This is a genomic window from Mesorhizobium xinjiangense, assembly GCF_009749525.1.
GTDB lineage: Bacteria > Pseudomonadota > Alphaproteobacteria > Rhizobiales > Rhizobiaceae > Mangrovimarina > Mangrovimarina xinjiangensis.
In genome coordinates this window covers 1-54811 of record NZ_WOAC01000019.1, presented here as the reverse complement: position 1 = coordinate 54811, position 54811 = coordinate 1, and the positions used below count along the sequence as shown (strand labels likewise).

At 64.7% G+C, this 54811-nt stretch carries 59 protein-coding genes, 1 tRNA gene and 1 riboswitch (1 of these 61 cut by a window edge); of the genes, 34 read left to right on the top strand and 26 right to left on the bottom strand.

Annotated features, from left to right (window positions below; translation table 11 throughout):
* The 3 genes from secA to GM909_RS19225 all read left to right on the top strand — a co-directional run.
* Window positions 1-1381 carry the 3' portion of a preprotein translocase subunit SecA gene (secA, locus tag GM909_RS19235; RefSeq protein WP_157018861.1) on the top strand. 1346 nt of this gene lie to the left of the window's left edge, so 1381 of the gene's 2727 nt are visible here — the last part of the coding sequence; its start codon lies off the left edge, out of view; its stop codon occupies window positions 1379-1381.
* 156 nt (window positions 1382-1537) lie between these two features.
* Complete coding sequence (locus tag GM909_RS19230; protein WP_157018832.1) at window positions 1538-2953, top strand: lipopolysaccharide biosynthesis protein; 1416 nt, start codon at window positions 1538-1540, stop codon at window positions 2951-2953.
* Window positions 2950-4230 (top strand): GNAT family N-acetyltransferase, encoded by a 1281-nt coding sequence (locus GM909_RS19225; protein WP_157018831.1) that lies wholly within the window; start codon window positions 2950-2952, stop codon window positions 4228-4230. The genes GM909_RS19230 and GM909_RS19225 overlap by 4 nt, the downstream gene beginning before the upstream one ends.
* A 24-nt stretch (window positions 4231-4254) precedes the next feature.
* Here the strand turns inward: GM909_RS19225 and GM909_RS19220 are convergent, their stop codons facing one another.
* A complete protein-coding gene (locus GM909_RS19220; protein ID WP_157018830.1) occupies window positions 4255-5889 on the bottom strand; it encodes an acyl-CoA synthetase in 1635 nt (544 codons plus the stop codon).
* Window positions 5890-6351: 462 nt separating this feature from the next.
* Between GM909_RS19220 and GM909_RS19215 the strand changes: the two genes are divergently transcribed.
* Together GM909_RS19215 and GM909_RS19210 are read left to right on the top strand one after the other, a co-directional pair.
* Window positions 6352-6765 carry a hypothetical protein gene (locus GM909_RS19215; protein ID WP_157018829.1) on the top strand — a complete coding sequence of 138 codons (414 nt, stop codon included), beginning with the start codon at window positions 6352-6354 and terminating at the stop codon, window positions 6763-6765.
* Between the two features lie 93 nt (window positions 6766-6858).
* A complete protein-coding gene (locus GM909_RS19210; protein WP_157018828.1) occupies window positions 6859-7062 on the top strand; it encodes a hypothetical protein in 204 nt (67 codons plus the stop codon).
* A 63-nt stretch (window positions 7063-7125) separates the two neighbouring features.
* Here GM909_RS19210 and GM909_RS19205 read toward each other — a convergent pair whose 3' ends face one another.
* Both GM909_RS19205 and GM909_RS19200 read right to left on the bottom strand, forming a co-directional pair.
* The gene (locus GM909_RS19205) at window positions 7126-8994 is read right to left on the bottom strand and encodes a CHASE2 domain-containing protein (RefSeq protein WP_157018826.1); all 1869 of its coding nucleotides are present in this window, start codon (window positions 8992-8994) and stop codon (window positions 7126-7128) included.
* A gap of 7 nt (window positions 8995-9001) precedes the next feature.
* Entirely contained in the window at window positions 9002-9538 is a 537-nt protein-coding gene (locus GM909_RS19200; protein ID WP_157018824.1) for a FecR domain-containing protein, read from the bottom strand.
* A gap of 203 nt (window positions 9539-9741) precedes the next feature.
* On the opposite strand from GM909_RS19200, the gene ligD reads away from it, so the two are divergent.
* From ligD to GM909_RS19170, 6 genes are all read left to right on the top strand, one after another.
* Window positions 9742-12195 carry a DNA ligase D gene (ligD, locus tag GM909_RS19195; protein ID WP_157018822.1) on the top strand — a complete coding sequence of 818 codons (2454 nt, stop codon included), beginning with the start codon at window positions 9742-9744 and terminating at the stop codon, window positions 12193-12195.
* A 22-nt stretch (window positions 12196-12217) separates the two neighbouring features.
* Window positions 12218-13108, top strand: a complete 891-nt coding sequence (ku, locus tag GM909_RS19190) for a non-homologous end joining protein Ku (RefSeq protein ID WP_157018820.1) — start codon at window positions 12218-12220, stop codon at window positions 13106-13108.
* Window positions 13109-13134: 26 nt separating this feature from the next.
* Entirely contained in the window at window positions 13135-14196 is a 1062-nt protein-coding gene (locus GM909_RS19185; protein ID WP_157018860.1) for a tetratricopeptide repeat protein, read from the top strand.
* Window positions 14196-14837 (top strand): alpha/beta hydrolase family protein, encoded by a 642-nt coding sequence (locus tag GM909_RS19180; protein WP_157018818.1) that lies wholly within the window; start codon window positions 14196-14198, stop codon window positions 14835-14837. The genes GM909_RS19185 and GM909_RS19180 overlap by 1 nt, the downstream gene beginning before the upstream one ends.
* A 13-nt stretch (window positions 14838-14850) precedes the next feature.
* Window positions 14851-15624, top strand: a complete 774-nt coding sequence (locus GM909_RS19175; protein ID WP_157018816.1) for an exodeoxyribonuclease III — start codon at window positions 14851-14853, stop codon at window positions 15622-15624.
* 110 nt (window positions 15625-15734) lie between these two features.
* Window positions 15735-16628, top strand: a complete 894-nt coding sequence (locus tag GM909_RS19170) for an NAD-dependent epimerase/dehydratase family protein (protein ID WP_157018814.1) — start codon at window positions 15735-15737, stop codon at window positions 16626-16628.
* 242 nt (window positions 16629-16870) lie between these two features.
* Here the strand turns inward: GM909_RS19170 and GM909_RS19165 are convergent.
* A tRNA-Leu gene (locus tag GM909_RS19165) sits at window positions 16871-16955 on the bottom strand.
* Window positions 16956-17114: 159 nt separating this feature from the next.
* On the opposite strand from GM909_RS19165, the gene GM909_RS19160 reads away from it, so the two are divergent.
* Both GM909_RS19160 and GM909_RS19155 read left to right on the top strand, forming a co-directional pair.
* Window positions 17115-17696: a YqaA family protein gene (locus GM909_RS19160; protein ID WP_157018812.1), complete on the top strand. Its 582-nt coding sequence runs from the start codon at window positions 17115-17117 to the stop codon at window positions 17694-17696.
* 9 nt (window positions 17697-17705) lie between these two features.
* Window positions 17706-18224, top strand: coding sequence for a disulfide bond formation protein B (locus tag GM909_RS19155; protein WP_157018810.1), 519 nt, complete (start codon window positions 17706-17708; stop codon window positions 18222-18224).
* Window positions 18225-18237: 13 nt separating this feature from the next.
* Here the strand turns inward: GM909_RS19155 and GM909_RS19150 are convergent, their stop codons facing one another.
* A complete protein-coding gene (locus GM909_RS19150; RefSeq protein ID WP_157018859.1) occupies window positions 18238-18795 on the bottom strand; it encodes an HNH endonuclease in 558 nt (185 codons plus the stop codon).
* A 141-nt stretch (window positions 18796-18936) separates the two neighbouring features.
* The gene (locus tag GM909_RS19145) at window positions 18937-19581 is read right to left on the bottom strand and encodes a DNA-3-methyladenine glycosylase family protein (protein ID WP_157018808.1); all 645 of its coding nucleotides are present in this window, start codon (window positions 19579-19581) and stop codon (window positions 18937-18939) included.
* A gap of 72 nt (window positions 19582-19653) precedes the next feature.
* On the opposite strand from GM909_RS19145, the gene gluQRS reads away from it, so the two are divergent.
* Window positions 19654-20535, top strand: a complete 882-nt coding sequence (gluQRS, locus tag GM909_RS19140; protein WP_157018806.1) for a tRNA glutamyl-Q(34) synthetase GluQRS — start codon at window positions 19654-19656, stop codon at window positions 20533-20535.
* Window positions 20536-20628: 93 nt separating this feature from the next.
* Here the strand turns inward: gluQRS and GM909_RS19135 are convergent, their stop codons facing one another.
* A complete protein-coding gene (locus tag GM909_RS19135; protein WP_157018804.1) occupies window positions 20629-20916 on the bottom strand; it encodes a hypothetical protein in 288 nt (95 codons plus the stop codon).
* A 131-nt stretch (window positions 20917-21047) separates the two neighbouring features.
* On the opposite strand from GM909_RS19135, the gene GM909_RS19130 reads away from it, so the two are divergent.
* Window positions 21048-21938, top strand: coding sequence for a DMT family transporter (locus GM909_RS19130; RefSeq protein WP_157018802.1), 891 nt, complete (start codon window positions 21048-21050; stop codon window positions 21936-21938).
* Here the strand turns inward: GM909_RS19130 and GM909_RS19125 are convergent.
* Window positions 21905-22774 carry a YihY/virulence factor BrkB family protein gene (locus tag GM909_RS19125; RefSeq protein ID WP_157018800.1) on the bottom strand — a complete coding sequence of 290 codons (870 nt, stop codon included), beginning with the start codon at window positions 22772-22774 and terminating at the stop codon, window positions 21905-21907. The two genes, GM909_RS19130 and GM909_RS19125, sit on opposite strands and share 34 nt — an antisense overlap.
* A gap of 63 nt (window positions 22775-22837) precedes the next feature.
* Here GM909_RS19125 and GM909_RS19120 point away from each other — a divergent pair, with 63 nt between their 5' ends.
* The 7 genes from GM909_RS19120 to GM909_RS19090 all read left to right on the top strand — a co-directional run bounded on the left by GM909_RS19120 (window position 22838) and on the right by GM909_RS19090 (window position 28307).
* On the top strand, window positions 22838-23674 hold the full coding sequence (locus GM909_RS19120; RefSeq protein ID WP_157018798.1) for an SDR family oxidoreductase: 837 nt from the start codon (window positions 22838-22840) through the stop codon (window positions 23672-23674).
* Window positions 23675-23728: 54 nt separating this feature from the next.
* Window positions 23729-23932 carry a twin transmembrane helix small protein gene (locus GM909_RS19115; protein ID WP_157018796.1) on the top strand — a complete coding sequence of 68 codons (204 nt, stop codon included), beginning with the start codon at window positions 23729-23731 and terminating at the stop codon, window positions 23930-23932.
* 26 nt (window positions 23933-23958) lie between these two features.
* Complete coding sequence (locus GM909_RS19110; RefSeq protein WP_157018794.1) at window positions 23959-24540, top strand: cob(I)yrinic acid a,c-diamide adenosyltransferase; 582 nt, start codon at window positions 23959-23961, stop codon at window positions 24538-24540.
* Window positions 24541-24559: 19 nt separating this feature from the next.
* Window positions 24560-25294, top strand: coding sequence for a rhomboid family intramembrane serine protease (locus GM909_RS19105; RefSeq protein WP_157018792.1), 735 nt, complete (start codon window positions 24560-24562; stop codon window positions 25292-25294).
* A gap of 269 nt (window positions 25295-25563) precedes the next feature.
* The gene (locus GM909_RS19100; protein ID WP_157018790.1) at window positions 25564-26313 is read left to right on the top strand and encodes an electron transfer flavoprotein subunit beta/FixA family protein; all 750 of its coding nucleotides are present in this window, start codon (window positions 25564-25566) and stop codon (window positions 26311-26313) included.
* 77 nt (window positions 26314-26390) lie between these two features.
* On the top strand, window positions 26391-27320 hold the full coding sequence (locus tag GM909_RS19095; protein WP_157018788.1) for an electron transfer flavoprotein subunit alpha/FixB family protein: 930 nt from the start codon (window positions 26391-26393) through the stop codon (window positions 27318-27320).
* 111 nt (window positions 27321-27431) lie between these two features.
* Window positions 27432-28307, top strand: coding sequence for a 3-hydroxybutyryl-CoA dehydrogenase (locus GM909_RS19090; RefSeq protein ID WP_157018786.1), 876 nt, complete (start codon window positions 27432-27434; stop codon window positions 28305-28307).
* A 113-nt stretch (window positions 28308-28420) separates the two neighbouring features.
* Here the strand turns inward: GM909_RS19090 and GM909_RS19085 are convergent, their stop codons facing one another.
* From GM909_RS19085 to GM909_RS19065, 5 genes are all read right to left on the bottom strand, one after another.
* A complete protein-coding gene (locus GM909_RS19085) occupies window positions 28421-29212 on the bottom strand; it encodes a GGDEF domain-containing protein (protein WP_157018784.1) in 792 nt (263 codons plus the stop codon).
* A 91-nt stretch (window positions 29213-29303) separates the two neighbouring features.
* Window positions 29304-30614, bottom strand: a complete 1311-nt coding sequence (pncB, locus tag GM909_RS19080) for a nicotinate phosphoribosyltransferase (protein WP_157018782.1) — start codon at window positions 30612-30614, stop codon at window positions 29304-29306.
* A 129-nt stretch (window positions 30615-30743) separates the two neighbouring features.
* The gene (locus GM909_RS19075) at window positions 30744-31106 is read right to left on the bottom strand and encodes a response regulator (protein ID WP_157018779.1); all 363 of its coding nucleotides are present in this window, start codon (window positions 31104-31106) and stop codon (window positions 30744-30746) included.
* 64 nt (window positions 31107-31170) lie between these two features.
* Window positions 31171-31713, bottom strand: a complete 543-nt coding sequence (gene hpt / locus GM909_RS19070; protein ID WP_157018777.1) for a hypoxanthine phosphoribosyltransferase — start codon at window positions 31711-31713, stop codon at window positions 31171-31173.
* The gene (locus GM909_RS19065) at window positions 31713-32390 is read right to left on the bottom strand and encodes a hypothetical protein (protein WP_157018776.1); all 678 of its coding nucleotides are present in this window, start codon (window positions 32388-32390) and stop codon (window positions 31713-31715) included. The genes hpt and GM909_RS19065 overlap by 1 nt, the downstream gene beginning before the upstream one ends.
* 174 nt (window positions 32391-32564) lie before the next feature.
* Between GM909_RS19065 and ftsE the strand changes: the two genes are divergently transcribed.
* The 5 genes from ftsE to GM909_RS19040 all read left to right on the top strand — a co-directional run bounded on the left by ftsE (window position 32565) and on the right by GM909_RS19040 (window position 36746).
* On the top strand, window positions 32565-33224 hold the full coding sequence (gene ftsE, locus GM909_RS19060; protein WP_157018773.1) for a cell division ATP-binding protein FtsE: 660 nt from the start codon (window positions 32565-32567) through the stop codon (window positions 33222-33224).
* Window positions 33211-34188, top strand: a complete 978-nt coding sequence (locus GM909_RS19055; RefSeq protein WP_235911972.1) for a cell division protein FtsX — start codon at window positions 33211-33213, stop codon at window positions 34186-34188. Before ftsE ends, GM909_RS19055 begins: the two co-directional genes overlap by 14 nt.
* A gap of 97 nt (window positions 34189-34285) precedes the next feature.
* Window positions 34286-35011, top strand: coding sequence for a YdcF family protein (locus GM909_RS19050; protein WP_157018772.1), 726 nt, complete (start codon window positions 34286-34288; stop codon window positions 35009-35011).
* 178 nt (window positions 35012-35189) lie between these two features.
* Window positions 35190-36002 (top strand): lysophospholipid acyltransferase family protein, encoded by an 813-nt coding sequence (locus tag GM909_RS19045; protein WP_157018770.1) that lies wholly within the window; start codon window positions 35190-35192, stop codon window positions 36000-36002.
* Between the two features lie 33 nt (window positions 36003-36035).
* The gene (locus tag GM909_RS19040; RefSeq protein WP_157018768.1) at window positions 36036-36746 is read left to right on the top strand and encodes an HAD family hydrolase; all 711 of its coding nucleotides are present in this window, start codon (window positions 36036-36038) and stop codon (window positions 36744-36746) included.
* Window positions 36747-36852: 106 nt separating this feature from the next.
* On the opposite strand, the gene GM909_RS19035 is transcribed toward GM909_RS19040, so the two are convergent.
* Window positions 36853-37395, bottom strand: coding sequence for a gamma-glutamylcyclotransferase (locus GM909_RS19035; protein ID WP_157018766.1), 543 nt, complete (start codon window positions 37393-37395; stop codon window positions 36853-36855).
* Between the two features lie 70 nt (window positions 37396-37465).
* Here GM909_RS19035 and GM909_RS19030 point away from each other — a divergent pair, with 70 nt between their 5' ends.
* Window positions 37466-38452 (top strand): DUF2125 domain-containing protein, encoded by a 987-nt coding sequence (locus GM909_RS19030; protein WP_198174314.1) that lies wholly within the window; start codon window positions 37466-37468, stop codon window positions 38450-38452.
* A gap of 12 nt (window positions 38453-38464) precedes the next feature.
* Here the strand turns inward: GM909_RS19030 and GM909_RS19025 are convergent, their stop codons facing one another.
* On the bottom strand, window positions 38465-39400 hold the full coding sequence (locus GM909_RS19025) for a prephenate/arogenate dehydrogenase family protein (RefSeq protein ID WP_198174313.1): 936 nt from the start codon (window positions 39398-39400) through the stop codon (window positions 38465-38467).
* Window positions 39401-39403: 3 nt separating this feature from the next.
* The gene (gene hisC, locus GM909_RS19020) at window positions 39404-40507 is read right to left on the bottom strand and encodes a histidinol-phosphate transaminase (protein ID WP_157018762.1); all 1104 of its coding nucleotides are present in this window, start codon (window positions 40505-40507) and stop codon (window positions 39404-39406) included.
* Window positions 40508-40587: 80 nt separating this feature from the next.
* A riboswitch (SAM riboswitch) is annotated at window positions 40588-40665 on the top strand.
* Between the two features lie 53 nt (window positions 40666-40718).
* On the opposite strand from hisC, the gene metA reads away from it, so the two are divergent.
* Window positions 40719-41645 (top strand): homoserine O-acetyltransferase MetA, encoded by a 927-nt coding sequence (gene metA, locus GM909_RS19015; RefSeq protein WP_157018760.1) that lies wholly within the window; start codon window positions 40719-40721, stop codon window positions 41643-41645.
* On the opposite strand, the gene GM909_RS19010 is transcribed toward metA, so the two are convergent.
* Entirely contained in the window at window positions 41594-42442 is an 849-nt protein-coding gene (locus GM909_RS19010) for a class I SAM-dependent methyltransferase (protein ID WP_157018758.1), read from the bottom strand. The two genes, metA and GM909_RS19010, sit on opposite strands and share 52 nt — an antisense overlap.
* Window positions 42443-42549: 107 nt before the next feature.
* Here GM909_RS19010 and gloB point away from each other — a divergent pair, with 107 nt between their 5' ends.
* Together gloB and GM909_RS19000 are read left to right on the top strand one after the other, a co-directional pair.
* The gene (gene gloB / locus GM909_RS19005) at window positions 42550-43320 is read left to right on the top strand and encodes a hydroxyacylglutathione hydrolase (protein WP_157018756.1); all 771 of its coding nucleotides are present in this window, start codon (window positions 42550-42552) and stop codon (window positions 43318-43320) included.
* A 5-nt stretch (window positions 43321-43325) separates the two neighbouring features.
* Entirely contained in the window at window positions 43326-43745 is a 420-nt protein-coding gene (locus tag GM909_RS19000; RefSeq protein ID WP_157018754.1) for a cupin domain-containing protein, read from the top strand.
* Between the two features lie 36 nt (window positions 43746-43781).
* Here the strand turns inward: GM909_RS19000 and yddG are convergent, their stop codons facing one another.
* Window positions 43782-44672: an aromatic amino acid exporter YddG gene (yddG, locus tag GM909_RS18995; RefSeq protein WP_157018752.1), complete on the bottom strand. Its 891-nt coding sequence runs from the start codon at window positions 44670-44672 to the stop codon at window positions 43782-43784.
* 31 nt (window positions 44673-44703) lie between these two features.
* Window positions 44704-45498, bottom strand: coding sequence for a DUF3108 domain-containing protein (locus GM909_RS18990; RefSeq protein WP_157018750.1), 795 nt, complete (start codon window positions 45496-45498; stop codon window positions 44704-44706).
* A 263-nt stretch (window positions 45499-45761) separates the two neighbouring features.
* Between GM909_RS18990 and rpmB the strand changes: the two genes are divergently transcribed.
* Both rpmB and GM909_RS18980 read left to right on the top strand, forming a co-directional pair.
* On the top strand, window positions 45762-46058 hold the full coding sequence (gene rpmB / locus GM909_RS18985) for a 50S ribosomal protein L28 (protein WP_157018748.1): 297 nt from the start codon (window positions 45762-45764) through the stop codon (window positions 46056-46058).
* Between the two features lie 72 nt (window positions 46059-46130).
* Window positions 46131-46748 (top strand): queuosine precursor transporter, encoded by a 618-nt coding sequence (locus tag GM909_RS18980; protein WP_157018746.1) that lies wholly within the window; start codon window positions 46131-46133, stop codon window positions 46746-46748.
* Window positions 46749-46752: 4 nt separating this feature from the next.
* Here GM909_RS18980 and GM909_RS18975 read toward each other — a convergent pair whose 3' ends face one another.
* From GM909_RS18975 to GM909_RS18955, 5 genes are all read right to left on the bottom strand, one after another.
* Entirely contained in the window at window positions 46753-47733 is a 981-nt protein-coding gene (locus GM909_RS18975; protein WP_235911971.1) for an esterase-like activity of phytase family protein, read from the bottom strand.
* Window positions 47734-47810: 77 nt separating this feature from the next.
* Entirely contained in the window at window positions 47811-49703 is a 1893-nt protein-coding gene (gene cobT / locus GM909_RS18970; RefSeq protein WP_157018744.1) for a cobaltochelatase subunit CobT, read from the bottom strand.
* A gap of 3 nt (window positions 49704-49706) precedes the next feature.
* Complete coding sequence (locus tag GM909_RS18965) at window positions 49707-50054, bottom strand: GFA family protein (protein WP_157018742.1); 348 nt, start codon at window positions 50052-50054, stop codon at window positions 49707-49709.
* A gap of 17 nt (window positions 50055-50071) precedes the next feature.
* Window positions 50072-51058 (bottom strand): cobaltochelatase subunit CobS, encoded by a 987-nt coding sequence (cobS, locus tag GM909_RS18960; RefSeq protein WP_157018740.1) that lies wholly within the window; start codon window positions 51056-51058, stop codon window positions 50072-50074.
* 85 nt (window positions 51059-51143) lie between these two features.
* A complete protein-coding gene (locus GM909_RS18955) occupies window positions 51144-51764 on the bottom strand; it encodes a J domain-containing protein (RefSeq protein WP_157018737.1) in 621 nt (206 codons plus the stop codon).
* 122 nt (window positions 51765-51886) lie between these two features.
* Between GM909_RS18955 and GM909_RS18950 the strand changes: the two genes are divergently transcribed.
* Window positions 51887-52189, top strand: a complete 303-nt coding sequence (locus GM909_RS18950) for a BolA family protein (protein WP_157018735.1) — start codon at window positions 51887-51889, stop codon at window positions 52187-52189.
* Between the two features lie 33 nt (window positions 52190-52222).
* Here the strand turns inward: GM909_RS18950 and GM909_RS18945 are convergent, their stop codons facing one another.
* Both GM909_RS18945 and GM909_RS18940 read right to left on the bottom strand, forming a co-directional pair.
* The gene (locus tag GM909_RS18945; RefSeq protein ID WP_198174312.1) at window positions 52223-53236 is read right to left on the bottom strand and encodes a DUF4424 domain-containing protein; all 1014 of its coding nucleotides are present in this window, start codon (window positions 53234-53236) and stop codon (window positions 52223-52225) included.
* A gap of 95 nt (window positions 53237-53331) precedes the next feature.
* The gene (locus GM909_RS18940; RefSeq protein ID WP_235911970.1) at window positions 53332-54438 is read right to left on the bottom strand and encodes a transporter substrate-binding domain-containing protein; all 1107 of its coding nucleotides are present in this window, start codon (window positions 54436-54438) and stop codon (window positions 53332-53334) included.
* Between the last annotated feature and the right edge of the window lie 373 nt (window positions 54439-54811).

Here is a 54811-nt window from a genome sequence, read left to right as displayed (position 1 = left end):
GAAGTCGGAAATTCTGGCCGAACGGCTGCGCCAGGAAGGCATCACCAGTTTCGAGATCCTGAACGCCCGCCATCACGAGCGCGAGGCGCAGATCGTCGCCCAGGCCGGCAAGCCAGGCGCCATCACGATTGCCACCAACATGGCCGGCCGCGGCACCGACATCCAGCTCGGCGGCAATGCCGACATGCGCATCGCCCAGGAGCTCGGCGACATGCCCGAGGGCGAGGAGCGCAAGGCGGCCGAAGAAGCGATCCGCGGCGAAGTCGCCAAGCTCAAGAAAGAGGCGATCGGCGCCGGCGGGCTCTACGTGCTCGCCACCGAGCGCCATGAAAGCCGCCGCATCGACAATCAGCTGCGCGGCCGGTCCGGCCGCCAGGGCGATCCCGGCCGGTCGAAATTCTACCTGTCGCTGCAGGACGACCTGATGCGCATCTTCGGCTCCGACCGCATGGACGGAATGCTGCAGAAACTGGGGCTGAAGGAAGGCGAGGCCATCATTCACCCCTGGATCAACAAGGCCCTGGAGAAGGCGCAGACGAAAGTCGAGGCGCGCAATTTCGACATCCGCAAGAATCTGCTGAAGTTCGACGATGTGATGAACGACCAGCGCAAGGTGGTCTTCGAGCAGCGTCTGGAACTGATGGACGGGGAAAATCTCGGCGAGACCGTCGCCGAAATGCGCGAGGACGTGATCGACGACCTGGTCACCAAGCACATCCCCGAAAATGCCTATGCCGAACAGTGGGACGTCGCCGGGCTGAAGGAAGGCGTGGGCGGCCATCTCAATCTCGACCTGCCGGTCGAGGAATGGGCTGCCGAGGAAGGCATCGACGAGGAAGGCATCCGCGCCCGCATCACCGAGGCCGCGGACAAGGCCGCCGCCGAGCGCGCCGAGCGCTTCGGCCCCGAAGTCATGGCCTATGTGGAAAAATCGGTGCTCCTGCAGACGCTCGACCATCTGTGGCGCGAGCACCTGGTCAATCTCGACCATCTGCGCTCGGTGATCGGTTTCCGCGGCTACGCCCAGCGCGATCCGCTGAACGAATACAAGTCCGAGGCCTTCGAGCTCTTCCAGGCCATGCTCGGCAACCTGCGCCAGGCCGTCACCGCGCAGCTCATGCGCGTCGAACTGGTTCGCGAGGCGGCCGATGCACCCCCGCCGAAGGCGCCGGATGTCGAAGGCCATCATCTCGACGCAACTACCGGCCAGGACGAATTCAGCGGAGACGGCGGCGCAGCGGTGCTGGAGCACAGCCGTACGGTCGACCCCGAGGAGCGCGACCCCGACAATCCCGCCACTTGGGGCAAGGTCGGCCGCAACGAGCCCTGCCCCTGCGGCTCGGGCAAAAAATTCAAGCACTGCCACGGCGCCTTCGCGTAAGGCGCTTCATGGGGTGCCAGGGCGCCGGTCGGCCTGCCAGGGCCGATTCCGCATTTCGGCGCTCTCCGGGCCGGCGAACGCGTCCGCGCTCCAACTCTTTCTTAAAGTCTGACCGCTAAGCCTTCCGCGTCTTCAATTGCCACTGGAGCGAGGGGCTTGCGGTTTTCGGCGGTGACGACGGTCGAGCGGCTATTGCCGGCGAGACTGGCCTTGCGGGCGCGGCCACTGCTCGATGCGCTGGAAATGGCGCTTCTGGCACGCGATGCGCGCGGGCGTGCCGGACGCATGTCGCTTATCGCCTTTTCCATTCGCATCGCCAACGCGCTGATCGCCTTCGTCAGCCAGGTGCTGCTGGCGCGCTGGATGGGCGGTTTCGAATACGGCATCTTCGTCCTCGTCTGGGTGACGATGATCATCGTTGGCAGCATTTCCTGCCTCGGCTTTGACACCGCCGTCATCCGCTTCATCTCCGAATACCGCGAAAAGGCCATGTGGCCCGAACTGCGCGGGTTCCACCTGACCGGCCGGCTTCTCGCCCTGATCACCGCAACGATCGTGGCGGCAATCGGCCTCGCCGTCATCTGGGGTCTGGGCGAGCGCATCGAGGACTATTACCTCGTGCCGTTCGCCCTCGGGCTGATCTGCCTGCCGATGATCGCCCTGTCCGATCTTCTGCAGGGCGTGGCCCGAGCCAATTCCTGGGCCGTCGCGGCGCTCTCTCCGGCCTATCTGGTTCGCCCGGTGCTGATCCTCGCCTTCATGGCGGCAGCGATCGCGACCGGTTTTGCGCCGAGCGCCGAGACCGCCATGCTGGCCGCGGTTGCCGCGACCTATCTGACCACGCTGGCGCAACTGACGCTGGTCACCGGCCGCGTGGAGCGTCAGGTCGATCCCGGTCCGCGCCGCTATCTCCTCCGGCACTGGGTCGCCATTTCGATGCCGATCTTTCTGGTCGAGAGCTTCTTCTTTCTGTTGACCAATGCCGACGTGCTGATGATCGGCCGTTTCCTGCCGCCCGGCGAGGTGGCCGTCTATTTCGCCACGGTCAAGACACTGGCCCTGGTTCACTTTGCCTCCTTCGCTGTCAAGGCCGGCGTGGCCCAGCGCTATGCCCAGATAAGCCATGGCGACGACCGGGCAGCACTCGAGGTCTTCGCCCGGGAAACCGCTGCCTGGACCTTCTGGCCATCGCTTGCGATGGCCCTCGTGGTCCTCGTCCTGGGCAAGCCGCTGCTGGGCCTGTTCGGCCCCGGCTTTGACCAGGGATACCCCCTGCTATTCGTGCTTTCGGCCGGTGTCGTGCTGCGCGCCGCCATCGGCCCGGCCGAGAGCCTGCTGACGATGACCGGCAACCAGAATGTCTGCGCCGCCGTCTATGCCCTCACGCTCGGCGTCAACATCGCGCTCAACTTTCTGCTCATTCCGCAGTTCGCCTTGTGGGGCGCCGCGATCGCCACGGCGGCGGCCATGACCTTCGAGGCGACCGCCCTGTTTCTTACCGTCAGGCGCAGGCTCGGCATCACCATGTCGGCTCTTCCTCACCGCGCCGCACGATTGAAAGAGCAACCATGAGCACCCTGCCCGCACGCAAGGACATGCACCCCAGCCCTGCGGCTCCGATGATCGCCCGCCTGGGCGGGCTCGAACGCGAGGAAGCGGTCGCCACGCGCGTCTCGCTCGGCGACGGCAAACCGCCGGCGCGCGAGCTTGCCATCTACCCGGCTTCGGCGGGCTTCGATCTGGTGGACGAGCTCGACCATCTGTGCAGCCGCTCGGTTCAGCCGAATATCTTCTTCAATCCACGCTTTCTGGCACCCGCCATGCCGCGGCTCGAGGACCGCCAGGTCCAACTCGCCGTCATGCGCGAGGAAACCGGAGAGCGCAGCCGGCTGCGACTTCTTCTTCCCTTTTCGATCGAGCGGGAGATCCCCCTCGGCGCGCCCGTCATCCGCGCCTGGTCGAGCCCGTTCAGTCCCCTTGGCGTGCCGCTGATCGACCACGACGATCCGATCGGCGTCGTCGAGGATTTTTTCGCCATGCTCGCCCTGCCCAGGCTCAAGCTGCCGCGCGTCCTGATGCTGCCGGAACTGCCGCTCGACGGCGAGGCGGCGGGCGCATTGCGTACGGCCGCGCACGGACGCAATCTGCCGCTGAGCGCCATATCGAATGGCGAGCGCGCCGTGCTGCACAGCGATCTTGACGGGGAAGCCTATCTGAAGGGCGCCTTGCGCTCCCATCATTACCGGGAGTTCCGACGCCTGAAGCGCCGGCTCGCCGAAAAGGGCGAACTCACCCACGATGTCGTGCGTCACCCCGAAGAGGTGCGCCAGGCGGCGGAAGAATTCTTGTCGCTCGAAGCCTCCGGCTGGAAAGGTCGCGCCGGAAGCGCAATGATCGTCGACCGATTCCAAGCGGCATTCGCCCGCGAGGCGATCGACCGGTTGAGCGGGCGCGACATGTGCCGCATCCACAGGCTGCGCCTCGACGGCTGCATGATCGCCAGCCTCATCGTCTTTGTCGAGCAGGGCGTCGCCTACACCTGGAAGACGGCCTTCGACGAAGCGTACGGCGCCTTTTCGCCGGGCACTCTGCTGATGATCGAGGCGACGAAGGTGCATCTCGACGACCCCGATATCGTGGTGAGCGATTCCTGCGCCGTGCCCGGTCATCCGGTCATGAGCCGTTTGTGGAGCGAGCGGCGCGAGATGGGAACCCTGATCGTCGGCCTGACACCTGACTCCGGCAAGGCCGTGCGTCAGGCGGCAGGGCAGCTCCGCCTTTCCGGTGAAACGCGAAATCTTGCCCGGCAAATGCGCAGCCGGTTCGAAAAGCTGGTCAGGAGACGGTGAGAAGTAGGCACGGCGGAATGGCTCTCACAGCCCCGCCTCCTCGCGTGCCCGTTCGCGAAAGATGCGCCGGATCACCTTGCCCGTCGTCGTCAGCGGCATCGATTCGACGAACGCGACCTCACGCGGATATTCATGTGCCGAAAGGCGATGGCGCACCCATGACTTGATCTCTTCGGCAAGGTGAGCATCCGGCTGCCAGCCCGGCTTCAACACGACATAGGCCTTGACGATTTCGGTGCGCAGGGCGTCCGGCTTGCCGACGGCGGCGGCCAGCGAGATCGCCGGATGCGCCGTCAGGCAGTCCTCGATCTCCGCCGGGCCGATGCGATAGCCGGCCGATGTGATGACGTCGTCATCGCGCCCGAAAAAATGGAAATAGCCGTCTTCGTCGACAACTGCCTGATCGCCCGTCAGCATCCAGTCGCCGACGAACTTCTTCGCCGTCGCTTCCGGGTTGTTCCAATATTCCAGGAACATCACCGGGTCCGGGCGACGCACCGCGATCTGTCCCGCCTCGCCGGCCGGCAACGGCCGTCCCGCCTCATCGACCACGGCAACCTCGTGGCCCGGCACCGGCCTGCCGATCGCGCCGCCGCGCGAAACACCGATCGCCGCGCAGGACGACAGCACGAGGTTGCATTCGGTCTGGCCGTAGAATTCGTTGATGGTCAGGCCCAGTTCGGCGCGGGCCCAGTCATAGGACTCGCGGCCCAGCGCCTCGCCACCGGAGCCGATCGTGCGCAGGTTCAGATCGAAGTTGTCGCGAACGCCCGTCACCGTCTTCATCATCCTGAGCGCCGTCGGCGGAATGAAGGCGTTGCGCACCCGCATCTTTTCCATCAGGACGAACGCCGCCTCGGGATCGAATTTTTGCGCCGGCGACGAGACCACCGGCACACCGAAATAGAGCCCCGGCAAGAGCACGTTGAGCAGGCCGCCGGCCCAGGCCCAGTCGGCCGGCGTCCACAACAGGTCGTCCGGTTGGGGCAGGAATTCATGCGGCATCTGCACGCCCGGCAGGTGGCCGAGGAGAACACGGTGGCCATGCAGCGCGCCCTTGGGCGGGCCGGTCGTGCCGGAGGTGAAGATCATCATCGCCGGATCGTCCGGTCCGGTGTCCTCCGCCTCGAAACTGGTCGAATGGCTGGCGATGAGCTCGTTGAGCCCGCGCGCCTCGCCGTCGCGCCCATCAACCGAGATGAGCGCGGTCAGCGACGCCAGCCGGCCGAGGATCGGCCGCAGCTTGGCGAGCCCCGTCTCGTTGGTCACCACGCCCGCGGCATCGGCACTGTGCAACCGGTATTCGAGCGCCTCCACGCCGAACAGGAGCGCCAGCGGCAGGGCAACCGCGCCGAGCTTGTAGATCGCCAGATGGGCGATCACGGTCTCGAATGATTGCGGCAGGAGCAGCGCGACCCGGTCGCCGCGCCTTATCCCTTGCGCCCGCAGCGCATTGGCCAGCGCGTTGGAGCGCTCGGCCAGTTCGCGATAGCTCATGCGAATGGCTTCGCCCTCGGCGTGGAAGTCATAGAGCGCCGTGCGTTCCGGCGCGCGCCGCGCCCAGTCGTCACAGACCGCGACGGCGATGTTGAAGCGCTCCGGCAGTTGCCAGCGGAAATGGGAACGGAGATCCCGGTAATTGTCACGGCGGTCGAGCATGAAGGGCCGAGCAGGCTTCCTGAAAATAGCCGCCGATCCGGCAAGGGCGGCGCGCGATGCACACTTTCTTGCCACCTGCTCGCAGGCTGTGCAAGCGCGCATGGCCTGCCATCGGCCCGATGCGCTTGCCAATTGGATTTCATGGAAGGGTTGGGCAAGGTGACCGAGTTCCGGCCAAAGGCACCCGCGCATAAAGAAGGCTGCCCGATCCCCCGCGGCGTCGGGCAGCCCTTGCCGTCTCTGTCTTCTAGCTCAACGGCAATTTAATCATGACAGGGATTTGGAGAGGGTCAATAATACGACGGTACTAATAGAGATCGACAAGTTGGCCTAGTCCGTAGGAATGGCGAGATGTCCCATCACCACCGAATTGACAGGCATTCGCACTGGAGGAAATTCAGGAATCGCTTGCTATACTGCATGGTTTCGCCATCGAATGGCGTGCGTCCAACGGAAGGCACAATGACTGAACTGGCGGCAGTTGCAATCGAACCCTCGGCGAGGCGCTACGGCATGCTCACGCGATGCCTCCTTGCGATCCTTGTTGCGCTCTCCCTCCAGGGTTGCCGCTCGCTGGCCCAGAACCTCGATGCGGAGTACACGTCATCGCTTCCCTATGACCGGGTGGAGTGCGGGCAGCTTGCCGCCATGCGCAATCGTGAAGCTGCGGCCTACGGGCTGCCGCGCGACGCCCGCGTGGACCAGGACTGGGCCGCATCCGTGCGCCGCCACACCGGTCTCGCGACCCATATTCCCGACTACAGGAATCGAACGGCCAAAGAGCGCGGCGCGGCGCGCGGCCGCATCGAGGCGATGAATTATTCCATGCAACGCCGCGCCTGTCCGGGCGCGGTTGCGGTCGGTCGTGAGGGGTAGACGGGCGATCGATCGGGCTATCGGGCGTGTTGAGATCAAGACACAAATGTGCCAATGCACCCGTCCGCGTGCTCATCCAGCGAGGAACAATCAATGTCGAGATTTGCCATTGCCGCCGCCGTGCTGATGCTCGTCGCCGGATGCGGCACGAGGGGGCCGGTCTATCGCGGCGACCCGCCGCCCGGCATGAGCCCGGCCGAATACAAGGCCCAGTTGCTCGGTGAGGAACTGCCGAGCTACGAGATCAATCGCGAAAACCAGGATCACGACGGCGGCGGTGGGGGCGGCAGCGGCTGAAGCAACCCATCGTGCGGGATCTGTTTGGTTGCCGACTGTCCGTCAGGCGAGTCTCGCGGTAACTCACGGTCGTTCCGGCCGGCTGTAGAGCCAGACCTTGAGCGGGTTCGTCCTGCCGCGCAGTTCCACCTCCAATGGCCCGTCGCAAAGCCCATTCGCCAGCGGCGTGCGCTCCGGTCCGGCGGCCCGCACCACGTCGTCGCTCAAGGCAAGATCGGCCCCTTGCCTTGCCGCGACCTCCATCAGGCGGCTTGCCACGTTCACGCTGTCGCCGGTCGTCGCGATCTGCTGGCCCGAGCCGCTGCCGAGCCGCGAGGCGACCACGGCGCCGTAATGCAGGCCGATCTTGTAGCCGAGGCGCCCCGCGACCGTATCCGGCAGGCCGGCGAGCCATCGCTCGGTGCGCTCGCACAGCCCGACTGCGCAGCGCAGCGCATTGGCGGCATCCTCGGGGGCTGGTCGCGGCAGGCCGAACAGGATCATCAGCCCGTCGCCCATGAAGCTGGTGATGGCGCCACCATTGACTGTTACCTCTTCGTTGACGAATTCGTAGAACTCGTTGAGCAGACCGCGCGTCTCGTTCGGTCCGAGGCTCTCGCTCAATCCCGTATAGCCCGACAGGTCGATGAAGATGATGCCGGCCTCGAACCGTACCGGCTCGGTCAGGAAATCGGGATGGCGCGCCAGCCATTTCGTCAAGCCCGGCGCCTGGATGTGCTGCAGCAGCGCGCTTTGCGCGGCGAAGAACTGCGCCCGGCGGCGATCCATCCACAATTGCAGCGCACCGAACAGGACCAGCGGTGGTGCGGCCGCGGCCATCGGCACGGCAAGGCTCAACCAGATGCCGTGGCCGAACGCCACCTGGTTGAGCACCAGCCAGACGCACATGACGGCGACGATCGAGGCCAGGCCGATGACGTTGCGTCTCCATGCGAGCAACCCGATCAGGACGACGGGCAGCGCAACGGCCAGGCCGGCATCCGCCAGCCTGACGGAGCGGTCGCGCAGGAGCCCGTCTCCCGCCACGAGATGCGCAATGGCCGTGGCCACGACCTCGACGCCAGGCAGAACGGGATCGAACGGGGTGGGAAAGACATCGCCGCCGCCGGTCACGGTCGCGCCAACAACCACGATGCGCCCATTGATCGCCTCGTCCGTCAGTTCTCCCCTGAGCGCGGCGGCCGCGCTCACCGTGCGGATCGTGCCGCTCGGGCCGTAGAACGACAAAGGCAGGGTCTGGCCGATGTCCGTGCGGATGCGCCTGTCGCCCAGGACGAGGCCGCCGGGCTCGATGGCCGGCACCGCGCCGGCTGCAATGGCGGCGGTCCTCAGGGCAAGGGACGTCTCGATGCGATCGCGGGTCCTGAACAGGAGCGGCGCGAAGCGCGGCGTGCCCGTCGGGTCGGTCGCCACGTTGACGATGCCGAGCGCCGCAGCCTCGGCAAAGACCTGCTGCGGCAGCAAGAACCGCTCAGCGACCGGAACCTCCGCAAGCGGGGCATCGGTATTGCCCGCCGCAAGGCGTTGCCGTCCCTCGGCAAAGACGGCCGCGCCGGCCACAACGCTTGGCGCACGGGCAAGCGCGCTGGCAAGCCGCTGGTCCTCCTGGGGCAGCCCGCGATCGACCAGCAGCATGTCGATGGCGATCGCTCTTGGACGATGGCGGGAGATCGCGTCGACGATCTGCGCCAGGCTGGCGCGCCGAAGGGGAAATTCTCCCACACGATCCACCGCCTCGTCGTCGATGGCAACGATCGTCACATCGTCGGGCGCCGTACTTTCGCCGCGCACAAGTGTGCGCATGTCGGTCAGCGGCGCCTCGACCCGCTCGAGAAGAGGCATGCCGCCGCGCCAGTGCGCCCATCCCAGACCGGCACCCCAAACGGCCGCCAGCACGAGGGCGACAAGCGTCTGGACAGCGCGCGGCTTCAAGACGGCTTCACCGGCCGAAGCGGGCCATCAATGCGTTGACGCGGGCCGCCGGCCAGCGGCGCACCTCCAGCGCAGCGCCGCTCTCGTCAACATCGACGCCCTCGCCGGGCCCCAGCACGACACCGGCGCCGCCGGCGCGCCGGCTGACCGCCACCGCGCCCCGGACGACAAAGACCGACGTCGCATCCTGTTCGACATCGACGGCCCACTGCGTACCTCTTACGGCGGCGATCGCCTGCGGCGTCACCACCTCAAGTCCGGAGGAGGGTACATTTTCCGGCAGATCGATGAGCAGCGCCTTGCCGGTCAGGCGCACGGCGTCGACGCTGCCCGTGGCCGTGCGGTCGAGCAAGGTGTACTGCGCCCCTTGCTCTGTAGTGATCGACAGGCCGCCCCGGCAGCGCACGAGATGGCGCGCGGTTCCTCCGATCTGCTCCAATGTGCAGCCGCCGCTGCTTGCCTGCGCCTGCACCTGCTCGGCCGAAACGCTCTGTATGACAAGCGCCGCGGCGGCGGCGATAATGGTCCCGATAATCCGCTTCATGGATACTTCCTGCGCAAAAACACCACCCTGCCAGATCACGATGCCGGCTCACTGAATTGGCATTCCGATCCCGTGGCGGAGGCGTGCAGTATCAGATTTTCCCCAGCGCGAACGTGATCAATTCCTCATTCACCAAGATGGTCATGCGGATTTTTGCAGTATTTCGGTTGAAAGTCGCGATGCCTCATCCATAGTCGTTTGTCATGAACGGTCCGAAGCTCAAGGACTACCACAAAAAGCGGGACTTTTCCCGCACCACGGAGCCGCACGGCCATGCCAGCGGCGATTCCGGAAACCGCTTCGTCGTGCACAAGCACGCCGCCACGGCCGATCATTACGATCTGCGGCTGCAGGTCGGCGGCCTGCTGAAGAGCTGGGCGGTTCCGAAAGGCCCGTCGCTCGATCCCGAGACCAGGCGGCTGGCGGTCGAGACCGAGGACCATCCGCTCGACTATATCGACTTCGAGGGCGTGATCCCCGATGGCGAATATGGCGGCGGGCCGATGATCGTCTGGGACAGCGGTGTCTGGGCGCCGATGGACGACGCGACGAAGGGCCTCAAAGCCGGCGCGCTGAAATTCCGCCTGGCGAGCGAGAAGCTCAATGGCGGCTGGATGCTGACACGGCTGAAGCCCAGGGAGGGCGAGACCAAGCGCAACTGGCTGCTCATTAAGGAGCGCGATCAGGCGGCCGATCCCGACCTGGACATTCTCGCCGAGCGCCCCGAAAGCGTGAAGAGTCGACGCACGATCGAGGACATGGCGGACAACGATGGGCACGTCGGGCAGCCGGCGCCTCGACCAAGAAGGCTCGCGCCGGGCCGGTTGAAAGGCGCCGGGAAATCCGCGATGCCGCACCGCCTCAAGCCGCAGCTCGCCACCGCAGCGGACAAGCCGCCGAAAGGCAAGGACTGGCTGCACGAGATCAAGTTCGACGGCTATCGCACATTGGCCTTCGTCGAAGACGGCGAGGCCAGGCTGATCACCCGCAGCGGCCTCGACTGGACGAAGCGCTACGGCGATCTTTCCCACGCCTTCAGGCAATTGCCCTGCGAGCAGGCGGTGATCGACGGCGAGATCGTCGTTCTCGATGGCGACGGCGTCAGCCGCTTCTCGGCCCTTCAGGAAGCTCTTGCCGATGGACCCGGCAACCAGCTCGTCTTCTATGCCTTCGATCTCGTCCATCTGAATGGCTGGGACCTGCGCAAGGTTGCCCTGTCCAAACGCAAGGAGATGCTGGAAAGGCTGCTTGCCGGCCATGCCGATCCACGATCCGCGATCCAGGTGAGCGGTCATGTCGTCGGCGACGGCGCCGCTTTCTACGAGCGCGCCACCGAGCTCGGCCTCGAAGGCGTCGTCTCCAAGAAGCTGTCGGCGCCCTATGACGAGGGGCGATCCAAGTCGTGGCTCAAGTCCAAGGCGCTGCAGGCGGGCGATTTCGTCATCGCCGGCTATACGACGTCCGAAGCCGCCGAAGGCCTGGCGGCGCTGGCACTGGCCGAATGGCACGACGCAGAACTGCACTATCGCGGCAAGGTGGGCACCGGCTTCGACGCGCCGACGCTGAAAGGACTGCTGGAACGCCTGGAACCGCTCAAGGACGACGCGGCCAGGCTCGACGGCGCGCCCAAGGACATTCATTGGGTGCGGCCCGTCCTTTCCGCCCACATCCATTTCGCCAACCGCACGGCCGACAACATGCTGCGTCACGCCGTCTTCAAGGAACTGAGGGACGCCGCGCTATCGGCCTCCGACGCGCCCGAGCGCAAGCGTCTCGTCTCCGACACCGACCTTGCCTCGGTCTGGGTCACCAATCCGACCCGCCGCCTGTTCACCAAATCCGGCCCGACCAAGCTCGACGTCGCGGTCTATTATGCAAGCATGGGCGACTTCATGCTGCCGCATATCCTGGGCCGGCCGGTCTCTTTCCTGCGCTGTCCGACGGGCAAGCGGCAGGACTGCTTCTTCCAGCGCCATGCCTTTTCCGGCATGCCGGATTCGATTGCGACCTTCGAAAGGACCGATTCGGAGGGCGAGACGACGACCTATCTCGTCGTCGAAGACGTCAAGGGCTATCTGGCGCTGGCCCAGTTCGGGGTGGTGGAATTCCATGCCTGGGGCACGACCGCCAAACGGCTCGAAAGGCCTGATCGCATCGTCTTCGACCTCGATCCCGGCGAAGGCATCGAATGGCGCGATATCGTCGAGGCCGCGCAGCATATTCGCGGCGAATTGGAGGCGATGAAGCTCGTGCCCTTCGTCAAGACCTCCGGCGGCAAGGGTTTGCACCTCACTGTGCCGGTCCGCCCGAAGCTCGACTGGAAAAAGGTGCACGCACGCACCGGAGAGATCGCCGCGGCGATCGCCAGGACGGCGCCTGACACTTTCACCACCACCATGGGCGAGCAAAACCGCAAGGGTCGCATCTTCATCGATTTCCACCGCAACGTGCGCGGTGCCACCGCCGTCGCGCCCTATTCGCTGCGCGCCCGGCCCAACCTGCCGGCCTCGACACCGCTCGGCTGGGCGGATCTGGAGGCCATCGACGCCCCGGAGGATTTGAACTATTCTTCGCTTCCGGGGCTGATATCGACGTCTGGTGATCCATGGGCCGAGATCGCAGAGGCCGCCCGGGACTTGCCGACTGTGGAGAAGTAGCTGCGTTGCGTAGGAGGCAGGCATGGCGCCAAGAGCGAGTTGGAAAGGCTATCTGAAACTGAGCCTGGTGAGTTGTCCGGTGCGGCTTTATCCCGCCACCAGCACCCGTGACCGCATCACCTTCAACCAGTTGCACAAGGACACGCACAACCGGATCAACATGAAGCCGGTCGACCCCGAACTCGGGCTGGTCGAGCGCTCCGAACTCGTCAAGGGCTACGAATACGAGGACAAGCAATACGTCATCATCGATCAGCCTGATCTCGACAGCGTCAGGATCGAATCCAACCACACGATGAACATAGAGGCCTTCGTCGAGGCGGGCTCGGTGGACGTTATCTACCAGGACGCCCCGTATTATCTGGCGCCCGACGGCGCAATGGCGGAGGAAACCTTCATCGTCCTGCGCGAGGCCCTGCACAAATCCGGCAAGCTCGCCATTGCCAGGCTGGTTCTGTCGAGCCGCGAGCGGGTCATCACCATCGCCCCGCGCGAAACCGGCATGTTCGTGTGCACATTGAGAAATCCCAGGGAGGTGCGCAACACGGCCGAATATTTCGACAATATTCCCGTCGGCGAGCCCGATCCCGAAATGCTGGAACTGGCCGAGAAGCTGATCGAGCAGAAGACGACCCAGTTCGATCCCAACACCTACGAGGATCGCTACGAGGTCGCCCTGATGGAGATGATCAAGGAGAAGCTGAAGGGACACAAGCCGGTTGTTGCGGCGGCACCGGAGCGTGGCAACGTCATCAATCTCATGGATGCGCTGAAGGCGAGCCTCTCGCAATCGAAGCCGCCGGCAAAGAGCAAGGCCAGGGAAAAGCCGGCCGCCAAATCGGCGACCAAGGCCGCCGGCGCCGGCGGATCGGCGAAATCCGCTGCGAAAAGGCCCGCCCGGAAAAAGGCGTGACAGAGCTCACAGGCATAACGTTCGGCATGATCGGCGCGCTGACCGCCTTCCCGCGGCGTCTGGCCGCGCGCGAGGTGGAAGACCGCGGCGCCCATCTCAGGCATGGCGTCACCCGCCAGACCACCCATGTGGTGCTCGGGCGCGGGCTTCTGGCGCGCGACGGCGATACGGCCATCGAAGAGCGCGTCGAGCGGGAGCGCGGCGCCGGCAAGCGCCTCCTCAGCGAGAACGGTTTTCTGCGCCTGCTCGGTCTGCGCCGCCCGCCGGCCGCACCGGCCCTGACGCGCGCCTCACTGATCGAGCAGTCGGGGCTTGCCGAGCGCGACGTCGAATTGCTGTCGCTCTTCGACGCCTTCGAGAACGACGGCGAGCCCTATTCGTTCAGGGACGTGATCCTGGCCAAGAAATATGCCGGGCTGATCGCCGGCGGAGCGAGTTGGGGCGCGATTGCGCGCTCCGTCCATCGCGCGCCCGCACCCGTCACCGCGCTCACCGCCCTGGCGCTGGAGACCGAGGGCCGCGACGCGATCTATGCCCGGCGCGGCGACGCCTTGAGCGAGCTCGACGGACAGATGCTGCTGCCGATCGAGCGTCCCGACGAGCGGGAGCCCGACGCGCTGTTCGACGAGGCGGAAGAAGCGGAGAGCGAAGGGCGTTTCGAGGAAGCGGCCGACCTTTACGAAAAATGTCTGGCACTCGATCCGAAGGATTCGGTGGCCGCCTATAATCGCGCCAATTGCCTGGCCGCCATGGGCCACATGGCCGAGGCGCGGCGCAGCTTCCTGATCACGCTCAAGCTCGATCCCGCCTTCGTCGAGGCCTGGTTCAACCTGGCCGATCTCGTCCGGCAGAGCGGCCACACACAGGCGGCGCGCAGCTATCTCAGCAAGGCGGTCACACTCGATCCCGATTATGCCGACGCCGTCTACAATCTGGCGACGCTGGAGTTCGATGCCGGCAAACTCGCCGAAGCGCGGCGCTGGTGGGTGCGCTATCTCGAGTTGGACCCGAATTCGGCCTGGGCGCGCAATGCCGCCAGGGGCGTCCAGTATGCCGACCTGCAGCTTGCCCGAAGGAATGCGGGCTGATGAACGACCGCTTCCTTTTCGACGGGCCCGGCAATGCGCGCATCACGATCCTGCTGGCGCACGGGGCCGGCGCGCCGATGGATTCGATTTCCATGAACGCGGCTTCTGCAGCATTGGCCGAGGCCGGCCTGCGAACCGCCCGTTTCGAATTCGCCTACATGGCCGCCCGGCGCAACGGCGAGGGCCGCAAGCCGCCGCCGCGCGCCGAAAGGTTGAAGGATGAATATCTCGACGCCGTCGAGGCGCTGGCGGCGACCGGCCCGCTGATGATCGGCGGCAAGTCGATGGGCGGGCGCGTGGCGAGCATGGTCGCCGACCAGCTCTATGACCAGGGCCGCATCGCCGGTCTCGTCTGTCTCGGCTATCCGTTCCATCCGCCCGGCAAGCCGACACAGTTGCGCACCGCCCATCTCGAAAATCTGAAGACGCCGACGCTGATCTGCCAGGGCACGCGCGACGAATTCGGCACGCGCGAGGAGGTTGCGGGCTACGCGCTTTCCGAGCGGATCGAGCTCCTGTGGCTGGAGGACGGCGATCACGACCTCAAGCCACGCAAGCGGATCTCGGGCTTTTCTGCCGCCGACCATCTGAAGACGGTGGCGCAGGCCGTGGCGGCCTTCGCCGAGAGGATCGCGCCGTGAAACGGACGGTTCGGTGAAGGTCGCCACCTTCAACATCAACGGCATCAACTGGCGTCTGGACAACCTGCTCGACTGGCTGGCCGAGGCCGAGCCGGACGTCGTCTGCCTGCAGGAACTGAAAGCCGACCAGCGCAAATTTCCCCGTACGGCGCTCGAAGAAGCTGGCTATGGCGCGGTCTGGCGCGGCCAACCGGCATGGAACGGCGTGGCGATCCTGGCGCGCGGCGCCGAGCCCGTCCTGACCCGCGACGAACTGCCGGGCGATCCGGCCGACCGCGACGCGCGCTATATCGAGGCGGCCATTGGCGGGGTGCTGATCGCCTCGCTTTACGCGCCCAACGGCAATCCGCAGCCGGGACCGAAATTCGACTTCAAGCTTGCCTGGATGGAGCGGCTGATCGCGCATGCCGCCGAGCTTGTCGCCGCCGATGTGCCGGTCGTGCTGGCGGGCGACTACAACGTCGTTCCCGAGCCGCGCGATATCTACGAAACTCGCTCCTACGATCGCAACGCGCTCGTGCAGCCGCAAAGCCGCGCCGCCTACCGCCGGCTGCTCGACCAGGGATGGACCGACGCCATCAGCACCGCCTTCCCCGACGAGACCGTCTTCACCTTCTGGGACTACATGCGCAATCGCTGGTCCCGCAACGCCGGCCTGAGGCTCGACCATCTGTTGGTGAGCCGCAAGGCCGCCCGCCGGCTCACGGCGGCCGGCGTCGACCGCCCGGTGCGGGGCCGTCCGGGCGCCAGCGATCACGCGCCGGTCTGGATCGAGCTGGAGGGCTGAGGGTTCACATTTCAGGCGTGTCGACTGGCGAAGCAGCGGGCGATGTGGTTCATTCCGCGCGGATTCGCGGCGGGCACCCGCCCGCCAAAAAAAAATACGGAGAGGAGCCCATGTCCAAGCGCATCGTGTTCACCGGCGGTTCCGGCAAGGCCGGCCGCCATGTCGTGCCGTGGCTGAAGGACAAGGGCCACACGATCCTCAACCTCGACCTGAAGCCGCTCGACTGCCCCGGCGTCAACACGCTGGTCACCGATCTCACCGACAGCGGCCAGGTGTTCAACGCCCTGTCGATGCATTTCGGCTTCGAGGGGCTGGAGACCGGCAAAGGCCCGGCCGCCGTCGACGCGGTGGTCCATTTCGCCGCCGTGCCACGCATCCTGATCCATCCCGACAACGAGACCTTTCGCGTCAATGCGCTGAGCACCTACAACGTCATCGAGGCGGCGACCAAGCTCGGCATCAACAAGGTCGTCATCGCCTCCAGCGAGACGACCTATGGCGTGTGCTTTGCCGAGGGCGACAAGGATTACCACCAGTTCCCGCTGGAAGAGGATTACGATGTCGACCCGATGGACAGCTACGGACTTTCCAAGGTGGTCAACGAGAAGACCGCCCGTGCCTTTGCCGCACGCACCGGCGCCGACATCTATGCGCTGCGCATCGGCAATGTGATCGAGCCGCACGAATATGACCTGTTTCCCGCCTTCCTGGCCGATCCGATGTCGCGCAAGCGCAATGCCTGGAGCTATGTCGATGCGCGCGATCTCGCCCAGATCGTGCATCTGTGCCTTGAAAAGGACGGTCTCGGCTTCCAGGTCTTCAATGCCGTCAACGACACGATCACCGCCAATGAGCCGACCGAGACGTTCCTGAAGCGCTGGTGCCCGAACACGCCGATCACCCGGCCTATGGGCGAATACGAGGCGCCGCTTTCCAACCGCAAGGCGCGCGAAGTCCTTGGCTTCAAGGAGGAGCACGACTGGCGCAAATATGTCGCGACCTGAGGATCGCCGGCGATGCATGCAAGGCGCTCTTCTTGAGCGAAGGCTAGGTTCATCAAGGCCGCGACCGCGGCCCGGGCTATGACCCGCCCCCGCGGAGACGGTGAGCACACCGAATTCGTCGTGAGCGAAGGCCAGGGTGCGCGGCGAGACCGCAAACCGCATCAAGGCCGCGACCGCGGCCCGGGCTATGGCCCGCCCCCGCGGAGACGGTGAGCGCAGCGAATTCGTCGTGAGCGAAGAAATGGTGCCCCTGGCCGGGATCGAACCAGCACTCCTTGCGGAACTCGATTTTGAGTCGAGCGCGTCTACCAATTCCGCCACAGGGGCTCGCGGGCACGATTGCCCGAGCGGGTCGGGACTATACGGCGAAGCGGCATCGCGTCAACTGTCGGCGCGGCGATTTCATGCGACGATCGGGATTGTGCTTGGGCCGCGTTCCGGATTAGACGAGAACCTGTCGCTCGTTCTATCCCGGAACCATCTCTCATGCTTCGACGGCTCTACGACTGGACAATGTCGCTTGCGGCGACACGCCACGCTGAAAAGGGGCTTGCCGGCGTATCCTTCGTCGAAAGCTCGGTCTTTCCGATCCCGCCCGACGTGCTGCTCATTCCCATGGTGCTGGCCGAGCCCAAGCGCTGGATGCGCTATGCCTTCATCTGCACCCTGGCCTCCATTCTCGGCGCGCTCCTCGGCTATGTCATCGGCGCATATCTATACGAAACCGTCGGCCGACCGATCCTCGCCTTCTATGGCAAGGAGCACGCCTTCGAGCAGATCGCCGAATGGTACAACCGCTGGGGCGGCTGGGGCGTCCTGTTTGCCGCCGTCACGCCCTTTCCCTACAAGGTGCTGACCATCTTTTCCGGCGCCACGGGGCTCAATCTCGGCGTCTTCGTGCTGGTTTCGGTCATCGGGCGGGGTTTGCGTTTCTTCCTCGTCGCCTGGCTGCTCTATCGCTTCGGGGAACCCATCCGCCACTTCATCGAAAAGAATCTGGGCCTTCTTTTCACCCTATTCATGGTGCTGCTCATCGGCGGTTTCGTCGCCGTCCGATATGTGTTTTGAGGAATGCCAATGACGCTTGCCAAAGCCACCGGACCCATCCAGACGATCGGCGCAGGCATTCTGGCGCTCGGCATGGCGGCGACGGTCGGCATCGCGCTCGGCTTTCAGCACATTGGCGGCTACATTCCCTGCAAGCTGTGCCTCGAACAGCGCCTGCCCTATTATATCGGCGTGCCGCTGATGGCCTTGGCCTTCTTCTCCTCTAGTCTGCGCCTGCCCGGCGTCGTGACGCGCGGCCTGCTTCTTGCCGGCGGCCTTTTGATGACCTGGGGGCTTTATCTCGGCGCCTATCATTCGGGCGTCGAATGGGGCTGGTGGCCGGGCCCGACCGATTGCGGTGTCGTCGCCGCGCCGCAAGGCGGCGGGGCCGGCGGCGTGCTCGATTCGCTCAACACGGTCATCCCGCCGGCCTGCGACGAGGCGGCCGGGCGCTTCCTCGGCCTGTCCTTTGCCGGCTGGAATGTGGTGGCGAGCCTGATCCTGGCCGCGATCGCCTATCGCGCCGCCTTCGCCCCCGCGAAGCGATAAGGATTGCTTGGCCTTACGGCTCCAGCTCGACGTCCCAATAGAGAAAGTCCATCCAGCTATCGTGCAGATAGTTCGGCGGGAACAGGCGGCCATTGTTGTGCAGGTCGTGCACGCTCGGCTGGTAGGGCTTTTGATGCGGCCACATCCTGGCCTTGGCCGGCATCATGCCGCCCTTCTTCAGATTGCACGGCGAGCAGGCCGCCACGACATTCTCCCAGGTCGTGGCGCCGCCGCAGCGGCGCGGAACCACGTGGTCGAAGGTCAGGTCTTCATGCGTGCCGCAATACTGGCACTGGAACCGGTCGCGCAGGAAGACGTTGAAGCGCGTGAACGCCGGGTGACGCGACGGTTTCACATAGGCCTTCAGGCAAACGACGCTGGGAACGCGCATGGAAAAGGAGGGCGAGGAGACGGCGTGCTCGTACTCGGCGACGATGTTGACCCGCTCCAGAAACACCGCCTTGATGGCGTCCTGCCAGGACCAGAGCGACAACGGATAGTAGCTGAGCGGCCTGTAATCGGCGTTCAGCACCAAGGCTGGCAGACTATCCGGCGAGACGGCGAGCGTCACTTCCATCGACTCCTTTTGCGAGAGATCCGAACGGCGCGGATAGTGTAAGCGACAGATGTCAGGAATGTGAAGCTGCCAATAGGGTGCAAATGATGGCCAAACACCGTCTCTCGCGAAGAATTGTGCGCTTTTCGCACCAGATCAGGCGGCCGGCGCTGCTTCACGACCCTTCATTTCGCGATAATAGGCCCAGAACAGCCGTGCCGCGACACCGCGATTCGGCGCCCATGATTCGGCGATTTCGATGAGCTGGTCCTCGTCCGGACGGCCAGCCAAGCTGAACGCATGGGCGACGGCAGCCTGTAGCGCGATGTCGCGCGCGGGAAAGATGTCCGGATGGCCGGCGGCAAACATCAGATAGATCTCCGCCGTCCAGCGGCCGATGCCGTGAACGGCCGTCAGGGCGATCATGGCTTCCGTCGCGTCGCGATGGCACAGGGCCTCGAGATCCAGTCCCTCCTCCGTGATCGCTGCGGCCAGCGCACGCAGGGTGCGCTGCTTGGGACGCGACAGCCCGGCCAGCCGAAAAAGCGCGTCGTCGGCCGCGTGAATCGTCTCGGGCGTCAGCGGATCGGCCAGTTTCACCAGCCGCGCCAGGATGGCGTCGGCGCTGGCCCGCGAGACCTGTTGCGAGACGATAATGGAAACCAGGCTGGCAAATCCGGGCTCGGTGCGCCTCAGCGGCACATCGCCGGCGGCCGCGCGCACGGGCACAAGCCGCGGATCGTCTGCGCACAGCGCATCGAGGCCGGCAATGACATCCGCGATCGTCTCTATGCGCTGCATGGGCTTTTCCTCGTGAGCGGCGCAAAGTAGCAATCGGACCATGAGTTCTTCAACCAGCGGCAGCGCACATTCATGACACGTCCCATATTCCGATTCGCGCCCAGCCCGAACGGCCGGCTGCATCTGGGGCACGCCTATTCGGCGCTCGTCAATCAGGATTTGGCGGAAGCCGTCGATGGCCGCATGCTGCTGCGCATCGAGGATATCGACACGGCGCGCTGCCTGCCCGAATTCGAGCGCGGCCTCATGGAGGACCTCGCCTGGCTCGGGCTCGCCTGGGAAGAGCCGGTGCGCCGGCAATCCGATCATTTCGACGACTACCGCGCCGCATTGGAGCGTCTGATTGCGGAAGACATCATCTACCCCGCCTTCATGAGCCGCAGCGAGATGCGCGCCCATGTCGCCGAGAGCGAATCGGCCGGCATGCCCTGGCCGCGCGACCCCGACGGCGCGCCGCTCTATCCCGACATCGACCGCAATCTGCCGGCCTTGCAGCGCAAGGCGCGCATGGAGGCCGGCGAGCCCTTTTCCTGGCGGCTCGACATGCAGGCCGCGCTGGCGGCCGTTTCCGGCCGCGCCCTCGATTGGCAGGAACTGGGCAGCGGACCGGACGGCGAGACCGGGTGCATCGAGGCCGACCCGGCACGATGGGGCGACATCGTGCTGGCGCGCAAGGACACGCCGGCGAGCTACGCGCTTTGCGTCACGGTGGACGATGCCATCCAGGGCGTCACCCATGTCGTGCGCGGCCGCGACCTGTTTCACGCCACCTCGGTCCAGCGCCTGCTGCAGGAACTCATCGGCCTGCCCGCGCCGGTCTATACCCATCACGATCTGATCGTCGGGCCGGACGGGCGCAAGCTATCCAAGAGCGCCGGCGACACCGCCCTCGCCGCCCTGCGCGCGGCCGGCATGACGCCGCGCGACATCCGCCGCATGGTGGGGCTGGGTTAGGTTCGCGTTCGCATTTGCCCCTCCCCTTCTGCGGCAACGCCGGTTCCTCCCCTGCGAAGCGGGGGAGGCGGCATGCAGATTCAAGGCACAGCGTCAAATCCGCCGCACCACCGCCTTGCCGAGAAGGATGACGGCGAACGCCGCAAGGGCACACGCCATGCCCGCCACCGCACCGTCCTGGATATCGCGAAAACGCATGCCGAAATGGTTGAGGCCATAGAGCCCGCCAAAAAAGCCGCCCGTCATGAGGATCATGCCGCCCACGCCGCCGACGCCATCCTGTCCGATGATGGCGTCAAGCGCGAGCGACAGGATGAACGACAGGATGGCCACGGTCCCCATGGCCATGATGAGCCAGAACACTCCCAGATTTGCGATCATGTCGCGGGCTGCCTCCTGATGGTTGCCGTTGGACGGCACAAAATCTCGTTGTGGACCCTATCGAAAACGTCTTTCCCCCTGCTTATGGCGTTCCGTCATATGCTCGCTGCCAGATTCAGGATTTCTAAACCATGTCTTCCCTCACGCGCGCGGTTCCAGCCGTCTTTGTCCTGCTGTGGGCCACCGGCTTCATCGGTGCGCGCTATGCCATGCCGTGGTCGGAGCCGTTCAGCTTCCTGGCCGTGCGCTTCGCCCTGGCCTTCCTGCTGCTTGCCGTCATCGTCCGGTTCGTCCGGCGCGATCCCGTCAATGTCCGTGCCGCGCTCCATGCCGCGATTGCCGGCATGCTGATGCACGGGGTCTATCTCGGCGGGGTCTTCTGGGCCATCGACAACGGGCTGCCGGCGGGCTTTTCGGCACTGATAGTCGGGCTGCAGCCGATGATCACCGCGCTCATGGCCGGCGCGGCGCTCGGCGAACAGGTCTCCGCACGCCAATGGGCGGGGCTGGCCGTCGGCCTTGCGGGCGTGGCGGCCGTATTGTCGCCTGCGCTGGGCACGATCGGCAGCGGCGTCACGGCCGCGACACTGGCCGCCGGCCTTGTCGCCGTGCTCGCCATGAGCGCCGGCACAATCTGGCAAAAGCGCTTCGTTTCCGGGATCGGCCTGGTCCACGGGACTCTCTATCAATATCTGGGCGCGGCGGTGCTGATGGCGCTCGGCTCCCTCGCCTTCGAGACGCGACAGTACACCTTGACCGGCGAACTCGTCTTCGCCCTTGTCTGGCTGGTGGTGGTGCTTTCGCTCGGCGCCGTCTTCCTGCTCATGTACCTCATCCGTGAGGGCGAGGTCTCAAGGGTCGCCTCCCTCTTCTATCTCGTGCCCGGCACGACGGCGGTCATGGCCTGGCTGCTGTTCGGCGAACGGCTCGGCCCGATCCAGATCGCCGGCATGGCGGCCGCCACACTCGGCGTCGCCCTGGCGACCCGTCAGCGCCCGACGCGCGCCCGCGCGTCGCGGTAGCGCCGGATGGCCGCGTTGAGTTCGCCGCCCATGATGAAGATGACCGAAATGATGTAGAGGAAGACCAGCGCGATCATGATCGAGGCGAGCCCCGCATAGGTCGTCACATAGGTGGAGAACTGGGCGAGATAGGAGGCAAACAGTGCCGCCCCGGCCACCCAGGCGACAAGCGTGAACAGAATGCCCGGCAGCACGTCGACAAACCGTCTCTTTCCCGCCGGCAGCCAGAAATGCACCGCCACCAGGCCGACCACGATGACCATTGACGCGACGGCATAGCGCCACAGCGAGCTGCTGCCGGCGTCGGGATCGATCCATTCGAAATGCTGCCGGGCGATACCGGCGGCCAGCGGCGCGAGCACCAAGAGCAGGCTCATGGCCAGGAACCCCGCCGTTGCGATCAGCACGAAGGCCAGGCTTTGCAGCCGCCGGAAAAGGATCGACCTGTCCTCGATGACGCGGTAGGCACGGTTGAGCGACACGCGCAGCGCCTCGATGCCGTTGGAGGCGAAAATGGCGGCCAGGACGACGCCGAAGGTCAGGACATCGCCGCGCTGCACGGTCAGCACATTGACCACCTCGCGCGCGATCGGCTCGGCGATCTGTTCCGGCCAGGTGTCGAAGACGAGATGCACGGCCGTGTCGGCGAAGGCCTGGGCGCCGAGATAGCTGGCAAGCGTCGTGGCGAAGATGAGGAAGGGAAACAGGGCCATCAGCGCCGACAGTGCGAGATGGCTGGCCATCGCCCAGCCGTCGTCGACGTTGAAATGGCCCAGCGCATCGCCGAGCACGCGTTTGACAGCGACATAACTGCGCAATGCGGCCTTTCCTCCCATTGTTTACCCGATCCGAATATGTGAACGGGACAGGGGCCAATAGCAACCGGGCGACAGGAACGCGTGGACAAGCACAACAGAACGATCATCGTCACCGGCGCCTCGTCGGGCATCGGCGCCTATTGCACCCGGGCCTTGAAAGCGAACGGCTGGCGCGTCTTCGCCACGGCCCGCAAGCCGGAAGACCTGGCGCGCCTCGAAGCCGACGGCATCGAGGCGTTCTATCTCGATTATTGCGATGCGGCCTCCATCGCGGCGCTCGTCGAGACGATGCTCGAGCGCACCGGCGGCACGCTCGACGCTCTGTTCAACAACGGCGCCCATGCCCAGGCCGGCGCGGTCGAGGATCTGCCAATGCAGGCGCTGCGCGACCAGTTCGAGGTCAATTTCTTCGGCTGGCACGACCTGACGCGGCGCATCGTGCCGGTCATGCGCCGCCAGGGCCACGGCCGCATCGTCCACTGCTCGTCGATCCTCGGCCTCGTCCCGGTCAAGTGGCGCGGCGCCTATGCGGCGTCCAAACATGCGCTGGAAGGGCTGATGCTGTGCCTGCGCGCCGAGCTGGAGGGAACAGGCACCCATGTCAGCCTGATCGAGCCCGGCCCCATCGAATCGAAGATGGCGGCCAACGGGCTTCAATGGTTCGAGAAATATATCGACGTCGACAACTCGCCGCATCGCGAGGCCTATCAACGCCAGCTCGAGCGCCTGCGTGCCGGCGGCACGAAATCGCGCTTCAAGCTCAAGCCCGACGCAGTGTGGAGCGAACTGCGCCACGCGCTGGACTCGCCGCGCCCGCGGCCCCACTATGTGGTGACAACGCCGGCCCGCACGGGCGTGCTTTTGAAACGGCTGCTGCCGGCCTCCTGGCTCTACCGCATCCTGGCCAGCCAGGCGTAATGCCCAAACCGGGCCGATGGCGCCGACCGGCCCCTGCCCATCCTCGGAGACCCCATGTCCACCATCTTCAATTTCATCGCCATCATATTCATGGCCGCCGTGGTGTTCGTTCTCGGACGCGGACTGGTGAACCTGATGCGCGGCGGCTCAGGCAGCACGTCCAACAAGCTGATGCAGGCGCGGGTGGTTCTCCAGTTCATCGCCCTGATATTCATCCTGCTGGCGCTCTACTTCAGCCGTGGCGGCACGCCCGGCTGATCGCGGATCGGGAGGAGGGCAAGTCCATGGTCAAGCTCAACAAGATCTACACGCGCACCGGCGACGACGGCACGACCGGGCTCGGCACCGGCGCGCGCGTGGCGAAGTCCGATCTGCGCGTTGCCGCCTTCGGCACGGTCGACGAGGCCAATGCCTGCATCGGCATGGCGAGGCTGCACACGGGACGCGACCATCCCGGCCTCGACGCGATCCTGGCCCGGATCCAGAACGATCTGTTCGATCTCGGTGCCGATCTCGCCACGCCCGATGACGGACGGACGCTGAAATACGAGCCGTTGCGCGTGGTGGTCTCGCAGGTCGAGCGCCTCGAGACCGACATAGACAGCCTGAACGCAAGCCTCGATCCGCTGCGCTCCTTCGTCCTGCCGGGCGGCTCGCCGGCGGCGGCGGCCCTGCATCTGGCGCGCACCGTGGCGCGGCGCGCCGAACGGCTCATCAGCGAGCTCGCCACGCGACCGGGCGAGCAGGTCGGCGCCGAGGCGCTGAAATACATCAACCGCGTGTCCGACCTGCTCTTCGTTGCCGCGCGCGTGGTCAATGACAACGGAAAAGCCGACGTGCTATGGGTTCCCGGTCAGAATCGCTGATTTCGGGAAAGCTTCAGGCATGTTCATTCCGCTGCACGACGCGAACACGCTGAAGCATATCAAGCTGCAATATGTCACCATCGGCCTGATCGCCGCCAATGTGCTGGTCTATGCGCTGACGGCGTTCGGTTCCGAAGCGACGGTGATGGCCACGGTCTACGGGCTCGGCTACGTGCCGGCCGTCGTCAACGACGTCGCCGAACTGCCGCCCAACCTCGTCTTCCTCCCGGAAGACTTCACCTACATCACCTATTCCTTCCTGCATGCCGACCTGTTCCACCTTGGCGGCAACATGCTGTTTCTTTGGGTGTTCGGCGACAATGTCGAAGATGCCATGGGGCATGTCCGCTATCTGATCTTCTATCTGCTGTGCGCCGCGGCCGGGGCCTGGTTTCACGGCCTGCTCGCACCGTCCTCCGAAATTCCGCTGATCGGCGCGTCCGGCGCGGTCGCCGGCATCGTCGCCGCCTATCTGATGCTGCATCCGCGGGTGAAGGTCTGGGTGCTTGCCTTCGGCCGCATCCCGCTGCGCATCCCCGCCTTCATTCCGCTGGCGTTATGGATCGCCTTCCAGCTCGTCATGCTGGCCGTCGGCGGCGAGGATGAGGTTTCCTGGTCGACGCATGTCGGCGGGATATTGGCCGGTGCTGTTCTGGTGCTGTTTTTCCGCCGGCGCGGCGTGCCGCTGTTCGACCGGGCGGTCGTTACACCCAGGGCCGTGATGACCGTCCCGCGCATCCCGGCCTCGCGCTGAGGCGGACCGGTTCCCGCTGCACAAGGCGTTATTGACGTGCACGTCAATCGCCACTAGAACATGTCCCGCTCAAACGGTGACGTTTGAGCGAAAGGTACATGTTCCAGCATATTGATCTGGCGCGCCGCGTTTCGGGAGGTCCCTGCAGGCTGGCGCAAGACTGCACGGCGACCGAATTTCCGGCCCTCAATGTCGGCTTCGGACTAGCCCCGGCGCCCCAGCCGATGCTAAACGCGGCACAATTGTTCCATCTAGAGAGGTTGAAGCGCATGAAAGTCCTCGTACCGGTCAAGCGGGTCGTCGATTTCAACGTCAAGATCCGGGTCAAGCCGGACGGCTCGGGTGTCGAGCTGGCGAATGTGAAGATGTCGATGAACCCGTTCGACGAAATCTCCGTCGAGGAGGCCATCCGGTTGAAGGAAGCCGGCACGGTGAGCGAGATCGTCGCCGTGTCCATCGGCCCGGCGCAGGCGGCCGAGACGATCCGCACCGCGCTCGCCATGGGCGCCGACCGCGGCATCCTCATCAAGACGGACGATGCGGTCGAGCCGCTGGCCGTGGCCAAGATCCTCAAGGGCGTGGTCGAGGAGGAAAAGCCCGAGCTCGTCATTCTCGGCAAGCAGGCGATCGACGACGATTCCAATCAGACCGGCCAGATGCTGGCCGCGCTGCTCGGCTGGAGCCAGGGCACCTTCGCCTCCAAGGTCGAGCTTGCCGACGGCAAGGCAACCGTCACCCGTGAGGTCGATGGCGGTCTGCAGACGGTCGAGCTCAAGCTGCCGGCGATCGTCACCACCGACCTGCGCCTGAACCAGCCGCGCTACGCCTCGCTGCCCAACATCATGAAGGCCAAGAAGAAGCCGCTCGACGAGAAGGCGCCGGCCGATTTCGGCGTCGACACCGCGCCGCGGCTGAAAGTGCTGAAGACCGAGGAGCCGGGCGGCCGCAAGGCCGGCGTCAAGGTCAAGGACGTGGCTGAACTGGTCGACAAGCTGAAGAACGAAGCCGGCGTGCTCTAGCAATTCCGCTGAGGCCGGCCTGCAACGGCCGGACCGGAATTCAGGCGCGCGATGCGGCAAACGAAGTGAGGAAAAACATGGCCATTCTACTGGTTGCAGAACACGACAACGCTTCCCTTTCCGACCAGACCGCCAAGGCGCTGTCGGCCGCGGCCAAGATCGGCGGCGACGTCGACATCCTGGTTGCCGGCAAGGACGCGAAACCCGCCGCCGAGGCGGCGGCGAAGCTCGCCGGCGTCGGCAAGGTTCTGCTGGCTGAAGCCGACGAGCTGGAGCATCGCCTGGCCGAGCCGACGGCGGCACTGATCGTCTCGCTGGCCGACGGCTACGACACGTTTGTGGCGCCCGCCACCACGATGGGCAAGAACGTCATGCCGCGCGTCGCAGCCCTGCTCGACGTCATGCAGCTCTCCGACATCATCGAGGTGATCGACGCCAAGACCTTCAAACGGCCGATCTATGCCGGCAATGCCATCCAGACCGTGGAAACGAACGACGCCAAGAAGGTGATCACCGTTCGCACCGCTTCCTTCCAGGCGGCCGGCGAAGGCGGCAAGGCAACGGTCGAGACCGTCAAGGCGGCGGACGATCCGGGCCTGTCGAGCTTCGTCGAGAACAAGCTGTCGGAAAGCGACCGGCCGGAGCTGACCTCGGCCAAGATCATCATTTCCGGCGGCCGAGCGCTCGGCTCGGCGGAGAAGTTCCAGGAGGTCATCCTGCCGGTCGCCGACAAGCTCGGCGCGGCGGTCGGCGCCAGCCGCGCGGCGGTCGATGCCGGCTACGCGCCCAACGACTGGCAGGTCGGCCAGACCGGCAAGGTGGTGGCGCCCGAGCTCTATATCGCCTGCGGCATTTCCGGCGCCATCCAGCACCTGGCCGGCATGAAGGATTCCAAGGTCATCGTGGCCATCAACAAGGACGAGGAAGCACCGATCTTCCAGGTCGCCGATTACGGCCTCGTCGCCGACCTGTTCGACGTCCTGCCGGAACTCGAAAAGGCGCTTTGAGGGGCGCCTTCGAGGCAGATCAAATAGCAGGAGCCGGGGTAGACGAAAGCTGCCCCGGCCCCTACTTTGCATCGCGGCACAATCCGGCGCATTAATTCAGGGGCTGTTGCAATGGCAATCGAAACGGTCGGCATCATCGGCGCCGGACAGATGGGCAGCGGCATCGCGCATGTCGCCGCGCTGGCCGGCTACAAGGTTCTCCTGCACGACATCTCCGAAGAGAACATCGAGCACGGCATCGCCACCATCAACGGCAACATGGCGCGCCAGGTGGCCTCGGGAAAGCTCGACGAGAAGGCGCGCACGGATGCGCTGTCGCGCATCACCCCGGCCCCGTCGATCGAGGATCTGGCCAGCGTCGACCTCGCCATCGAGGCGGCGACGGAGGACGAGACGGTCAAGCGCAAGATTTTCGCCCAGCTCTGCCCGGTCTTGAACCCTGAAGCGGTGCTGGCGACCAACACGTCCTCCATCTCGATCACGCGCATGGCCGCCCAGACCGACCGGCCGGAGCGCTTCATCGGCATTCATTTCATGAACCCGGTGCCGGTGATCAAGCTGGTCGAGCTGGTGCGCGGAATCGCCACCGAGGACTCCACTTTCGAAACGGCGCGCGCGTTTGTCACCGATCTCGACAAGACGATCACCGTGGCGGAGGATTTTCCCGCCTTCATCGTCAACCGCATCCTGTTGCCGATGATCAACGAGGCCATCTATACGCTTTATGAAGGCGTCGGCACGGTCGATGCGATCGACACGGCCATGCGGCTCGGCGCGAACCATCCCATGGGTCCGCTGCAGCTTGCCGACTTCATCGGCCTCGACACCTGCCTTTCGATCATGCAGGTGCTCTATGAGGGCCTGGCCGATTCCAAGTACCGCCCCTGCCCGCTCCTGGTGAAATATGTCGAGGCGGGCTGGCTGGGTCGCAAGGCCGGGCGCGGCTTCTACGACTATCGCGGCGAGCATCCCGTTCCCACGCGGTAGTGCGATTTCGGGAGAAGCAGACCGTTTCATTGCGGAAATCGGAGCGTGGCGAAGATTGTCCGGAATCCGTTCTGTGAATGTGCCGCCCGATGCGTGTGGCGAGATCTCCGGCTTCAGTGCAATGCCGCCGTCTGTCCGCCGCCCCGCTGCGCATCGAGATGGACGAACTCGATCCGGTTGCGCCCCGCATTCTTGGCGCAATAGAGCCGCTTGTCGGCGATCCGGAACAACTCCACGAAGCTCAGCTGGTCCTCGAAGCTGACGCCGCCGACACTGACGGTGAGCCGATGCTCCTTGCCTTGCGGACGGAACGCCGCTGTGGCGATCGATTTGCGGATGCGCTCGGCAATCCCCGTGGCGTTGTCCCCGCTGGCGCCGGGCAGGAAGACGCCGAACTCCTCGCCACCCAGGCGTCCGACGAGATCGCCCTGGCGCACAGATCCGCGAATGGCCGATGCGATCACCCGCAGCGCCTCGTCGCCCTGGTCGTGACCATACATGTCGTTGATCGATTTGAAATGGTCGGCATCGATGACCAACAGCGCGCCCTTGACCCGCCGACGATCGCCATTGGCGTGCGAGAGCCGCAGCCCCACTTGCTCGGAAAACGCACCGCGATTGAGACAGGCCGTCAGACTGTCGGTCGCCGCCACGACGCCGAGCCGGCGATTGGCCACGGACAGCTCGTGCAGGCGCAAGGCGAGGAAGAGGAGAACGGGTCCCGCGACGACCAGCGGAAACAGGGCCGACTGCGTGATGCGGTCGGCAAAGCTCGCACTGCCCGCTCCGCGCAGGAAGAATTCGTTCAGCGCCAGCGTTGTCACAAAGCACCACGCCAGACCCAGCATCGTCCAGCGCAGCACGAATGGCCAGTCGATCCTGGCCAAGCCTTTATACCCAGGCATATTCAGAAACCCCTCATGGATTCTGAGACGATGCTAGGCCGGCGGTTTGAACATGCTGTTATGAAAACCGCTCAAATTGTCTCCAACCGGATCACACCTTGACCGGCTGGCGGACGCGGTCCTCCTGGCCGAAGATCCGCAGATAGCGCTTGAGCTCGGCCGGATCGCCGGTCGCCTTTTCAGGGTTGTCGGACAGCTTCACGGCCGGCCGCCCATTGGCTGATGCCACCTTGCAGACGAGCGATATGGCACCGAGCCCGTCTATGTGATCGGGTGCACAGCCCTGAAAATCGTTGGTCAGATTGGTGCCCCAGCCGAAGGCCATGCGCACCCGGCCTTCAAAGTGGTGAAACGTGTTGATGATGGTCTCGACGTCGAGGCCGTCGGAGAAAATGATGAGCTTTTCGCGCGGGTCGCGGCCCTTGCTCTTCCACCACTCGATGATCTTCTCGCCGCCTTCGATTACCGGCGCGCTGTCGGGGCGGAACCCCGTCCAGTCGGCAACCCATTCGGGCGCGTCGCGCAGGAAGGCCGCCGTCCCGAAGGAATCGGGCAGCACGATGAGCAGATTGCCGCCATAGAGCGTGTTCCAGTCCCGCAGCACCTTGTAGGGCGCGCGGCGCAATTCCTCGTCGCTCTCGGCCAGCGCAGCGACCACCATGGGCAGTTCATGAGCGTTCGTGCCCAGGGCCTCGAGATCGGTGTCCATGGCGATCTTGACGTTGGAGGTGCCGGTGAAGGACTGGCCGATACCCTCCTTCAGCGCCTCCACGCACCAGCGCTGCCACAGATGCGAATGACGGCGCCGCGTGCCGAAATCCGAGATGCGTATGTCGGGAACGGTGCGCAGGCGCTCAACCTTCGACCAGACCTTGGCCTTGGCGCGCGCATAAAGAACGTCGAGCGAGAACGGCCCGAGCCCCTTCATGGCGGCGCGCGAGCGCAATTCGTTGACGATCGCCAGCGCCGGGATCTCCCACATTGTGGTGTCGGTCCAGCGGCCGTGGAACTTCAGCTCGTACTGTCCATCACGCTTCGACAGCTCGTATTCGGGGAGACGGAAATTCTCCAGCCAGGCAAGGAACTCCGGATCGAATATCTGCTTGCGGCCGTAAAAGGTGTTGCCGGCGAGCCAGATCATTTCCTTCTTCGACAGGCTGATCGAGCGCGCATGGTCGAGCTGGTCGCGCAGCTCGCCCTCGTCGATCTCGTCGGCAAGGCGTACCGAGGTCGTGCGGTTGATCAGCGAGAAAGTGGCATCCACGTCCGGATAGAGACGCCATATCATCTGCAGCATCAACAGCTTGTAGAAATCCGTATCGAGCAGGCTGCGGATGATCGGATCGAGCTTCCAGGCGTGGTTATGGACTCGACGCGCAATATCGGTGGTGGTTGTCGACATCCGAACCCTTCCTGCGAGCCTTCGCTCCGTTCTTCTTGGAGCGGCTCATGGGTCTACAACATCGCTGCGTAAATCGAAAACCGATTTTCGAGCGTCACCAACGCACGGACGTCATGGACGCCCGTTGCGTCAATTGGCGTATTCAGACACCTTGCTGCGTATCTGCGCCAGTGTGAATGGTTTCTGCACCACATCGACGATGATCCCGTCGAGCTCGGCGGCACGCTCGCGCTGCTCGGCATAGCCGGTCACGAGCATGATCTTCAGATCGGGATAGGTCCGGGCCGCGGCCTTCGCCATGGCAATGCCGTCCATGGCCGGCATGCGAATGTCGGACACGACCAGGTCGTATCTGCCGGATCTGTCGACGATCCGCGCCAGGCCGGCCTCGCCGTCATCGGCGGTTTCGACGACATGGCCGTCGCGCGCCAGGGCGCGGGCGGCAAGGGTACGGACGGGTTCGTCGTCTTCGACTATCAGTATATTGGCCATGAACGCAGAATGCGGTGGAAATCTTTCGGTTCCCTGAACGCCGCCGCGATCTGCGCACAAAGAATCAGGCCTCGCCCCTCACCACGCCGACGAAGGGCAGTTCGCGGAACGCGTGGGCGACATCCATTCCGTATCCGACGACGAAATAATCGGGGCATTCGAAGCCGACATAATCGGCGTCGATCTCGGTCTGGCGCCGCGTGCGCTTGTCGAGCAGCACCGCGATCGAGACGCTCTTGGCGCCGCGCGACACCATGAGTTCGCGCGTGAACTTCAATGTCTTGCCCGACTCCAGAATGTCGTCGATCAGGAGAACGTCGCGCCCGCGCACGTCGTTGTCGATGTCGCGCAGCACCTTGACCTCGCCGCTGGTCGTACCGGACCCGTAGGAAGAGATGAAGATGAACTCGACCTCCGGCTCGACGCCAGCATCATGCATGGCGCGGATGAGATCGGCGGCAAAGATGAAGGAGCCCTTGAGAATGGAGATGACCAGCAGGTTGTCGTAATCGCGCGCCGCGATGTCCTTGGCCAATTCGAGATTGCGCCTGGCAATGGCGGATGCGCTGAACAGCATCTCGATATCTTTTCCCCGCACGACAGGCATCACTCGGCCTTCCCTTGTTCGATCGTCACAGACAGGCTCGCCACGCCCGAAAGGGGCGCCGCCAGCCGGCTCGCAAACGCCAGTGCCTCACCCGGCGCTATGCGTGCCATGCCTGTATCAAGAAGATGGCGCCTTGTCTTGCCATCCTTGCCGTTGATCGTGAACAAAAGGACCGGAGCGTCGCGAGAGACGGCACCATCCGTGTTGACCACCTGACCTTCCACGACAAGCCAGTGCCTGCCCTGGGCGTTCTGCAGGCGTGTTGTCAGATCGTCCACCCGCAAGGCGGGAGCGGGCGTTTCGCGCGGCAGGACGGCGTGGGCCCGGCCGAACAAGGCATGTCCTCCCGAAGCCCAGAACGCCGCCAGGACGACGATGACGCCGAACATCCAGAAAGAAGGGCGCAGCCTCGCGGCGCCGCCTGCCGCCCTGTCGGCACCGGCTCGAAGAAGCACGGTCATGCCGCCCTGCGGCGTATCGGGCTTGGCGGCCTGCGGACGATGAGGCCTATTGCCGGCACGCGTGTTGCCCGCACCGTTTTGCGGCCCCAAGGTCTCGAATTCGGCATCGACGATATCGGCATCGACGATGCGCGACGCCGCCGCGGGCCTAACCCCGCGCGCGGCGCGGGACACGATTTCGCCCGAGACGGGGCGCAAACCATGATCTTCAGCCATGCGGCGCGGCAATCCTTTCGCGTACCCCTTGGAAGAAGTAAATGGAAATGGTTAATGCTTCGCTGCCATTGTGCGAATCCCGAACGATCGGCAAAAAGTTAACCGAGCGTTAACCACACGAAAATCATGGTCTGACGAACAGGCCAGAACCCACAAGCCAGGGCCGCAGACGTCGTGATCCGTTTCGAAAATGTCGGGTTGAGATACGGAATGGGACCGGAAATCCTCCGGGACATTTCGTTCCACATCCCAAAGAAGTCGTTCCAGTTTCTCACCGGCCCTTCTGGCGCCGGCAAGACGACGCTCCTGCGCCTGCTGTTCATGGCCCTGCAGCCGACACGCGGGCTGATCACCGTTTTCGGCAAGGACCGTTCGCTGATCACGCAGCGCGAACTGCCGCTCATTCGTCGCAAGATCGGCGTGGTGTTCCAGGATTTCCGTCTTCTCGACCATATGACGACCTATGAGAACGTGGCCTTGCCGTTGCGGGTGCGCGGGCGCGAGGAGGCAAACTATCGCAGCGACGTGGTGGAGCTTTTGAAATGGGTCGGGCTCGGCGAACGCATTCATGTTCTGCCGCCGGTGCTCTCGGGCGGCGAGAAGCAGCGCGCGGCGATCGCCCGCTCGCTCATCGAGCAGCCGCAGATCCTGCTCGCCGACGAGCCGACGGGCAATGTCGACCCGCCGCTGGCGCGCCGTCTCCTGCGCCTGTTCATCGAACTCAACCGGGCCGGCACGGCGGTCGTCATCGCCACCCACGACCTCAACCTGATGGACCAGGTCGACGCGCGGCGCATGGTGCTGGCCAATGGGAGGCTCGATGTCCACGATTGAGTCCACCCTGACCCGGCTGAAGCAAGCCAGGCAACAGCACACGCGCCGCCGTCAAGCGCCGATCGTGCCGGCGCAGAATATCGCCGGCCAGGCGCTCGTCATCGTTATCGCCATCATGACCTTCCTGTCCTGTCTGACACTCGGCGCGGTCACGCTCGTGCGCGACTCGGCCAATGTCTGGCAGACCCAGATCGCACGCGAGGCGACCATCCAGATCCGCCCCGACGAGGGCGTCGACATGGAAGCGGCGCTGGCCGGCGCCGCCGGCGTTGCCGAGCGCTTCGACGGAGTGAGCGAGATCTCGATCGTCGACCGGGAGGCGACGGCGCGGCTTCTCGAACCCTGGCTCGGCTCGGGGCTCGACATCGACGAGCTTCCGGTGCCGCGCCTCGTCATCGTCACCATCGACGAGAGCGCGCCGCCGGACTTCGCCGCCATGCGCGAAGCGCTCGCCGCCGAGGTGCCGAGCGCCAGCCTGGACGATCACCGCAACTGGGTCGACCGGCTCGTCTCCATGGCCAGGACGACGGTAACGATCGGACTGGGCATTCTCGTGCTGATGCTGTCGGCCACCGTGCTCACCGTCGTGTTTGCCACGCGCGGCGCCATGTCGGGCAACGGCCATATCATCGAGGTGCTGCATTTCGTTGGCGCCGAGGCGCGTTTCATCGCGCGCGAGTTTCGCCGCCATTTCCTGTTGACGGGCATCAAGGGCGCGGCTGCAGGCGGCCTGGCGGCCATCGTCGTCTTCATCCTTTTCGGATGGTGGTCGTCGCGCAACATGGCCACGCCCGAAGCCGCCCAGGCAACGGCGCTTTTCGGAAATTTCGCCATCGGCGCGAGCGGCTATGCCGGCGTCGTCCTCATCGTCGGCCTCATCTCGGCGCTGACGGCGGCCACGTCGCATTTCACCGTGGTCATGCATATCGACAAGATCGACATCGGCGGCGCCGATCATGGCTGATTCTCGCAAAGCGCGACCGGGCGTAACCAATTTTGTACGGTTCGGCCGCACATATCTATCCCGCGCCGCAATTGACGGGTATCAATGAGTCATGGCCATGAGCGAACGGCTGCGCGACAGTGCTGATTCGGCTGGGATCGCAGCGCAAGATGATGCGCACGCGTCCAGGCGCCCACGCACGCGCAATGCGATCCGTGTAGCGCTAGCGGCCGTTTCCTTGCCTCTCATTGCCTTCGTCGCCGGTTTTGCCTGGTTCACCAATGAGGTGAGCCTGCTGAAACCCCCGAGCGAGCCGGTGCAGGCCGACGCCATCATCGTTCTCACGGGCGGCCAGTCGCGCCTCGGCGCGGCCCTCGACCTTCTGAAATCGGGCAAGGGTGAGAGGCTTCTCATCAGCGGCGTCAGCCCGATCACCCGGGCGGGCGATCTGCAGCTTGTCACGGGTGCCGAGGAAGCGCTGTTTTCGTGCTGCGTCGACATAGACCGCTTGGCGCTGGACACGGTGGGCAACGCGGCCGAAAGCGCCAAATGGATGCACGAGCACGCCTATAAGAGCCTCATACTCGTGACCAACAACTACCATATGCCGCGCAGCCTGCTCGAGATGCGGCGCTATCTCAAGGACGCCGCCCTGCAGCCCTATCCGGTCGTCAACAGCCCGATCGATGACGGTAGCTGGCTGCGCAAGCCCGACGCCGTGCGCGTGCTGTTCACCGAATACACCAAATTCCTCGCCGCCATCATGCGCCGTGCCTTCGTTCCCGACGTCGAAGCTCCGCCGAAGGGGATCACCATCGTCGATGCGCGCGCGGCAAGCGGCTGAAGCCGTCTGCTTTTCACCGGTTTTCCTTTTGCCATCGCGGTGATACCAACGAACGCGTCTACTGGCGCATCGGCCCGCAATCCGAAATCGGTGTTGGGGCGCCGCAATGTGCTGTTTCAATAAAATGCAGCGCCCTTGTACGTCCCGGATACATGGCGCTGCCGGCGGGCAACTAAACATGATCCTCGTACGGTCGCTGGCGTTCAACATAGCCTTCTATTCGAACCTGGTCGTCCAGATGATTGTCTGGACGCCCTTCTACTTCCTCTCGCCGCGCCGCATTGCCTGGTTCGTGCCGAAATTCTGGTCGCGCAGCAGCCTCTGGCTGCACCGGGTCATTGCCGGAACGAAGGCCGAGATCACGGGTGTCGAAAACCTTCCGGAGGGGTCCTTCATCCTGGCGCCGAAGCACCAGTCCTTCTGGGACGCGATCGCCTTCTTTCCGTTTCTCAACGATCCGCTTTACATCCTCAAGCGCGAGCTGACCTGGATCCCCTTCTTCGGCTGGTACGTCATGAAAATGCGCATGATCCCGGTCAATCGCGGAAATCGCTCCAAGGCGCTCAGGCAGGTCGTGCGGGCAACGCGGGAAGAGTTTGCACGCAATCCGCGCCAGCTGATCATCTATCCCGAGGGGACGCGCCGCGCGCCGGGCGACAGGCCGAACTACAAATGGGGTATCGTGGAACTCTATTCCGAGCTCGGCGTGCCCGTGGTTCCCGTTGCCCATGTGGCCGGGCTCTATTGGCCGCGGCGCAAGTTCCTGCGGTTTCCCGGCACCATCAAGGCACGCTTCCTGAAACCCATACCCCCCGGTCTCGACAAGGAAGCATTCATGGAACGGCTGATCGAGGAAACGGAAGCGGCCGTCGATGCGCTGCTTGTCGATGCCGCCCGCCGGCCCGACGCGCCGCCCCTGCCGGAGACGGCCAGGGCGCGGCTGACCGAACTCGGCGTCACCCTCGACGACCGGCAGACCGCCGGGGCGTGAGGAGCCCTCGAAATCCGGCAAGGAGGAGCCGACATGTCCGGCAGACCGCCAGCACTTTCTACGATCGGTTTCGACGCCGACGACACGCTGTGGCAGAACGAGCGCTTCTTCCGCATGACGGAGGCGCATTTCTCCGAATTGCTCGCAGGCTATGCCGAGGCGGACCATCTGTCGGAGCGGCTGCTCGCCGCCGAAAAACGCAATATCGGCAGCTACGGATTCGGCATCAAGGGTTTTACCCTGTCGATGATCGAGACAGCCATCGAGGTTACCGACGGCAAGGTCCCGGCCAGGGTCATCAACGATATCCTGACGGCCGGACGCGATATGCTTTCCCATCCCGTGGAGACCCTGCCGCATGCGGCCGAGACGCTCGAGCGACTGGCGCGCTCCTATCGCATCGTGCTCGTCACCAAGGGCGACCTGTTCGACCAGGAACGCAAGCTCGCCCAGTCCGGGCTCGGCGACTTCTTCGATGCCGTGGAGATCGTCTCCAACAAGACCACCGCGACCTATGAGCGCGTCTTCGTGCGCCACGGCGACGGGGCGCAATGCGCGATGATGGTCGGCAACTCGCTGAAATCGGACGTCCTGCCGGCCATCGATGCAGGGAGCTGGGGCGTCCACGTGCCGCACGACCTCACCTGGGCGCTCGAACAGGCCGAAGCGCCACGGAAGGCTGCGCGCTTCCGGCGCATCGACCATCTCGGCCAACTGCCCGACCTCATCGCCGCGCTCGCCTGATCGCCGACAGGCATGTCCCGCCCAAACGGAATCGTTTGAGCGAACGCGCGCTTGAGCAATTCCAGGAGAAGTGGAAGCCGGTTCTCCGTCCGGAATTGCGTCAAATCTAAGTCGCCCGCGCAGTTTTCATCGCGGGAGGAAGACGCTTTGCCACATCTTCCAGCCAGTGATCGCGTATGCCCAGCGCCTGGAGATGATCGACCGTGTTGCAGACATATTCCTCGTTGGCGCCGGACTGGCCGATCGACCCGCTCACCATGGCGGCCGCATGGACGGCGTCGAGATGGCCGGCATATTGCTCATGCCGCCGGTCGACCACATAGGACACCGCGTCGATCTTTTCTCCGCCTTCCAGGCGCACCGACAACAGCCGTTCCAGATAGACGTTGGTCACCAGCTCGCGCTCGCGCAGATAGGCCAGCACCTCGCCCTGCAACTCGCCGGGCACGCGAAAGGCCATGCCGACGCACGAGCCGCCATAGTCCAGCCCAAGCACCAGGCCCGGCCGGTCCGGTGTGCCGCGATGGACGAAGGAGCGCACGCAAAGCGCGCGCCGATAGCCATGAAGCCGGGCACGCCGCGTCTCCGTGTGAGCGAATCCGGGCCGCCACATCAACGAACCATAGCCAAAGACCCAAAAATCGCCCATATCGATGCACCACCATCTGCATTGTCCCGCCGGCATGGCCGGCCGACCGTGGCGTAGCGAGGGAGTGAGCATGCCGTCAAGCAAGGGCCAGACAAACCACGCGCGCCGCCTCCTCTGGCTGGCGCTCGCAATTGCCGCCGTCATCGCCGCCTATACCGGCATCTGGTTCCATATGGCGCGCCAGCTCGAAGCCAGAACCGTCGCGACATTGGCCTCCCTGGCCGGCAGCGGCGCCACAGCCGAATGCGAAAAGCCGGCGGCGCGCGGCTATCCCTTCCGCCTCGGCCTGTTCTGCGACAGCGCCAACTATCGCGACGGCGACGGCAGGCTGGCGGTCAAGGCCAGCGTCCTGCGCTCGGCCGCGCAGATCTACGATCCCCGCCAGATCGTCGGCGAACTCGGCATCGTGGAAGCCACCTTTGCCGCCAATCCCGCAGCCGGCGTCGTCGACATGCACTCCGAGGACGTGCGCTTCAGCGCCCGTCTCGACAGTTCGTTTCCCGAGCGCGCCTCGCTCGAGGGCAGCAACCTGTCATTTGCCAACGGCGTCGATATCGCCAAGGCCCGCTCCGCACAGTTGCACATGCGCCAGAACGGTTCCGATCTCGATCTGGCCTTCCGCTTCACCGGCCTCGATCTGCTGCCAGCCCTGCTGGAAGGCCGCAGCGTCACCCTGCCGGAAGGAAACGGGGTGTTCACGCTGACCGACGGAATGGCGTTGACCGCACGGCAGACGCCGCACAGTCTGCGCGGGCAGAGCGGCATCGTCCGGGGGCTGGAGATCTCGACCGGAGAGCAGTCCGGTCTCGCGGTATCGGGGCCCATTTCGGTCGACGAGGACGGGCTGATCGACGCCGAACTGCGCATTGCGGTAACCAACCCCGAAGAGGTCGGCCGGTTCCTTGGCGGGATCTTTCCGGAAAACAACCGGCAGATCGCACAGGCCATGGCCGGCCTGACGCTGCTCGGCGATTCGCCCAGCCTTCCGCTCAACATCACGAAGGGAAAGGCGCAGATCGCCTTTGTCAGGCTGGGGACATTGCCGCCCGTCGATTGATCCGCGGCGCGCTCACTCCTGCTCGGGATGCGTTGCCACGTGGCGCCCGAAGTCGGGCAGGTCGACCTCCTGGCCGGCCTCGATGATCGAGCGGCGAACGGCGCGCGTGCGCGTGAACAGGTCGAAGAGAGCATCGCCGTCGCCCCAGCGGATGGCCCGCCTGAGCGCGGTAAGGTCTTCGGAAAACCGCGCCAGCATCTCCAGGATCGCGTCCTTGTTGTGCAGGCACACGTCGCGCCACATGGTCGGGTCGGAGGCGGCAAGCCGCGTAAAGTCGCGAAAGCCCGAGGCCGAATATTTGATCACCTCGGATTTCGTCACCGTCTCCAGGTCGTCGGCCGTGCCGACGATGTTGTAGGCGATGATGTGCGGCAGATGCGACACGATCGCCAGCACCATGTCGTGATGCTCCGGATCCATCGTGTCGACCTTCGAGCCGCACGCTTCCCAGAACCGTGCAAGCCTGCCGATCGCGGCCTCGTCCGTGCCCGGCACCGGGGTGAGAATGCACCAGCGGCCCTCGAACAGATCGGCGAAACCGGCGTCCGGGCCGGAATGCTCGGTGCCGGCAATCGGATGGCCGGGGATGAAGTGGACGCCTGCCGGAATATGCGGCGCCATCTGCGAGACCACCGAACGCTTGGTCGAGCCGACATCGGTGACGATTGCCCCGGGTTTAAGCGCCGGAGCGATCTGCTCGGCAATCGCGCCCGAGGCGCCGACGGGCACGGCGACGATGACGAGATCGGCATCGCGCACCGCTTCGGCGGCGTCGGTCGTGTAACTGTCGCCGAGGCCGAGTTCGAGGGCCCGCGCCAGCGTCGGCTCGCTGCGTGTTGCAATCGCGATGTGCCCGGCCAGCCCCTGCTCGCGCATGACGCGCGCGAGCGAGGAACCGATGAGACCGATACCCACCAGGGCGACCCGTTCGAACATGGGTTGGCTCATGGTTCAGGCTTTCAGGAATTCGGCAAGCGCCGCCACCACGCCGCGATTGGCCTCTTCCGTGCCGATCGTCATGCGCAGCGCATTCGGGAACCCGTAGGCGCCCACCCGGCGCAGGACATAGCCGCGCCCGGCCAGATAGTCGTCCGCCATGGCGGCCGAGTGCGTCTCGTCATCCGGGAAATGGATCAGGATGAAATTGCCGACGCTCGGCGTGACGCGCAGGCCGAGCGTGCGCAATTCCTCGCTCACCCAGGACAGCCAGCGCTCGTTGTGCTCCACCGAGGTCTGGACATGCGCCTGATCGCGGATCGCCGCCGTGCCTGCCGCAATCGCCATGGCGTTGACATTGAACGGGCTGCGCACGCGGTTGAGCGCGTCGATGACATGCGCCGGGCCGTAGAGCCAGCCGATGCGCGCGCCGCCGAGCCCGTGCACCTTGGAGAAGGTGCGCGTCATGACGACGTTGTGCGACGAGGAGACGAGCTCGATGCCGGCCTCGTAATCGTTGCGCCGGACATATTCGGCATAGGCCGCGTCGAGCACCAGAAGCACGTCTTTCGGCAGGCCCGCGTGCAGGCGGCGCACCTCCTCGAACGGGATATAGGTGCCAGTCGGATTGTTCGGATTGGCGAGGAAGACAATCCTCGTCTTCTCCGTCACCGCGGCCAGGATCGCGTCGACATCGGCCGTCTCGTCCATCTCCGGAGCCACGACCGGCACGCCGCCGGCCGCCTGGATATAGATGCGGTAGACGAGAAAGCCGTGCTCGGTGAAAAGGCCCTCGTCGCCCGGCTGCAGATAGGTCTGCGCCAGAAGCTGGATGACCTCGTCGGACCCGTTTGAGCACACGATGTTGGCCGGGTTCAGCCCATGGACCTCGCCGATCGCCTGGCGCAGGCTGGTCGCCGCGCCATCGGGATAGAATTCGAGCATGCCGGCTGCCTCGTGCACCGCCTCAACCGCCCGCGGCGAGGCGCCCAGCGGGTTTTCGTTGGAGGAAAGCTTGTGCACCTTGGCCACGCCGTCCGGCGCCGCGCTCTTGCCGGGCACATAGGCGGCGATATCCATCACACCGGGTTTCGGCTCGGGACGCAGCGGCTTGGTCATCTCAGAAAATCCTTTGAAAGGGGCGGCTTCCTCTAGCAAAGCTTTGCCATTGACGCAAAGCCTGCCCGCCGATAAATACTGTTGAACTCCGTGGTGATTTGGCCGGTCGGCTTGCAGCCACGTTAAACAACTCGCTAAAAGGCCGCGAGAAGCAAATCTGCTGAAGCCGGCTGCGAGTTTCGCCGCCGGTTTTTTATTTGGAGCTTCTTCGATGCCGATCAAGATTCCCGACCAGCTTCCTGCCCGCGACATACTGGTGCGCGAGGGCGTGTCGGTCATGGGCGAGCAGACGGCGCTGCGCCAGGACGTCCGTCCGCTGCAGATCGGGCTCTTGAACCTCATGCCAAACAAGATCCGCACGGAGACGCAGATCGCCCGGCTGATCGGCGTTACCCCGCTGCAGGTGGAACTCACCTTGATACGCATCGGCAACCACACGCCGAAGAACACGCCGGAGGATCATCTGATCTCTTTCTACCAGACGTGGGAGGAAGTGGCGGAGCGCAAGTTCGACGGCTTCATCGTCACCGGCGCGCCGGTCGAGCTTCTGCCGTTCGAGGACGTCACCTATTGGGAAGAGCTCAGGCGCATCTTCGATTGGACGACATCAAACGTCCATTCCTCCTTCTTCATCTGCTGGGGTGCGATGGCTGCCGCCTGGCACTTCCACCGCATTCCCAAATATGCCTTGGAGAAAAAGGCCTTCGGCGTCTTCCGTCACCGCAACAACGCGCCGGCTTCGCCCTATCTCGCCGGCTTCTCGGACGATTTCGCCATTCCCGTCTCGCGCTGGACCGAGATCCGCTCTGCCGACATTCCCCCCGACGAAGGGCTGGAGGTGCTGATGGAATCCGACGAGACCGGCCCCTGCCTCTTGACCGAGGCGGCGGGCAACCGGCTCTACATGTTCAACCATATCGAATACGATTCCACCTCGCTGAAGGAAGAGTACGACCGCGACGTCGCCGCCGGCGTGCCGATGGCAGTGCCGCACAACTACTACCCGCAGGATGATCCACGCAGCCGGCCGCTCAACCGCTGGCGCTCGCACGCCCATCTCCTGTTCGGCAACTGGATCAATCAGGTCTACCAGACCACGTCCTTCGAGCTGGACGAGATCGGCGGGCGGGTGCCGTAAAAGTTCGGGCGGCGCACCGGCGCCGCCTCGCTCCAGCTTGCCCCTGCCCGCAGCAGACGTCCGCGCGCCGCGCCGGCTGCCCCATGCGGCGAAAGCACCGGCACGAAAACGCGGCGCGAGGCGCGCTGCGCCACCGGCAGGCCCTGATAGAGCCGCTTCTGCGCCTCGATCACGATGACGCCGGCAAAGATCGGCCACAAGCGGCGCCCGGCGCGCTCGAATATCTGATGCAGGCGCATCATCCAGCGCCGGTTCGACGGGGGGAACAGCAAGGCCTCGCTCGATGCGGCCGGCGTGAAATTGGCTTCCCGCAGAAGCGCGGTGATCTGGCCGCGCGACCACGGACGCCCGGTGCCGAAGGGAGTGTGCTCGAACCTCGCCCACATGCCGCGCCGGTTGGGCACGACGACGACCAGCCGGCCGCCCGGCGCCAGCACGCGCCAGGCCTCCATCAGCGTCTCGCGCGGATTTTCGGCGTGTTCGAGCGCGTGCACCATGAGAATGCGGTCGATCGAGGAATCGAACAGCGGCATTTCCTCGTCGAAGACCAGCGCGGCGGCCGAGGGCCCCGCCTGGGGCCAGCGGACCGCGCCCTGCGTCGCCGGCATGAAGGCGAAGACGCGTTCGGCGTCCGCCCCGAACCGCTCCAGCCAGGGCAGCGTGTAGCCGAGACCGATCAGCCGCTCGTTGGGAAGCTGGACCCAGATCTTCGACAACGCCATGGTGATGGACCGCTCGGCCAGCCGGCCCAGCAGCGAGGCGTAGAAGGCGCGCAGATCGACGATATCGGCATACATGGCGCGGACGGTATCCGCGAAGCATGTGGACTGCAAGGAACTGCTCGTTGGCGGGTGACAGGACCTCGCCGCCGCCCTATCGTCAGCCCGACAGGAGGTGCGAGCCAATGCCCATAGAGATCGAGCAATTCATGTGCCGCAGCGACAATTTCGGCGTCCTGCTGCACGACACCGAAAGCGGCGAGACGGCGCTCGTCGACGCGCCGGAGGAACGGGCGATCCTGGAAGCGGTCGCGCGGACCGGCTGGCAGCCGACGGTGATCCTGACCACGCACCATCACGGCGATCACGTCGAGGCCAATCTGGCGCTGAAGGAACGTTACGGCCTGAAGATCATCGGCCCGCGTTCCGAAGCCGCCAAGATCCCCGGCATCGACGAGCAGGTCGATGACGGCGGCAGCTTCGACTTTGCCGGCCACAGGGTCGACGTGATCGAGACGCCCGGCCACACCGCCGGCCATGTCTGCTACCATTTCCCCGACGACAAGATCGCCTTTACCGGCGACACGCTGTTCGCTCTCGGCTGCGGCCGGTTGTTCGAGCGCAAGGCGCCGGACATGTTCGCCTCGCTCGAAAAGCTCACCGCCGCACTGCCGCTCGACACGTCGATCCATTGCGGCCACGAATACACCCAGGCCAATGCCCGCTTCGCGCTGACGGTCGATCCGACCAATTCGGCCCTGAAGACACGTGCCGAGGAGATCGACGCGCTGCGCGCCGACAACAGGCCGACCCTGCCGACGACCATGGCGCTGGAGATGGCGACCAATCCCTTCCTGCGCTGGCACGATCCCGTCATCCGGCGCAATCTCGGCATGGAAAGCGCCAGCGACGTCGAAGTATTCGCCGAAATCCGCAAGCGCAAGGACATCTTTTGAGCCTCATGGACGCTCGTGACATCATCGCGGCCCTCGGCATGCAGCGCCATCCCGAGGGCGGCTGGTACACGGAAACATTTCGCGACCCGGCCGGCGGCGAGCGCGGCCATTCCACGGCGATCTATTTCCTGCTCGAAGCGGGAGACGTCTCGGCCTGGCACCGCGTTCGCGACGCCGTCGAGGTCTGGCACTACCATGCCGGCGCGCCGCTCGAACTCGCCATCAGCGAAGACGGCGTGCAGCAACGCGACCTTGTCCTCGGTCCCGATCTGGCGGCAGGCGCGCGCCCGCAGATCGTCGTGCCGGCCAACGCCTGGCAGTCTGCCCGAAGCCTTGGCGACTGGAGCCTGGTCGGCTGCACCGTAGCGCCGGGCTTCGTCTTCTCCAGTTTCGAGATGGCGCCGCCGGACTGGCGGCCAGGATAATCCAACCGCCCATCGCTTCGCCGACGGGAGCCGGCATCAGGCGTTGGCCCGGCGCCGCTTGCGCGCGGAAAACAGCATGTTCTTGGCCGCCAGCGCGGCACCGAGTGTGATAAGCAGGCAGGCTGCCAGGATATGCACCGTCGGCTCGGCGAAGCCGAAGGCGATCAGCACCAGGGTCGACAGGAGCGGCGCGGCATAGCTCGATGCACCGAGCACCTGGATGTTGCCGCGCTTGACGCCGTAGTCCCAGGTATAAAACGCCGCGCCCACCGGCATCAGGCCGAGACCGAGCACGGCGAGCCACTGGCCGGCATCCTGCGGCCAGACGGTTTTCTCCAGCATCAGATGACAGGCCAGCGAGAGGATGGCGCTGGCCGCGCAAAACCAGGTGACGATGCTCGTCGGAACCGAGGCGAAGCGGCGCGACAGAAGCGAATAGGACGACCAGAAGATGGCACACCCGCCAGCCATCGCATAGCCGAAGGCATAGCGGCTGTCGAAGGCCAATCCGCCGCCCCGGGTGACGATCAGGAAGGTGCCGGCAAGCCCGAGCAGGGCGCCGGCGACATGGTGCCAGCCGAGCCGCTCGCCCGGCATCAGCGCCGATCCCAGAACGATCAGCAATGGCCACAGATAGGCGATCAGGCTGGCCTCGACGGCCGGCGCGTTGCGCAAGGCGGTGAAGTAGAGAAAGTGGTAGCCGAACAGTCCGCCTATCCCGACGAGCCAGACGGCGGGCGGGATCGACGCGCCGCGCTCGCGTGGCTGGCGCGAGACAATGCGTGCCAAAAGCCCGACCAGCGTGCCGACGAAAAAGCTCATGGCCGACAGCTGGAACGGGGGCACCTCGCCGGACGCGTCGGTGAACAGCGCCAGAAGCGCCCACATGACCACCGCTGTAAAACCGACGAGCGTCGCCTGCCCCATACTTCCTCCGGGGCCGCTCGCGCAATGGCCCTTATCTGACCGGCTCGAAGCGCCGCGCCTTCACATGCACGGTGCCGATCTTCGTCGCCACCGATGCTTCCACCGGCGCATATATACCGGTCGAGCCGACCGGCGCAAAGGCGATCAGGATGCGCCTCGAGTTCCTCAGATACTCGATCGAGCTGTGGCCCTTGCGATAGCCGGCGACCGGCACGAAACGGGCGCTGCAGGTGACGGTCCCGCCGGAATAGCCGGGTACGTCGATGCTGCCCGGGCCGGCCGGGGCAAGATGGATGTCGGCCCTGAGCGCCCCGTCGAAAAACCGCACCGTGCGCCGGCAGACATCGGCCGGGCGGGCAGCCGGCACCAGCGTGGCAGAAAGCGGATCGGCAACGGCGGCGAGCTGGCTCCTTGAAACAGGAACCCAGCCGTCGCGCTTGGTGTTGACGGGCGGCCTGTTGACCGCCCTGGCCACCCGGCCGCCGGAAAAGTTGATCGTCGTGCGCTTCTTCTTGTCGCCCGAGACATAGGACACGTCATAAGCGGCAGGATAGACGCGACCCTTGTTGAACCGGCCCGAGACGACCGTCGTGCCGCGCGTGTCGTCGAATATCCGGGCAATGCCGGCGCTCGACAGCGACCCCTTGATGTCGAAACGATCCGGCGTGATCGTCGAGATGAATTGCGAGCGCGCGATCACCAGCCCGTAGATCGACACGACATATTCGGAACGAATGGCCTCGGCGGACGCGGCACGGGCGGGCAGGCCGGAAACGGCGAGCGCCAGGGCAGTGAGCCCTGCAAGGCAGGAAAGGCTGCGTGTCATACGCCACGTCCCGATGCGCGCCGCGAACCTGCGACGTAAAGTCCTTTTCGCCCTATCGTTGCCAAATCCGGCGAATATATGGATATAGGGGTGGATTTGGGCGCCAACATGCACGCGTCTTGCCCGCAAATGCTTGACGCTGGCGCAATTTGCCACTATGGAACGCCGACTTTTTCCGAAAGGCCGCCTGTCATTGCGCGCGCGCCACATCAATCTGGTGTGGCTTTGTCAATTGGCCCGGCGTCAAACCGAAGGTAACGATCATGTCCCGCGCTTGCGAACTGACATCCAAGGCCGTTCTGTACGGCAACAATGTAAGCCACGCGAACAACAAGTCGCGTCGCCGTTTCCTGCCCAATCTCGTCAATGTGACGCTGATGTCGGAAGCCCTTGGCCAGAACGTGCGTCTGCGCGTCTCGGCCAGCGCTCTGCGTTCGGTGGAGCATCGCGGCGGTCTCGATGCCTTCCTGACCAAGGCTGATGCGAAGGAATTGTCGCAGCGTGCGCGCCTGCTGAAAAAGCAGATCGCCAAGAAGCTGGCGGAAGACGCCGCAGCCTGATTCGACCGGCCATTTCGTCGCGCGGCGGGCTTCCGGGCCCGCTCGACTGGTTCCATCACCCAGGATAAAAAAATGTCCCGTACACAGAATATTCTGCCGTTCATCGCGGCCATGGCGGCCATCGTCGTCGCCTCCAATTATCTCGTCCAGTTTCCTTTCCGCCATCTTGGCCTGCAGGATCTCCTGACCTGGGGCGCCTTCACCTATCCGGTCGCCTTTCTGGTCAACGACCTGACCAACCGGCGTTTCGGCCCGGCTGCGGCGCGCAAGGTCGTCTTTGTCGGCTTTGCCATTGCCGTCGTCCTGTCGGTCTGGCTCGCCTCGCCGCGGATCGCCATCGCCTCCGGATCGGCCTTCATCGCCGCCCAGCTTCTGGACGTCACCATCTTCGACCGGCTGCGCGGCAATGCGTGGTGGCACGCGCCCTTCATCTCGACGATCGTCGGCTCGCTGCTCGACACCGTCCTGTTCTTCTCGCTCGCCTTTGCGTCCGTCTTCAGCGTCCTCGACACGGGATTCGGGCTGGAAGACGGCTCGCTCGGCTTCGCCGTGCCCTTCCTGGGCGGCGAGGCGCCGCTGTGGGTGTCTCTGGCGCTCGGCGACCTCTGCGTAAAGATCCTGGTCGGGCTCGCAATGCTGGCGCCCTACGGCGCGCTTCTGTCGGTTCTCAAGCCTGCGCCGCAGAGCTGACCGGTCACTCGCCGTCCAGCCGGAACTCCAGATAGAGATTGCGCTGCAGGATCGAGTGGTTGTCGTCGGAAACGATCGACACCATGGTGGCGCCGTCGGCGCGCCGCCACACGTCGAGCCCTTCCATATTGTCGATCTGGTAGCTCATGTCGGCGGTCAGCAGGACCGGCCCGTCGGCAAGCATGCCGGGTCGAACGCTCTCGCCCTTCAGCCGGCGCAGGCGCATCGCCACGCCGCTGGCCACCGAGAAGCTGCGCTCGAGAACAAGAAGGTCTCCATCCGGCAGGAAGGCGCCGTCGGTGATGTCGAAGGCGTCTTTGCGCGCGACCTTGAAGATGCCTTTCTGCGGCCCTTCGATGATGGTCGCGAAGACATTGCCTTGCGTGTCGATGCTGCGCTCCGAAATCACCACTCGCGCCCCGGCAAGCGGCCCGTCATCCGGCGCGATAGCGATCGTCTCGATGCCCTTGTTGCGCCTGAGCTCTTCGGCCGGAATGAGAAAGGGCAGGCTGCGTAGCTCCGCCCCCATGCCCTCGCGCGCCAACCGGAATTCGGCCAGTTTGTGCTCGCGCTCGAAACTCACCGTCGCCACGTCGCCTCTGACCGCGATGCCCTCGGCGTCGGTGAACCATTTCTCGCCGATGACGTCGCCCGATTTGTCGAGCATCGGCTGCATCGAGAAGTCAGCCAATCCCAGGGGTCGTCCTTGCGCGTCGTGCACGACCCGTCCGAAATACCAGAACCCGTTGTCCGACACGCCGGCGAAGCTCGTTCCCGGTTCGGTGAAGCTGAAGCCGGAGAGCGAGCCGAAGTCGCGGGCATAGGAGGTCATTTCCAGCCCGCCGACGAACTGCAGCGGACCGAAGCGCGTCTCGTCGGATCCGATACGGAAAGCGCGGATCGGGCGGCTGCGTATCTCCATCGCCTCCGGAGGATTTTCGGCCGATGCAGGCGATGCAAGTACGCCGATTGCGAGGGCGGCCAAGACGATGTGCAGTATGGGAGTGGACACCCCCTTTTGACCTGGGTCAGAACGGGGTCCGAAAAAGCAAACGACCCTTTTCACCCGGTCCTCAGCGTTCGCCGGTGCTCACGCGTCGACTCTTCGCCGAACAGGGCGGCAAGCTGCTCGGTCATCGCGCCGGCCAGTTCCTCCGCGTCGACGATCGTCACCGCGCGGCGATAATAGCGCGTCACGTCATGGCCGATGCCGATGGCCAGCAGTTCCACCGGCGAACGTGTCTCGACCAAATCGATGACGGCGCGCAGATGGCGCTCGAGATAATTGCCGGGATTGACCGAAAGGGTTGAGTCGTCGACCGGCGCGCCGTCGGAGATCATCATCAGGATCTTGCGCTGCTCGCGCCGATGCACCAGCCGCTGATGGGCCCACAACAGCGCTTCGCCGTCGATGTTCTCCTTCAACAGCCCTTCGCGCATCATCAGGCCGAGATTGCGCCGGGCGCGCCGCCAGGGCGCGTCGGCGCTCTTGTAGACGATGTGGCGCAGATCGTTGAGGCGCCCCGGATTGGCCGGCTTGCCTTCCTTCAGCCATGTCTCGCGCGCCTGGCCGCCCTTCCATGCACGCGTCGTGAAGCCGAGGATCTCCACCGAAACGCCGCAGCGTTCCAGCGTCCGCGCCAGAATGTCGGCGCAGGTCGCCGCAACCGAGATCGGACGGCCGCGCATGGAGCCCGAATTGTCAATGAGCAGCGTGACGACCGTGTCGCGGAAATTGGTGTCGCGCTCCTGCTTGAACGACAGCGGCTGCATCGGGTCGATGACGATGCGCACAAGCCGCGCCGAGTCGAGATAGCCCTCTTCGAGGTCGAAATCCCAGGAGCGGTTCTGCTGCGCCATCAGCCGCCGCTGCAGACGGTTGGCCAGCCGTCCGACCACGCCCTGCAGGCTTGCAAGCTGCTTGTCGAGGAAGGCGCGCAGACGCTCCAGTTCCTCTTCGTCGCACAATTCCTCCGCACCCACGGTCTCGTCGAACCGGGTGGTGTAGATCTTGTAGTCGAAATCCGGCGGCAACTGCGTGTAGGGAAGATCGGGACGTTTCGTCTCGCCGGGCGTCTCGGCGTCGGCGTCGTCGTCTTCCATGATGTCGTCGGCCGAGGCATCGTCGGCGTCGGTCTCGCCGCTTTCCTGCTCCTCGCTCGTTGCATCCTGGTCCTCGCCCTGGGACCGGTCGGAGCCTTCGTCGTCCTCGCCCTCGTCCTCCGACTGATCCTCGCCCTCAGGCTGGTCGTCGTTCTCCTCGCTTTCATCCGACTGCTCGTCCTCGCCGAGCTCGTCGGCCATTTCCATCGCAGCCAGCATGTCGCGCACGACGCGGGCAAAGGCGTTCTGATCGTCGATGCTGCCGGCCAGCCCGTCGAGGTCTCTGCCGGCCTTCTCCTCGATCCAGCCGCGCCACAGATCGACCACGCTCTGCGCGCTCTTGGGCACCGGGCGCCCGGTCAGGCGCTCGCGCACCATCATCGCCACCGCTTCCTCGACCGGCGCGTCGGCCTGCTCGGTGACGCCGGCGAGATTGGCCTTGGCGTACTTGTCTTCCAGCATGACGGAAATGTTGTCGCCGACGCCCTTCATGCGCTTGGCGCCGATCGCCTCCACGCGCGCCTGTTCCACCGCATCGAATATGGCCCGCGCCTGCTTGCCGTCCGGTGCCAGGCGGCTGTGGACGGCGTTGTCGTGGCAGGCGCGGCGCAGCGCCATGGAATCGGCCAGCCCGCGCGTCACCCCGACATCGGTCTCGCTCGGCCGGCGGGGCAGATCCGGCAGTCGGGCATGGCTGCCGGCAAGCGCCGGCTTGTCCTTGGAGAACGCGACCTCCAGCTCGTGATCGCCGGAAATGGCGCGCGTGCAGGCCGTCAGCGCCCGCTTGAAGCTTTCATTGTCGCTGGCCTTGTTCGGCTTGCTGCCGCGAATATTGTCGCCGGGTCCCGCCATATCCTACCGCGAGCGCCCGTCGAACATTGTCGGCTGCAAGGCGTCCAGGTCGATGCCGTCGACGCATCTCAGATTGATCGCCGCCATTTCGGTTCCGTCGGGCATCGCGCCATAGGCGAACGCCTCCATGCCGCAGTTGCGGCAAAACAGATGCTCGATCTTGTTCGTATTGAATCGGTAGGACGTCAACTCCGCCTCGCCCGACTGCAAGTTGAAGTTGCCGCGCGGCGTGAATGCGAGAATGCTGCCGCGCTGCGCGCAATAAGAGCAGTTGCAGGTGATCGGGCTCGACAGATCGACCTCGACGTCGAACCGGACACGTCCGCAGTGGCAACTCCCTTCATAGCGCATGGTCGACACCTCTTTTATCAGGCCAGCACCACGTTGGCCGCCGATTCCCTGAGTTCCTCGCCAAATGCACGCTGATAGAACTCTGCCACCACCGTACGCTCCAGTTCGTCGCATTTATTGAGGAAGGTAAGCCGGAAGGCATGGCCGACATCGCCGAATATCTCGGCATTTTCGGCCCAGGTGATGACGGTGCGCGGGCTCATCACCGTGGCGAGATCGCCGTTCATGAAGGCCGAACGCGTCATGTCGGCCACCCGCACCATCTTGTTGACGATGTCGCGGCCTTCCTCGTTGCGATAGTGCTTGGCCTTGGCCAGCACGATCTCCACCTCGTTGTCGTGCGGCAGATAGTTGAGCGTGGTGACGATCGACCAGCGGTCCATCTGCGCCTGGTTGATCTGCTGGGTGCCGTGATAGAGCCCGGTCGTGTCGCCAAGGCCCACCGTGTTGGCCGTGGCGAACAGACGAAAGGCGGGGTGCGGGCGAATGACCCGGCTCTGGTCGAGCAGCGTCAGCCGGCCCGACGATTCCAGCACCCGCTGGATGACGAACATGACGTCCGGACGGCCGGCGTCGTACTCGTCGAAGACCAGCGCCACATTATGCTGATAGGCCCAGGGCAGAATGCCGTCGCGGAATTCGGTGATCTGCTTGCCTTCCTTGACCACGATGGCGTCCTTGCCGACGAGGTCGATACGGCTGACATGGCTGTCCAGATTGACACGCACGCAGGGCCAGTTGAGGCGTGCCGCGACCTGCTCGATATGGGTCGACTTGCCGGTGCCGTGATAGCCCGAGATCATGACGCGGCGGTTGTAGGCGAAGCCGGCCAGGATGGCGAGCGTCGTCTCCTTGTCGAACAGATAGTCGGGGTCGACGTCCGGCACATGCGCGTCGGCCACCGTGTAGGCCGGCACGACCATGTCCGATTCAAAGCCGAATATCTCCTTCACCGAGGCCGTCGTATCGGGAAGATTTGCGATTTCGCGATCGATCTTGTTCATCATGCCTCCAGCGCGCCGAACCCGTTTTCGGCCGTCGCCGTTTTCGTTTTCGAGTTTCGGGGGGTGTCCTTATCAGAGGACGCGCTCAACAGAAACCGGATTGTTTGAGCACACGGTAGGCCTGGATCACATCGCGAAACCGGTCTTCCGAACCCCGGTCGCCGCCATTCGCATCGGGATGGTGGCGTTTTACCAGTTCCTTATAGCGTCCCTTTATGTCGGCGCCAGTCGCATTCGCATCCAGGCCAAGCGTTTCCAGCGCCTTGGCCTCAAGCGCCTTGGGCCGGCGGGCGGGGCGCTTTGGCGCCTCATGGTCCGTTTCGCCGAAAAGGTTGAAGGGATCGCGCACCCGGCTGTAATAGCCGGCCCGGCCCGAGCGCTTGTGGGCAATGTCGGGGCTCGTGCGCGCCTTGCCGTTGACGCCCATCGCCCAGGTGGGACGATGGCCGGTCATCGCCTCCTTCTGGAAACGCGCGACATCTCCGTCGGCGAGACCGGAGAAATAGTTGTAGCCCTTGTTGTACTGGCGAACGTGATCTAGGCAGAAGCGGAAATACTCGCCCTCCTTCATCCGCCCCACCGGCGCCTTGTGCAGGCCGGGTTCGGAACACCCGTCCCACTGGCAGCGCGGCGCGTGCGACTTCACCTCTGCATCCTTTTCGCCGCGGATGCGGATCCTGTCGAATATTTTCGAGTCGAGTTTCATTGACGACGATTATGGATGCTTCGCACTGGGAAACAAGAATTGACATTTCGGGAAGGTTCGCCCTAACCCCTGATTTGAACGCTGCGGGCGAAGAAGTCCTTATATGGTGGGAGCAAGCGCCAATGTCCATCCATTCCGAGATCGAGGCCAAGCTGAAGGCGCGCTTTGCGCCCGAAAGGCTCGAGGTCATCAACGAAAGCCATCTGCATGCCGGCCACCATCACGTCGCCGCAGGCCATGAAGAGGTCTTCGACGGCACCGGCGAGACGCATTTTCGCGTGCGCATCGTGGCGTCGGAATTCAGTGCCATGAGCCGGGTGGAGCGTCACCGCGCCGTCAATGCGCTGCTTGCGCCGGAACTCGAGGCCGGGCTTCATGCCCTCGCCATCGAGCCCGCCGCGCCCGGCGAAAAGACACGCTGGTAGGCGGACGGGGCAACCGAGCCTGCGCCGTCGCTGCTACCCCTCAAAGACGACGAAACGGATATCGTCCTTCGGCGTAAAATCCTCCTGCTTCAGTTCGAAGGTCGTCGGCCCCGTCTTCTTGAGCCCGTGCATGCACAGGGACAGGACGGCGTGCGGCTTCTCCTTGTCGATCGTCAGGTGGAACTTCTCGATCGGCCCCTTCCAGTTGGCGCCGGTGGTGAGAACGTAGCTCACCTCGATGGGCGCAAGACCCGGGGCCAGGTCGGGATCCTTGTGCGCCGCCGCCCGGGCCTGCTTGAGGAGCCGGCGGACACCGCCCTTGCCTTGATCGTCCAGGCAGTAGGCCTCGTAGTCATCGAACTGCTGCTCGTCCTCGAAACTCGACACGCCGCCGACGATCGGCTTGTAGCGGTGATCGACGGTGATGGTCTTGCCGGCGGGGAAGGTCTGCTCCCAATGGAAGGCTGCGCTGAGGCTCCAGCTGGGGCTGAAATCGGCCGAACGGTCGTTGGGATCGTCCGCTTCGACGTCGAAAAGCCCTTCCTTGACGAGATGTTGCCAGACATTGTCCGGCAGGGCGCGGGCCTTTTCGTCCCAATCGGGCAGGTGCGAATTGACCGGCAGGCCGGCCTTCTGGAGCTCGGCAGTGACGTCGCTGCCGTCATCGGCGATCGCCTTTTGCTCCAGCTGCGGCCGAACCCGCTCTCCATCGACCGCGACATGGAAATCGACGAAGTTTTCCTGATCGGGCGCCGGCAGAAACACGATTGCATATGCGCTCTGATCGACGTCGGGCAGCGGAAAGGCGACCCTCGTCGTGATGTCGTGATCGGCCTCGTTGCGAAAGCTGTATCGCACGCGGACCTCGCTCGGCGACACATAGAGGTCCTCGCTGGCCATCACGATATCCTCCGACGTGGTGAGCTCGAGCCCGCCGGCGCCCAGCACGGCGCTGGTGTCGTTGGCGTGAACGGGCCAGGAGGCCGCCGCGAGAATAAAGGGGATCGCCAGTGTCTTGAGGCCCGTCAGTTTTGCGTCCATCATCATTGTCTCTCTCTGCCTCTGCCCTGAAAACCCGGCCGGGACGACGGCACGCAGGCGGCAACCGCCATTCGCTCGAGCCTGGTTCCCGTCTCTTCCGGTCATGGAGTGCTTCCGAAATACCGGCTGCGCAATCTTTCGACAGTCCCGTCTTCGATGAATTCCAATAGCCGCAAGGTGACGGGATGCGTCAGGTCGCTGTCGTGCAAGAAGGCGAAGCCATACTTGTCCGGATGGAAGATGTTGCCCACCACGGCGACATCGTCCCCGACGTTCTCATGGGCGAAATGTTCCAGGATGGGCGCATCGCCGACGATCGCCTCGACGGTCCCCGCATTCATCGCCGCGGCCGCCGCATCGATATCCGAATAGGACCGCGATGCGATGCCGAGCTCCGTAACATAGTCCTCGGCAACGCTCCCGGTGAACACGCCGACGGTCTTGCCCGGCAGATCCGCAAGCGAGTGGATGCCGCTTTCCAGCGATACCGTCGTCATGACGCTCGTCACCGATGAGGTGATGTAGGCGACCACGCCGACCCCGACGACCAGCCAGGCGGCCTGCCAGAAGCGGCCAAGCCAGCCGAACAGGTTCTTGCGCGCGGCGCGGCCGGCGGTCGCCACCGAGACGACATGGTAGAAGCTCTCGGCAACGCCATCGCGCCAGCGCTTGGGAAAAGCCGGATCGAACTTCCGGTCGAACAGGGTCAGCCCGATCGTTCCGGCCACGATGACGAGCAACAGCCACGCATAGGCCCGCAGATGGCCCGCATTGCCAAGCCCGGAGACCACGCTCCAGAACCCGCCCGTCCCCTCCTGCGGCACCATGATCCGCAGCCCGGCATCGTACCAGGGCTGCGTGAAGGCGATCCGCTCGGCCCGGTTGCGCGTGATCGTCAGATTGGTGACGGCGGCATCGATTTCCCCGTCGCGGGTGGCGTTGACGAGATCGCGGATGGTTGGATAGGCGACGTAGCGCGTGGCCAGGTTCAGCTTGCCTGCAATAGCCTCCCACAACTCGATCGCCATACCGTCATACGTGCCGTTCTGCGCAACGACGAAGGGCGGACTGACATAGACGCCGACATTGACGGCGCCGGGCGCCGGCTCGGTTTCGGATTGCGCGATCGCGGCCTGCGGCACGAGCAGCAAGATCATCAGGGCCAGCGCTGCCGCGCCGGGCATCAGCGCCGCGCAGGGCGCGCCCAATCGCCGCAACGCTGCCGGAGCCGGAAAGACGAAAGCTACAGAATGAAAGTGCCGCATTCTCACTCTCTTGAGCATGTCCCGCTCAAACGGAATCGTTTGAGCGAAAGGCACATGCTCCAGCATATTGACCTGGCGCGCATATCTTCGCTTCAAACCTTTCCGTTTGAAGCGAACGTGCGCTAGGTGATCGCGTTTGCGGCAGCTGCGACGAGCCACCGGCAAGGATGGCCGCTCCTGAAAGAGCGTCTCACCCAGGATTGCAAATTAGCATACCAATAGACAACACTGTCCTTCCCGAGAGAAGGGTGACAGTTCATTCCGGAGACATGGGTAACACTTCTTGGCCTTTGCGAGGAGAGCAAAGGTGCCTTGG

What these genes read in the sequence shown, in the direction of transcription:
- GM909_RS19225 (WP_157018831.1), top strand. Translation starts at nt 2,950, where the DNA reads ATGAGCACCCTGCCCGCACGCAAGGACATGCACCCCAGCCCTGCGGCT.
- GM909_RS19220 (WP_157018830.1), bottom strand. Translation starts at nt 5,889, where the DNA reads ATGCTCGACCGCCGTGACAATTACCGGGATCTCCGTTCCCATTTCCGC.
- GM909_RS19215 (WP_157018829.1), top strand. Translation starts at nt 6,352, where the DNA reads ATGACTGAACTGGCGGCAGTTGCAATCGAACCCTCGGCGAGGCGCTAC.
- GM909_RS19210 (WP_157018828.1), top strand. Translation starts at nt 6,859, where the DNA reads ATGTCGAGATTTGCCATTGCCGCCGCCGTGCTGATGCTCGTCGCCGGA.
- GM909_RS19200 (WP_157018824.1), bottom strand. Translation starts at nt 9,538, where the DNA reads ATGAAGCGGATTATCGGGACCATTATCGCCGCCGCCGCGGCGCTTGTC.
- ligD (WP_157018822.1), top strand. Translation starts at nt 9,742, where the DNA reads ATGAACGGTCCGAAGCTCAAGGACTACCACAAAAAGCGGGACTTTTCC.
- ku (WP_157018820.1), top strand. Translation starts at nt 12,218, where the DNA reads ATGGCGCCAAGAGCGAGTTGGAAAGGCTATCTGAAACTGAGCCTGGTG.
- GM909_RS19185 (WP_157018860.1), top strand. Translation starts at nt 13,135, where the DNA reads ATGATCGGCGCGCTGACCGCCTTCCCGCGGCGTCTGGCCGCGCGCGAG.
- GM909_RS19180 (WP_157018818.1), top strand. Translation starts at nt 14,196, where the DNA reads ATGAACGACCGCTTCCTTTTCGACGGGCCCGGCAATGCGCGCATCACG.
- GM909_RS19170 (WP_157018814.1), top strand. Translation starts at nt 15,735, where the DNA reads ATGTCCAAGCGCATCGTGTTCACCGGCGGTTCCGGCAAGGCCGGCCGC.
- GM909_RS19160 (WP_157018812.1), top strand. Translation starts at nt 17,115, where the DNA reads ATGCTTCGACGGCTCTACGACTGGACAATGTCGCTTGCGGCGACACGC.
- GM909_RS19155 (WP_157018810.1), top strand. Translation starts at nt 17,706, where the DNA reads ATGACGCTTGCCAAAGCCACCGGACCCATCCAGACGATCGGCGCAGGC.
- GM909_RS19145 (WP_157018808.1), bottom strand. Translation starts at nt 19,581, where the DNA reads ATGCAGCGCATAGAGACGATCGCGGATGTCATTGCCGGCCTCGATGCG.
- gluQRS (WP_157018806.1), top strand. Translation starts at nt 19,654, where the DNA reads ATGACACGTCCCATATTCCGATTCGCGCCCAGCCCGAACGGCCGGCTG.
- GM909_RS19135 (WP_157018804.1), bottom strand. Translation starts at nt 20,916, where the DNA reads ATGATCGCAAATCTGGGAGTGTTCTGGCTCATCATGGCCATGGGGACC.
- GM909_RS19130 (WP_157018802.1), top strand. Translation starts at nt 21,048, where the DNA reads ATGTCTTCCCTCACGCGCGCGGTTCCAGCCGTCTTTGTCCTGCTGTGG.
- GM909_RS19125 (WP_157018800.1), bottom strand. Translation starts at nt 22,774, where the DNA reads ATGGGAGGAAAGGCCGCATTGCGCAGTTATGTCGCTGTCAAACGCGTG.
- GM909_RS19115 (WP_157018796.1), top strand. Translation starts at nt 23,729, where the DNA reads ATGTCCACCATCTTCAATTTCATCGCCATCATATTCATGGCCGCCGTG.
- GM909_RS19110 (WP_157018794.1), top strand. Translation starts at nt 23,959, where the DNA reads ATGGTCAAGCTCAACAAGATCTACACGCGCACCGGCGACGACGGCACG.
- GM909_RS19105 (WP_157018792.1), top strand. Translation starts at nt 24,560, where the DNA reads ATGTTCATTCCGCTGCACGACGCGAACACGCTGAAGCATATCAAGCTG.
- GM909_RS19100 (WP_157018790.1), top strand. Translation starts at nt 25,564, where the DNA reads ATGAAAGTCCTCGTACCGGTCAAGCGGGTCGTCGATTTCAACGTCAAG.
- GM909_RS19095 (WP_157018788.1), top strand. Translation starts at nt 26,391, where the DNA reads ATGGCCATTCTACTGGTTGCAGAACACGACAACGCTTCCCTTTCCGAC.
- GM909_RS19090 (WP_157018786.1), top strand. Translation starts at nt 27,432, where the DNA reads ATGGCAATCGAAACGGTCGGCATCATCGGCGCCGGACAGATGGGCAGC.
- GM909_RS19085 (WP_157018784.1), bottom strand. Translation starts at nt 29,212, where the DNA reads ATGCCTGGGTATAAAGGCTTGGCCAGGATCGACTGGCCATTCGTGCTG.
- pncB (WP_157018782.1), bottom strand. Translation starts at nt 30,614, where the DNA reads ATGTCGACAACCACCACCGATATTGCGCGTCGAGTCCATAACCACGCC.
- GM909_RS19075 (WP_157018779.1), bottom strand. Translation starts at nt 31,106, where the DNA reads ATGGCCAATATACTGATAGTCGAAGACGACGAACCCGTCCGTACCCTT.
- hpt (WP_157018777.1), bottom strand. Translation starts at nt 31,713, where the DNA reads ATGCCTGTCGTGCGGGGAAAAGATATCGAGATGCTGTTCAGCGCATCC.
- GM909_RS19065 (WP_157018776.1), bottom strand. Translation starts at nt 32,390, where the DNA reads ATGGCTGAAGATCATGGTTTGCGCCCCGTCTCGGGCGAAATCGTGTCC.
- GM909_RS19055 (WP_235911972.1), top strand. Translation starts at nt 33,211, where the DNA reads ATGTCCACGATTGAGTCCACCCTGACCCGGCTGAAGCAAGCCAGGCAA.
- GM909_RS19050 (WP_157018772.1), top strand. Translation starts at nt 34,286, where the DNA reads ATGAGCGAACGGCTGCGCGACAGTGCTGATTCGGCTGGGATCGCAGCG.
- GM909_RS19045 (WP_157018770.1), top strand. Translation starts at nt 35,190, where the DNA reads ATGATCCTCGTACGGTCGCTGGCGTTCAACATAGCCTTCTATTCGAAC.
- GM909_RS19040 (WP_157018768.1), top strand. Translation starts at nt 36,036, where the DNA reads ATGTCCGGCAGACCGCCAGCACTTTCTACGATCGGTTTCGACGCCGAC.
- GM909_RS19035 (WP_157018766.1), bottom strand. Translation starts at nt 37,395, where the DNA reads ATGGGCGATTTTTGGGTCTTTGGCTATGGTTCGTTGATGTGGCGGCCC.
- GM909_RS19030 (WP_198174314.1), top strand. Translation starts at nt 37,466, where the DNA reads ATGCCGTCAAGCAAGGGCCAGACAAACCACGCGCGCCGCCTCCTCTGG.
- GM909_RS19025 (WP_198174313.1), bottom strand. Translation starts at nt 39,400, where the DNA reads ATGAGCCAACCCATGTTCGAACGGGTCGCCCTGGTGGGTATCGGTCTC.
- hisC (WP_157018762.1), bottom strand. Translation starts at nt 40,507, where the DNA reads ATGACCAAGCCGCTGCGTCCCGAGCCGAAACCCGGTGTGATGGATATC.
- metA (WP_157018760.1), top strand. Translation starts at nt 40,719, where the DNA reads ATGCCGATCAAGATTCCCGACCAGCTTCCTGCCCGCGACATACTGGTG.
- GM909_RS19010 (WP_157018758.1), bottom strand. Translation starts at nt 42,442, where the DNA reads ATGTATGCCGATATCGTCGATCTGCGCGCCTTCTACGCCTCGCTGCTG.
- gloB (WP_157018756.1), top strand. Translation starts at nt 42,550, where the DNA reads ATGCCCATAGAGATCGAGCAATTCATGTGCCGCAGCGACAATTTCGGC.
- GM909_RS19000 (WP_157018754.1), top strand. Translation starts at nt 43,326, where the DNA reads ATGGACGCTCGTGACATCATCGCGGCCCTCGGCATGCAGCGCCATCCC.
- yddG (WP_157018752.1), bottom strand. Translation starts at nt 44,672, where the DNA reads ATGGGGCAGGCGACGCTCGTCGGTTTTACAGCGGTGGTCATGTGGGCG.
- GM909_RS18990 (WP_157018750.1), bottom strand. Translation starts at nt 45,498, where the DNA reads ATGACACGCAGCCTTTCCTGCCTTGCAGGGCTCACTGCCCTGGCGCTC.
- rpmB (WP_157018748.1), top strand. Translation starts at nt 45,762, where the DNA reads ATGTCCCGCGCTTGCGAACTGACATCCAAGGCCGTTCTGTACGGCAAC.
- GM909_RS18980 (WP_157018746.1), top strand. Translation starts at nt 46,131, where the DNA reads ATGTCCCGTACACAGAATATTCTGCCGTTCATCGCGGCCATGGCGGCC.
- cobT (WP_157018744.1), bottom strand. Translation starts at nt 49,703, where the DNA reads ATGGCGGGACCCGGCGACAATATTCGCGGCAGCAAGCCGAACAAGGCC.
- GM909_RS18965 (WP_157018742.1), bottom strand. Translation starts at nt 50,054, where the DNA reads ATGCGCTATGAAGGGAGTTGCCACTGCGGACGTGTCCGGTTCGACGTC.
- cobS (WP_157018740.1), bottom strand. Translation starts at nt 51,058, where the DNA reads ATGAACAAGATCGATCGCGAAATCGCAAATCTTCCCGATACGACGGCC.
- GM909_RS18955 (WP_157018737.1), bottom strand. Translation starts at nt 51,764, where the DNA reads ATGAAACTCGACTCGAAAATATTCGACAGGATCCGCATCCGCGGCGAA.
- GM909_RS18950 (WP_157018735.1), top strand. Translation starts at nt 51,887, where the DNA reads ATGTCCATCCATTCCGAGATCGAGGCCAAGCTGAAGGCGCGCTTTGCG.
- GM909_RS18945 (WP_198174312.1), bottom strand. Translation starts at nt 53,236, where the DNA reads ATGATGATGGACGCAAAACTGACGGGCCTCAAGACACTGGCGATCCCC.